This is a genomic window from Streptomyces sp. NPDC001393 (genome assembly GCF_053597455.1).
Window position 1 is genome coordinate 115,343 of sequence record NZ_JBSFIH010000017.1, and the last position, 45,516, is coordinate 160,858.

At 71.2% G+C, this 45,516-nt stretch carries 44 protein-coding genes and 3 pseudogenes (1 of these 47 running past the window's edge); 30 read left to right on the forward strand and 17 right to left on the reverse strand.

Annotated features, from left to right (window positions below):
- From ACWC2T_RS20280 to ACWC2T_RS20295, 4 genes are all read left to right on the forward strand, one after another.
- On the forward strand, positions 1-188 hold the 3' end of the coding sequence (locus ACWC2T_RS20280; protein WP_450671723.1) for a substrate-binding domain-containing protein. 901 nt of this gene lie to the left of the window's left edge; the window shows 188 of its 1,089 coding nt (coding positions 902-1,089); its start codon lies off the left edge, out of view; its stop codon occupies positions 186-188.
- Between the two features lie 36 nt (positions 189-224).
- Complete coding sequence (locus ACWC2T_RS20285; protein ID WP_450671724.1) at positions 225-1,004, forward strand: ATP-binding cassette domain-containing protein; 780 nt, start codon at positions 225-227, stop codon at positions 1,002-1,004.
- A 14-nt stretch (positions 1,005-1,018) separates the two neighbouring features.
- Positions 1,019-2,281 carry a sugar ABC transporter permease gene (locus tag ACWC2T_RS20290; RefSeq protein WP_450671725.1) on the forward strand — a complete coding sequence of 421 codons (1,263 nt, stop codon included), beginning with the start codon at positions 1,019-1,021 and terminating at the stop codon, positions 2,279-2,281.
- 88 nt (positions 2,282-2,369) lie between these two features.
- Complete coding sequence (locus ACWC2T_RS20295) at positions 2,370-3,437, forward strand: sugar ABC transporter substrate-binding protein (RefSeq protein WP_450671726.1); 1,068 nt, start codon at positions 2,370-2,372, stop codon at positions 3,435-3,437.
- A 79-nt stretch (positions 3,438-3,516) separates the two neighbouring features.
- Here ACWC2T_RS20295 and xdhC read toward each other — a convergent pair whose 3' ends face one another.
- From xdhC to ACWC2T_RS20310, 3 genes are read right to left on the reverse strand one after another with little or no spacing between them, the layout of a single operon-like run.
- Entirely contained in the window at positions 3,517-4,326 is an 810-nt protein-coding gene (gene xdhC / locus ACWC2T_RS20300; protein WP_450671764.1) for a xanthine dehydrogenase accessory protein XdhC, read from the reverse strand.
- 1 nt (position 4,327) lies between these two features.
- Entirely contained in the window at positions 4,328-6,805 is a 2,478-nt protein-coding gene (gene xdhB / locus ACWC2T_RS20305) for a xanthine dehydrogenase molybdopterin binding subunit (protein WP_450671727.1), read from the reverse strand.
- Positions 6,802-8,265: a xanthine dehydrogenase small subunit gene (locus ACWC2T_RS20310; RefSeq protein WP_450671728.1), complete on the reverse strand. Its 1,464-nt coding sequence runs from the start codon at positions 8,263-8,265 to the stop codon at positions 6,802-6,804. The genes xdhB and ACWC2T_RS20310 overlap by 4 nt, the downstream gene beginning before the upstream one ends.
- A 499-nt stretch (positions 8,266-8,764) precedes the next feature.
- On the opposite strand from ACWC2T_RS20310, the gene ACWC2T_RS20315 reads away from it, so the two are divergent.
- Entirely contained in the window at positions 8,765-9,400 is a 636-nt protein-coding gene (locus ACWC2T_RS20315) for a DedA family protein (protein ID WP_450671765.1), read from the forward strand.
- Positions 9,401-9,492: 92 nt separating this feature from the next.
- Here the strand turns inward: ACWC2T_RS20315 and ACWC2T_RS20320 are convergent, their stop codons facing one another.
- The 4 genes and pseudogenes from ACWC2T_RS20320 to ACWC2T_RS20335 all read right to left on the reverse strand — a co-directional run bounded on the left by ACWC2T_RS20320 (position 9,493) and on the right by ACWC2T_RS20335 (position 11,313).
- A complete protein-coding gene (locus tag ACWC2T_RS20320; RefSeq protein ID WP_450671766.1) occupies positions 9,493-9,699 on the reverse strand; it encodes an amidohydrolase family protein in 207 nt (68 codons plus the stop codon).
- A gap of 5 nt (positions 9,700-9,704) precedes the next feature.
- A complete protein-coding gene (locus ACWC2T_RS20325) occupies positions 9,705-9,851 on the reverse strand; it encodes a hypothetical protein (RefSeq protein WP_450671767.1) in 147 nt (48 codons plus the stop codon).
- A gap of 308 nt (positions 9,852-10,159) precedes the next feature.
- A pseudogene (locus ACWC2T_RS20330) lies at positions 10,160-10,675 on the reverse strand (DUF2625 family protein).
- Between the two features lie 149 nt (positions 10,676-10,824).
- A complete protein-coding gene (locus tag ACWC2T_RS20335) occupies positions 10,825-11,313 on the reverse strand; it encodes a hypothetical protein (RefSeq protein WP_450671729.1) in 489 nt (162 codons plus the stop codon).
- Here ACWC2T_RS20335 and ACWC2T_RS20340 point away from each other — a divergent pair.
- From ACWC2T_RS20340 to ACWC2T_RS20350, 3 genes are all read left to right on the forward strand, one after another.
- Positions 11,312-11,644 carry a VOC family protein gene (locus tag ACWC2T_RS20340; protein ID WP_450671730.1) on the forward strand — a complete coding sequence of 111 codons (333 nt, stop codon included), beginning with the start codon at positions 11,312-11,314 and terminating at the stop codon, positions 11,642-11,644. The two genes, ACWC2T_RS20335 and ACWC2T_RS20340, sit on opposite strands and share 2 nt — an antisense overlap.
- A 107-nt stretch (positions 11,645-11,751) precedes the next feature.
- Positions 11,752-12,111, forward strand: a complete 360-nt coding sequence (locus ACWC2T_RS20345) for a DUF779 domain-containing protein (protein WP_450671731.1) — start codon at positions 11,752-11,754, stop codon at positions 12,109-12,111.
- A 96-nt stretch (positions 12,112-12,207) separates the two neighbouring features.
- Positions 12,208-13,446, forward strand: a complete 1,239-nt coding sequence (locus tag ACWC2T_RS20350; protein ID WP_450671732.1) for a phosphodiester glycosidase family protein — start codon at positions 12,208-12,210, stop codon at positions 13,444-13,446.
- Between the two features lie 2 nt (positions 13,447-13,448).
- Here ACWC2T_RS20350 and ACWC2T_RS20355 read toward each other — a convergent pair whose 3' ends face one another.
- The 6 genes from ACWC2T_RS20355 to ACWC2T_RS20380 all read right to left on the reverse strand — a co-directional run bounded on the left by ACWC2T_RS20355 (position 13,449) and on the right by ACWC2T_RS20380 (position 18,652).
- Complete coding sequence (locus ACWC2T_RS20355; protein ID WP_055708577.1) at positions 13,449-13,643, reverse strand: hypothetical protein; 195 nt, start codon at positions 13,641-13,643, stop codon at positions 13,449-13,451.
- Positions 13,644-13,746: 103 nt separating this feature from the next.
- The gene (locus ACWC2T_RS20360) at positions 13,747-14,610 is read right to left on the reverse strand and encodes a phosphatidylinositol-specific phospholipase C/glycerophosphodiester phosphodiesterase family protein (RefSeq protein WP_450671733.1); all 864 of its coding nucleotides are present in this window, start codon (positions 14,608-14,610) and stop codon (positions 13,747-13,749) included.
- A gap of 159 nt (positions 14,611-14,769) precedes the next feature.
- Positions 14,770-15,852 carry an acyl-CoA dehydrogenase family protein gene (locus ACWC2T_RS20365; protein WP_450671734.1) on the reverse strand — a complete coding sequence of 361 codons (1,083 nt, stop codon included), beginning with the start codon at positions 15,850-15,852 and terminating at the stop codon, positions 14,770-14,772.
- Entirely contained in the window at positions 15,849-17,030 is a 1,182-nt protein-coding gene (locus ACWC2T_RS20370) for an acyl-CoA dehydrogenase family protein (protein ID WP_450671735.1), read from the reverse strand. Before ACWC2T_RS20370 ends, ACWC2T_RS20365 begins: the two co-directional genes overlap by 4 nt.
- A complete protein-coding gene (locus tag ACWC2T_RS20375; protein ID WP_450671736.1) occupies positions 17,027-17,992 on the reverse strand; it encodes an NADPH:quinone oxidoreductase family protein in 966 nt (321 codons plus the stop codon). Before ACWC2T_RS20375 ends, ACWC2T_RS20370 begins: the two co-directional genes overlap by 4 nt.
- Before the next feature lie 87 nt (positions 17,993-18,079).
- Positions 18,080-18,652 carry a helix-turn-helix domain-containing protein gene (locus ACWC2T_RS20380; protein ID WP_450671737.1) on the reverse strand — a complete coding sequence of 191 codons (573 nt, stop codon included), beginning with the start codon at positions 18,650-18,652 and terminating at the stop codon, positions 18,080-18,082.
- A 55-nt stretch (positions 18,653-18,707) separates the two neighbouring features.
- Here ACWC2T_RS20380 and ACWC2T_RS20385 point away from each other — a divergent pair.
- From ACWC2T_RS20385 to ACWC2T_RS20405, 5 genes and pseudogenes are all read left to right on the forward strand, one after another.
- A pseudogene (locus ACWC2T_RS20385) lies at positions 18,708-18,800 on the forward strand (thioredoxin reductase); the annotation flags it as partial.
- Positions 18,801-18,867: 67 nt separating this feature from the next.
- Positions 18,868-20,406 (forward strand): ATP-dependent DNA ligase, encoded by a 1,539-nt coding sequence (locus tag ACWC2T_RS20390; RefSeq protein ID WP_450671738.1) that lies wholly within the window; start codon positions 18,868-18,870, stop codon positions 20,404-20,406.
- Positions 20,403-20,876, forward strand: a complete 474-nt coding sequence (locus ACWC2T_RS20395; RefSeq protein WP_450671739.1) for an NUDIX domain-containing protein — start codon at positions 20,403-20,405, stop codon at positions 20,874-20,876. The genes ACWC2T_RS20390 and ACWC2T_RS20395 overlap by 4 nt, the downstream gene beginning before the upstream one ends.
- Before the next feature lie 74 nt (positions 20,877-20,950).
- Complete coding sequence (locus tag ACWC2T_RS20400; RefSeq protein ID WP_450671740.1) at positions 20,951-22,336, forward strand: NADP-dependent succinic semialdehyde dehydrogenase; 1,386 nt, start codon at positions 20,951-20,953, stop codon at positions 22,334-22,336.
- A gap of 25 nt (positions 22,337-22,361) precedes the next feature.
- Positions 22,362-22,595: a DUF6213 family protein gene (locus tag ACWC2T_RS20405; protein ID WP_450671741.1), complete on the forward strand. Its 234-nt coding sequence runs from the start codon at positions 22,362-22,364 to the stop codon at positions 22,593-22,595.
- Between the two features lie 5 nt (positions 22,596-22,600).
- On the opposite strand, the gene ACWC2T_RS20410 is transcribed toward ACWC2T_RS20405, so the two are convergent.
- On the reverse strand, positions 22,601-23,257 hold the full coding sequence (locus tag ACWC2T_RS20410; RefSeq protein ID WP_450671742.1) for a transcriptional regulator: 657 nt from the start codon (positions 23,255-23,257) through the stop codon (positions 22,601-22,603).
- A 185-nt stretch (positions 23,258-23,442) separates the two neighbouring features.
- Between ACWC2T_RS20410 and ACWC2T_RS20415 the strand changes: the two genes are divergently transcribed.
- From ACWC2T_RS20415 to ACWC2T_RS20425, 3 genes are read left to right on the forward strand one after another with little or no spacing between them, the layout of a single operon-like run.
- Positions 23,443-24,489: a type III polyketide synthase gene (locus tag ACWC2T_RS20415; RefSeq protein WP_450671743.1), complete on the forward strand. Its 1,047-nt coding sequence runs from the start codon at positions 23,443-23,445 to the stop codon at positions 24,487-24,489.
- A gap of 26 nt (positions 24,490-24,515) precedes the next feature.
- Positions 24,516-25,730 carry a cytochrome P450 gene (locus tag ACWC2T_RS20420; RefSeq protein WP_450671744.1) on the forward strand — a complete coding sequence of 405 codons (1,215 nt, stop codon included), beginning with the start codon at positions 24,516-24,518 and terminating at the stop codon, positions 25,728-25,730.
- 7 nt (positions 25,731-25,737) lie between these two features.
- Positions 25,738-26,259, forward strand: a complete 522-nt coding sequence (locus ACWC2T_RS20425; RefSeq protein ID WP_450671745.1) for a cupin domain-containing protein — start codon at positions 25,738-25,740, stop codon at positions 26,257-26,259.
- Here ACWC2T_RS20425 and ACWC2T_RS20430 read toward each other — a convergent pair.
- Positions 26,256-27,482 carry an acyl-CoA dehydrogenase family protein gene (locus ACWC2T_RS20430; protein WP_450671746.1) on the reverse strand — a complete coding sequence of 409 codons (1,227 nt, stop codon included), beginning with the start codon at positions 27,480-27,482 and terminating at the stop codon, positions 26,256-26,258. The genes ACWC2T_RS20425 and ACWC2T_RS20430 overlap by 4 nt on opposite strands.
- Before the next feature lie 170 nt (positions 27,483-27,652).
- Between ACWC2T_RS20430 and ACWC2T_RS20435 the strand changes: the two genes are divergently transcribed.
- On the forward strand, positions 27,653-28,297 hold the full coding sequence (locus tag ACWC2T_RS20435) for a TetR family transcriptional regulator (protein WP_450671747.1): 645 nt from the start codon (positions 27,653-27,655) through the stop codon (positions 28,295-28,297).
- A 10-nt stretch (positions 28,298-28,307) separates the two neighbouring features.
- Here ACWC2T_RS20435 and def read toward each other — a convergent pair whose 3' ends face one another.
- Positions 28,308-28,847 carry a peptide deformylase gene (gene def, locus ACWC2T_RS20440; protein WP_450671748.1) on the reverse strand — a complete coding sequence of 180 codons (540 nt, stop codon included), beginning with the start codon at positions 28,845-28,847 and terminating at the stop codon, positions 28,308-28,310.
- Between the two features lie 151 nt (positions 28,848-28,998).
- Between def and ACWC2T_RS20445 the strand changes: the two genes are divergently transcribed.
- The 13 genes and pseudogenes from ACWC2T_RS20445 (at position 28,999) to ACWC2T_RS20505 (ending at position 44,359) form a co-directional block, all read left to right on the forward strand.
- Positions 28,999-30,237 (forward strand): MurT ligase domain-containing protein, encoded by a 1,239-nt coding sequence (locus tag ACWC2T_RS20445; RefSeq protein ID WP_450671749.1) that lies wholly within the window; start codon positions 28,999-29,001, stop codon positions 30,235-30,237.
- Positions 30,238-30,267: 30 nt separating this feature from the next.
- Positions 30,268-30,996, forward strand: coding sequence for a type 1 glutamine amidotransferase (locus ACWC2T_RS20450; RefSeq protein WP_450671750.1), 729 nt, complete (start codon positions 30,268-30,270; stop codon positions 30,994-30,996).
- Between the two features lie 262 nt (positions 30,997-31,258).
- Entirely contained in the window at positions 31,259-32,284 is a 1,026-nt protein-coding gene (locus ACWC2T_RS20455) for a 6-phosphofructokinase (protein ID WP_450671751.1), read from the forward strand.
- 103 nt (positions 32,285-32,387) lie between these two features.
- On the forward strand, positions 32,388-33,338 hold the full coding sequence (locus tag ACWC2T_RS20460; RefSeq protein WP_450671752.1) for a cytochrome c oxidase assembly protein: 951 nt from the start codon (positions 32,388-32,390) through the stop codon (positions 33,336-33,338).
- Between the two features lie 326 nt (positions 33,339-33,664).
- The gene (locus ACWC2T_RS20465) at positions 33,665-33,844 is read left to right on the forward strand and encodes a hypothetical protein (RefSeq protein ID WP_450671753.1); all 180 of its coding nucleotides are present in this window, start codon (positions 33,665-33,667) and stop codon (positions 33,842-33,844) included.
- A gap of 36 nt (positions 33,845-33,880) precedes the next feature.
- Complete coding sequence (locus ACWC2T_RS20470) at positions 33,881-34,366, forward strand: Lrp/AsnC family transcriptional regulator (RefSeq protein ID WP_351204880.1); 486 nt, start codon at positions 33,881-33,883, stop codon at positions 34,364-34,366.
- A 155-nt stretch (positions 34,367-34,521) separates the two neighbouring features.
- A complete protein-coding gene (gene ddaH, locus ACWC2T_RS20475) occupies positions 34,522-35,331 on the forward strand; it encodes a dimethylargininase (RefSeq protein WP_450671754.1) in 810 nt (269 codons plus the stop codon).
- Positions 35,331-36,563, forward strand: coding sequence for an ornithine--oxo-acid transaminase (gene rocD, locus ACWC2T_RS20480; RefSeq protein WP_450671755.1), 1,233 nt, complete (start codon positions 35,331-35,333; stop codon positions 36,561-36,563). The genes ddaH and rocD overlap by 1 nt, the downstream gene beginning before the upstream one ends.
- A gap of 110 nt (positions 36,564-36,673) precedes the next feature.
- On the forward strand, positions 36,674-39,148 hold the full coding sequence (locus ACWC2T_RS20485; protein WP_450671756.1) for a SpoIIE family protein phosphatase: 2,475 nt from the start codon (positions 36,674-36,676) through the stop codon (positions 39,146-39,148).
- A gap of 380 nt (positions 39,149-39,528) precedes the next feature.
- On the forward strand, positions 39,529-41,517 hold the full coding sequence (locus ACWC2T_RS20490) for an ABC transporter ATP-binding protein (protein WP_450671757.1): 1,989 nt from the start codon (positions 39,529-39,531) through the stop codon (positions 41,515-41,517).
- A gap of 52 nt (positions 41,518-41,569) precedes the next feature.
- On the forward strand, positions 41,570-42,241 hold the full coding sequence (locus tag ACWC2T_RS20495; protein ID WP_450671758.1) for a class I SAM-dependent methyltransferase: 672 nt from the start codon (positions 41,570-41,572) through the stop codon (positions 42,239-42,241).
- A 13-nt stretch (positions 42,242-42,254) separates the two neighbouring features.
- Positions 42,255-42,803, forward strand: a pseudogene (locus tag ACWC2T_RS20500) (nucleotide triphosphate diphosphatase NUDT15); the annotation flags it as partial.
- 215 nt (positions 42,804-43,018) lie between these two features.
- Complete coding sequence (locus ACWC2T_RS20505; RefSeq protein ID WP_450671759.1) at positions 43,019-44,359, forward strand: S53 family peptidase; 1,341 nt, start codon at positions 43,019-43,021, stop codon at positions 44,357-44,359.
- Between the two features lie 82 nt (positions 44,360-44,441).
- Here the strand turns inward: ACWC2T_RS20505 and ACWC2T_RS20510 are convergent.
- Positions 44,442-45,516, reverse strand: a 1,075-nt coding sequence (locus ACWC2T_RS20510) for a putative Ig domain-containing protein (protein ID WP_450671760.1), incomplete at its 5' end; no start/stop codon positions are given.

Below are 45,516 nucleotides of genomic sequence, written 5' to 3' on the forward strand. Positions count from 1 at the left end.
TCGACGGGCTGGCCACCACGCGGGTGAAAGCCGGCGGCCGCACTGAGGTTCCGGCCGTGCTGCTCACCCCGGTGCCCGTGACTCTTGCCACCATCAAGAACACCTTGGTGAAGGAGGGCGTGTACACGCTCGCACAGATCTGCGCCCCGCCCCTCGCGGACGACTGCCACAAGGCCGGGCTGACCTGACAGGCGGGACCGGCCGGCCCCAGGCCCGGGAAGGAGATGACTCTCTTGTCGCCCCCCTTGCTCGCCCTGCACGGCGTGTGCAAGCGCTTCGGCGTCGTCGAGGTCCTCCGGGACATCGAGCTGGAGATCCACGCCGGCCAGGTCCTCGCCCTGCTCGGCGACAACGGAGCGGGCAAGTCCACCCTGGTCAAGGTGATCTCCGGGGTCGCTCCCGCGGACAAAGGGAGCATCGAGTGGGAGGGCCGGACCGTTCACATCCGGCGGCCCCAGGAAGCCCGGGACCTCGGCATCGCCACCGTCTACCAGGACCTGGCGCTGTGCGGAGGCCTCGACGTCGTCGGCAACCTCTTCCTCGGACGGGAGATCCGCAGGTTCGGCTTCCTCGACGAGGTGGAGATGGAGCGCCGCTCCATGCAGTTGCTTCAGCGCCTGACCCGGAGCGTCCCCGATCTGCGCGGTCCCGTGGTGTCACTGTCCAGCGGCCAGCGGCAGACCGTCGCCATCGCCCGCTCGCTTCTCGGCGACCCGCGCGTCCTTCTCCTGGACGAACCGACCGCGGCGCTGGGATTCGAGCAGACCACCGAGGTCCTCGACCTCGTCGACCGTCTCCGCGACCACGGCCTGGGGATCCTGCTCATCAGCCACAACATGGGTGATGTGAAGGCCCTCGCGGACCGGGCCGCCGTGCTGCGGCTCGGCCGCAACAACGGCTTCTTCGACGTGAGCACCACCTCCCAGGAGCAGATCATCTCCTGCATCACGGGCGCCACGGACAACGCGCCCCGCCGGCCGGCCCACCGCGAGGCCGAGTGGTGAAAGGGATGCGTGACATGCCGGACGAGACGCGGGCCGATCCCGCAGCAGCCACCGCAGAAGCCCGTCAGCGCCGCGCCAGGTGGGCGGCCGCCCGTGCTGTGGCGAGCTGGATCGCGGTCCGGCGGCGCAGGCTGAGCGCCGGCGAACTGGGCCACCTTCCCGTCACCCTCGTCCTCGCCGCGGTCTGGATCATCTTCCAGTGCATCAACTCCACCTTCCTCTCGCCCCGTAACCTGTCCAACCTCAGCGTGGACATCGTGGGTACGGGCCTCATCGCGGTCGGCATCGTCTTCGTGCTGCTGCTCGGTGAACTCGACCTGTCGGTCGGCTCGATCAGCGGGCTCGCCGCCGCGGTCTTCGCCGTGCTCAGCGTCAACAACGGCGTACCGGAATGGCTTGCCCTGATCGCCGCCGTGCTGACGGGCACCGTGGCGGGAACCCTCCAGGGGTACTCCGTCGCCAGGACCCGGGTGCCGGCCTTCGTGGTCACCCTCGCCGGGCTGCTGACGTGGAACGGCCTCATGCTCGCCGTCCTCGGCACCAGCGGCACCGTCAACCTCGACGAGAACGGGCTCATCGCCCACCTGACCAGCTACTACTTCACCAACGCCGCCGTCGCCTACGCGGTGGCGGCACTCGCCACCGCTCTGGTCTTCCTCGCCTCCTACCTGGACAGGCGCCGCCGCAGGGAGGTCGGCATGCCACACCGCCCGCTGCGTGCCATCGGGGTGCGCACAGCAGTGGTGGCGGTGATCGCGTTCGCCTCCGCCTACGTGCTCAACCAGTTCCAGGGCCTGCCCCTCGCTCTGCTGATCTTCCTCGCGGTGGTGGCGGGCCTCGACATCACGCTCCGGCGCACGCCCTACGGACGGCAGGTCTACGCACTGGGGAGCAGCGTCGAGGCGGCCCGTCGCGCCAGCCTCAGCGTGACCGGCGTACAGACGGCCGTGCTCGCGGTCTCCGGCACCCTGGCGGCGACCGGCGGCCTGTTCCTGGCCTCGCGCATCACGTCCGTGAGCCAGAACTCCGGCTCCGGCGTCCTGCTGCTCAACGCCATCGCCGCCGCCGTCATCGGCGGCACCAGCCTGTTCGGGGGACGCGGTACGACCTGGTCCGCAGTGCTCGGCATGCTGGTCATCCAGTCGATCGCCTCGGGCATGGCCCTCACCGACACGCCCACCGCACTCCAGCTGGTGATCACGGGCGGGGTGCTCTTCGCCGCGGTGGTCATCGACTCGCTGTCCCGGCACACGCAGCAGGCGCACGGGCGCGCCTGACCACCGTATTCGCATGTATGTTGGATTTCACAGCCAGCCCTTCCGGGGGTACACGGCAGGCGTTCCGGGACAGCGCCAGGAAGTACCGATGAGGTTCAGATCCGTCCTCTGCTCCACTGCTTCGGCCCTCTGTGCACTGGGACTGCTCAGCGCCTGCAGCGGCGACGGTGGCAGCACGACCGCGTCGAGCGGCGGCAAGCCGCTGGTCGGCGTCGACTATCCGCGCTCCGACACCGATTTCTGGAACGCGTACATCACGTACACGCCGGAGTACGCCCAGCAGCTCGGCCTCTCGCTCAGGACCACCGACTCGCAGAACGATGTCGCCAAACTCGCCGCCAACGCGCAGACGTTCATCCTCCAGGGCGTCAAGGGCATCGCGATGGCCCCGCAGAGCACATTTGCCATCGCGCCGATCCTGGCGCAGCTGCATGCGGCGAAGATCCCGGTCGTCACCATCGACACCCGCCCGGACACCGGCAAGGTCTACATGGTGGTCCGCGCCGACAACCGCGCCTACGGCGAGAAGGCATGCAAGTACCTGGGCACCAGGCTGGACGGCAAGGGCAGGGTCGTGATGCTCGAGGGCGACCTCGCATCGATCAACGGCCGTGACCGCACCGAGGGATTCGACGACTGCATGAAGAAGCACTACCCGGGCATCACGGTGTTCGGCGAGACCACCAACTGGGACGGCGCCGTCGCCGCGCAGAAGCTCCAGACCGACCTGACCGCCCACCCGGACATCAAGGGCGTCTACCTGCAGTCCAGCCTGGCCCTGTCCGGGACGCTCCACGTGCTCAGGCAGGAAGGGCTGTTGGCAGCCCCGAAGGACAGGAAACACGTGGTCGTCGTCTCCAACGACGGCATCCCCAGGGAACTGAAGGACATCTCCAGCGGCACCATCGACGCCACCGTGTCCCAGCCGGCCAACCTTTACGCCAAGTACGCCCTGTACTACCTGAAGGCCGCGATCGACGGGAAGACATTCAAGCCCGGCAGGACCGAGCACGAGAGCACCATCGTGCGGGTCCGCGACGGAATTCTGGAGGACCAGCTCTCCGCCCCCCTCGTCACCGTCGACGGCGGCACGTACGGCGGCGTCCCCAGCCTCAAGAGCACCGACACCTCGCTGTGGGGCAACAGCCTCGGCTGACACCGCGTCTGACCGAAAGGGTGCCCCGCATATGTTCGTTGACATGAGCGCGGGGCACCCTGGCGATCCGGTGGAAGAGTCAGTTCTTCTCGGTCTCGAAGGTGCGCACCAGATCGGCGGCGACGCTCAGGGCAATGATCGCGGGCTCCTTGCCCGTGATGTCGGCCAGCCCGATCGGAGTCTTGATCCGATCGATGGTGGCCTCGTCGTGACCGCCCTCGGTGGCGAGGCGTTTGCGGAACCGCACCCACTTGGCCGCCGACCCGATCAGCCCGATGGAGCCGAGATGGTTCGTGCGCAGGGCGGCGTCGCACAGAGCGGCGTCCTCGGCATGATCATGGGTCATGATCAGGACGTGGGTGCCGCGCGGCAACTCCTCCAGCACCTCCTCGGGCAACAGCGGCGTGTGATGCACGTGCACCTGCGCCACCGCATCCGCCAGCACGGCGAGCCGCTCCTCGGTGAGGACGTCGGAACGCGTGTCGATCAGATGGAGGTCGAGATCCTGACGTGCCAGGATGCGCGCCAGTTCCAGCCCGACGTGCCCGACTCCGAAGATCGCCACCGCCCGTACCACCGGCAGCGGTTCGAGCAACACCGAGACCGTCCCGCCACAGCACTGCACGCCGTGCTGGTTGGTCACCTTGTCGTTCAGGGCGAAATCGATCAGCTCCGGCTCCGGCTTGGACACGGCGATCATCTCCCGGGCCCGGTCGATCGCGACGGCCTCGACATTGCCGCCGCCGATCGAGCCCCATGTCTCGGTCTGCCCCACGACGAGTTTCGCACCTGCGTCGCGCGGGGCATGACCGCGCACGGTCGCGACGGTCACCAGCACGCCGGACTCCCGGCGTGCCCGCAACCGTGCGACCGCGGCGATCCACGTCATGTCAGGCACCGTGCAGCGCTGTTGCGTCGGCTCGGGTCTTGCCGTTGGCGGCGTGACCGTTGCCGGTGTGACCATGGGCGGCATGACCGTTGCCGCTGTGGCCGCCCGCGGCAGACCCCTTGGGGGAGTGACCGCTGCGCGAGGCATCGTCCCGGCGAGCCGCCTGGATCGCCCAGTACACCGCCTCCGGCGTTGCGGGCGAGGCCAGATCGACGCTGACCCCGCTCGGCCCGAACGCGGCGGCGGCCTGCCGCAACGCCTCGCGCACCGAGAAGGCCAGCATCAGCGGAGGCTCACCGACCGCCTTGGAGCCGTAGACCGCGCCCTCCTCGGTGGCGTTCTCCAGCAGCGTGACGTTGAACTCCTCGGGCATCTCCGAGAAGCTCGGCAGCTTGTAGGTGCTCGCCGCCTGGGTCTGCAGCCGGCCTCGGTTCGGGCCGTCGCTGGTGTCCCAGCGCAGGTCCTCGAGCGTCAGCCAGCCCGCACCCTGCACGAATCCGCCCTCGACCTGACCGATGTCGATCATCGGGGACAGGCTGTCGCCGACGTCGTGCACGATGTCCACCCGGCGGATGCGGTAGGCGCCGGTGAAGCCGTCCACCTCCACCTCGGTCGCGGCGGCGCCATGGGCGAAGTACTTGAACGGGGAGCCCCGGAACGTCTTCGCGTCCCAGTGCAGCCCCTCGGTCCGGTAGAAACCGGCCGCCGACAGCTGAACCCGCTGGAAGTACGCGGTGTGCACCAGGTCGTCCCAGGCCAGCTCCTTGTCGCTGCCGAGGGCGCGCGCGACGCCCTCGACGATGCGCACGTCGGAGGCGTTCGCACCCAGCTGGGTGGCGGCCACCTGCAGCAGCCGCTCGCGCAACTGCTCGCAGGCGTTCTTCACCGCCCCGCCGTTGAGGTCGGCCCCGGAACTGGCGGCGGTGGCCGAGGTGTTGGGCACCTTGTCGGTGCGCGTCGGGGCGAGGCGGACCTTGTGCAGCGGGATACCCAGCGTGGTCGCGGCCACCTGCAGCATCTTGGTGTGCAGGCCCTGGCCCATCTCGGTGCCGCCGTGGTTGATCAGGACGGAACCGTCCTTGTAGATCAGCACCAGCGCGCCGCCCTGGTTGAAGGCGGTGAGGTTGAACGAGATGCCGAACTTGATGCCGGTGATCGCGAGGGCCCGCTTGGTGTTCGGGTGCGCGGCGTTGAAGGCGGCGATCTCGCGCTTGCGATCGGCGATGCCGGCGGCGTCCTGAACCTGCTGCCAGACGGTGGAGATCCGTTCGGGCTGCGTGACCGGCTGTCCGTACGGCGTCGTCTGGCCCTGGCCCGGCTGGTAGAAGTTGCGTTCCCGCAGCTCCATGGGATCCAGGCCGAGCAGCGGCGCGCAGCGGCCCAGGATGTCCTCGATCACCAGCATGCCCTGCGGCCCGCCGAAGCCGCGGAAGGCCGTGTTGGAGACCGTGTTGGTCCTGGCGATGCGGCCGGCGACGCGCGCGTTGGGGATCCAGTAGGTGTTGTCGATGTGGCACAGCGCTCGGGCCAGCACCGGCTCGGACAGGTCCAGGCTCCAGCCGCCGTCCGCGGTCAGGGCGGCGTCCAGGGCCTGGATACGGCCGTCCGCGTCGAAGCCGATCTTCCAGGTGGCGTGGAAACCGTGCCGCTTGCCCGACATGGTCAGGTCCTGCGTCCGGTTGAGCCGGAACCGGACCGGCCGGCCGGTGAGCTTGGCGCCGAGCGCGGCGACGGCCGCGAACCCGTGCGGCTGCATCTCCTTGCCGCCGAAGCCGCCACCCATCCGCAGGCACTGCACGGTCACCTCGTGGGCGGGCACGCCCAGCACGTGGGAGACGATCTCCTGGGTCTCCGACGGGTGCTGGGTGCTGCTCTGGATGAACACCTGCCCGTTCTCGTCGACCTGGGCCAGCGCCGCGTGCGTCTCGAGGTAGAAGTGCTCCTGCCCGGAGAACTGGAACTCGCCGGTGAACACGTGCGCGGAGTCCGCGAAACCGGCGTCGACGTCACCATGCACCATCACGGGCCGGGCGCCGTGATAACTGCCCGCCTCGATCGCGTCCTGCAGCGTGATCAGGGAGGGCAGTTCGTCGAGCTCAACCTCGACGGCCGCCGCACCGAGCCGGGCCGCCTCCAGGGTCTCACCGAGCACCCAGGCGACCGCGTGGCCGTGGAACATGACCTCGTCGGGGAACAGCGGCTCGTCGTGCTTCATTCCGGCGTCGTTGACGCCGGGCACGTCGGCCTTGGTCAGCACGCGCACCACCCCGGGCACGGCCAGCGCGGGCTCGGTGCGCAGCGCCGTGATCCTGCCGCAGGCCTTCATGACCTGGACGGGGTAGGCGTGCAGCACGTCCTTGGTGCGATGGATCAGGTCGTCGGTGTAGAGCGCGGTGCCGGTGACATGCAGAGTGGCGCTCTCGTGCGGCATCGAAACGCCGACGACGGGATTTTCGGGGCGCTGGGACAGATGGCTCATGACGACACCGCCTCAGTGGTCTGTGCGTACAGCTTCAGCAGGCTCTGGCCGAGCATCGCGGAACGGTAGTCGGCGCTGGCGCGGTGATCGCTCATCGGCGTGCCCTGGCCCTGCAGCACCTGCGCCGCGGCCTCGACCGTCTCCGTCACCCACGGCTTGCCCTCCAGGGCCGCCTCGGTGGCGAGGGCGCGGATCGGGGTGGCGGCCACGCCGCCCAGGCCGATGCGCGCCTTGCGGACGACGCCGTCCGCGATGTCGAGCGCGAAAGCGACGGCCACGCTGGAGATGTCGTCGAAGCGCCGCTTGGCGATCTTGTGGAAGGCCGTGACGGGCGACAGTGGCAGCGGGATGCGGACCGCGCGGATCAGCTCGCCGGGACGGCGCACGCTCTGGCGGTAGCCGGTGAAGTAGTCGGCCAGCGGGACCACCCGCTCACCGTCGGCGTCGGCGAGCACCACCGACGCCTCCAGCGCGAGCAGCACGGGCGGGCTGTCACCGATGGGAGAGCCGGTACCCAGGTTGCCGCCGAAGGTCGCACTGTTGCGGATGAGCCGGGATGCGAACTGCGGGAACAGCTCTGCCAGCAGGGGGACGGCGCCGTCGAGGCGGCGTTCGATCTCGGTGAGGGTCAGCGCCGCCCCGATCTCGATGTGGTCGGACTCGACACGCAGCTCCCGCAGTTCGGGCAGCCGGTCGATGGCGACCACGCAATCCGCCCGGCGGGAACGGATGTTCACCTCGACACCCCAGTCGGTGGAGCCGGCGACCACCACGGCGTCGGGCCGCTCGCGCAGCAACCGCAGCGTCTCGGCCAGGGTGTTCCTGCGCAGGAACGCGCTGTCGCCCTGGGTGTATTCGGTGGCCACCGGTGCGGGCGGCGACTGCTCGCGGCGCTGCGCCAGCGGGTCCTCGTCGGTGGGCACACCGACGGCGAACGCGGCATCGCGGATCGGGCGGTAACCGGTGCAGCGGCACAGGTTTCCGCTCAGCGCGTGCAGGTCAAAACCGTTCGGGCCGTGCTCGGCGTCGGTGCTGTCGGCCGCGTCCGCATGCGCGCAGCGGTTCGGCCGGTAGTACTCGGCGGCCATGCTGCAGACGAACCCCGGCGTGCAGTAACCGCACTGGGAGCCGCCACGGACCGCCATCTCCTCCTGCACCGGGTGCAGGGTGGGCGGCGTACCGGGTTCGCCGGCGGTGGCGAGGCCTTCGGAGGTGACGATCTCCTGACCGTCGAGCGCCGCGACCGGGACCAGACAGGCGTTGACCGCCACCCAGTCGGTGGGCTTGTTCACCCCGGGACGCGCCACCAGGACCGAACAGGCACCGCATTCACCCTCGGCGCAGCCCTCCTTGCTGCCGGTGAGGCCACGCTCGCGCAGAAAGTCCAGCGCTGTGGTGTGCGGCGCAGCCGGTGAAATAGGCGTTTCTTCCCCGTTGACCGTGATCCGCGCCGCTACCATGACGGGCCTTCGTTCCGGTGTGTGATCGATCGATTCATCATGTTCGCCAATTTCAGGCAGCTTTCTGTGTTCAGACGCGCCAGGTGAGAGAAGCGGGCGCACAACAGCACGCGACAGCGACGTGCGGGAAGGTGATGGCGGGAATCCCCGCATGTGCCGCGGGCGGGCACATCAGAACGGCGTGCTCAGCAGCCGTGCGCGATCCGACCCGGAACCCAGACCGTGCACTGGGCGAGGCGACCGAGATCAGAGCTGGTGTACATCTGCTGGTCGCCCCCTCTCGGTCGTCATGGATCGGCTCCCGCAAGCTAGTGGCTGGCGTGACTGAGGTCAAGGGGTTCCGGCGATCTCCGCGTTCGACAGGCTCCGGACCCGGCGGCATCCGGCCCGGCGTGACCCGAGCGAGGCACGGGTACGGCCCCGGGGCGGGCGTTTTCGCGGCGGCCGGGTGATGCTGGTGAGCGAGCAGCCCTGCGAGCAAGCCGGGAGGCGGGGCCAGGTGATAGCCGTCAATCCGCTGAACAGCGCCTCGGTGCTGGCCGCCTTCGGCGCGCTCGGCGTCCTGGTGGTGATCTTCGCGGAGTCCGGTCTGCTGGTCGTCGGCTTCTTCCTGCCCGGGGACACCCTGCTGTTCCCGGCCGGTGTGCTGTGCGCCGGCAGTGCGCACCAGCCGCCCCGGCTGGCGCTCTGGCAGGTGCTGCTGTGCGCGGCGGTCGGGGCGGTGGCCGGCGGGCAGGTCGGGTATCTGATCGGGCGGCACGGCGGGCGGGCGCTGCTGGCCCGCGCCTCCAGCCGGCGGGTGAAGGCGGCGGCCGCCCGGGCCGAGGAGCTGCTGGCCCGGTACGGTTACGGAAAGGCGCTGGTCATCGGCCGGTTCGTGCCGTTGCTGCGGACGGTGCTGCACCCCGTGGCCGGGGTGCTCGACGTGCCCGTGCGCCCCTTCACCCTCTGGCAGACCGTGGGCGGGGTGGTGTGGTCGCAGCTGCTCGTCCTCGCCGGTTACACCCTCGGCACCTCCGTCCCGCACCTCGACGACTATCTGCTGCCCCTGGTCGCCGTGGTCGTCGTCCTGTCGTTGCTGCCCCTGCTGTTCGAGGCCCGCCGGACCCGCCGCGAACGGCGGGCCCGCAGCTGACCGTGCCGCTGTGCGCGGGCGGCAGCGTCGTGGCTGGTCACGCCCACGCGGCAGCCGCATGCCGCACACGGCCCCGCTCCCTTCGGGGCGATTCAGCCCCCCGTCCCCCGGTACGTCACCCGGCCCCCGACCACCGTGAGCACGACCGGCAGCCCGGCCAGACCGGTGTCGGGCACCCTCAGCGGATCGTCGGCCAGGACCGTGAGGTCGGCGCGCCGGCCGACGGCGAGGCGGCCGGCCTCGGCCTCCTCCCCCGCCGCCCACGCAGCGTTGACGGTCATGCCCTGGAGTGCCTGCAAGGCGGTCAGGGCCTGGTCGGAGCCGTGCGGCGGCAGGGAGAGGTCGGCGGGGCGGCGGTGCCGGGCGCGACGGTGCCGTCCATGAGGAGCGTCACGCCCGCCACCCGCCACAGCGCACCGCCGGTGCCCTGGAGCCGGATGAGCTCGGCCACCGCGTCGTCGGTCGCTTCGGGCCGGCACCAGGGGGCGATCCACAGCCGCAGCGGCAGCGCGTTTCTCGGCCTCCAGCGCGGTGTAGACGGCGACGAGGCTGTCGCCGTTCGCGTCCATGGCGTGGCCCCCGGTGAGGCCGGAGACGGCCATGGCCCGCAGCACCTCGGCGGTCCGGGCCCGCACCTCGGCCGCGGTGGGCCGGGGGCGACCGCCTCGACCAGTTCGCAGGCGGCGTCCTCCAGCAACAGGCCGGTGGGCCGGCCGCCGGGGTCGCAGACGATCTCGGAGCGAGCCACGGCCCGCGGCCTCACACCTCGCCGAGGAAGCCGGGGTCGGCCGGTCCGAGCTGCCGGGCGGTGTCGGCGGCGACTGCGAGGACTTCCCGCATCGCCACCGCCCGACGGCTGGTCGCGGCGAGATCCCGGTGCGCCTCCCCGGTCCACAGGGGCGGAAAGACGGTGATGCCCTGCCCGAGGTCGAGGGCCGCCGCCTCCTGACGCCGGTCCGGCCGGCGCAGCCCGTCGTAGAACCTCTCCAGCCGACCGGACAGCAGCCATCACACCCAGGCGGAGTGCCCCATGTCCAGCGCCTCCCACTTCAGGGTGCCGGGCACGAAGTACGTCATCTGTCCGGGCGCGCCCGGGCGGCCGGCGCGGGCCGGGCCCGCGCCGTTGGGGAAGAACACCCCGCCGAGCACGTCATGGCCGACGACCAGCCCGTCGGCCGGGTACCAGCCGGGGTCGGGCTCGGCGGGGAACCGTTGACCCGGCCGAGGCTCGGCAGCCCGCTCGCGATCGATCCCGCGCCGTACACCCGCACCCATCCGTCGTCCGGGACGCGCACGGGTACGGCGCTCGCGGCGAACGCCTGCCGCAGTTCCGGCCACGCCGGATCGTCCACCCGTACCAGCTCGTCGAGGTCACGCATCCGAGGACGATCGCAGGCCGGGTCCGGGGTCCGGCACCGGGCACATCAGCGGGACTTCCGGCGGTTGCGGCTCGGGCGACGCGGGCGGTGGACCGTGTCCAACTCCCCTATGGCAGCGCGGACATGGGCCGGTTCGCCCGGCCGGGCCGCCCCGGCGCACCACCAGGAAGGCTGTGCGGCGTCCTCGCTCACATGCATCCCGAGCCCGTGCAGGGTGCAGACGGGCCAGGCCTGCCACAGGCGCTCCATGACCGTCTCCTGGGCGGCCTCGGCGACGACCCGGAGGGCTCCGGCGCCGGATCCGGCCCGCCACAGGGGGTTGCCGTGCCAGTAGCCGTCCGGGAACCCGACGTGGACCCGCTCGTCCTCCTCGTCCTCGTCAAGGCCCGGGTAGGCGATGAGGCACAGCGGCCGCTGCTCGGGCAGGGTGACCGCCAGGTCCCGGTTGACCGCGGCGAGCGCCTCGTCCCAGAGCGGATGTTCGCCGGTCGTGACGAAACGCAGGTCGGGCAGGCCGAAGGGCGAAGGACTCATGGGCCCATCCTCGCAGCCGGCCGCGCTGCCGCAGAGCGCGGAGTTCTACGCAGTGCTGGGGCTGGAGGAGGTCATGGACCTCGGCTGGATCAGGACACTGGCCTGCGCCGAGAACCCGGCCGCGCAGCTCAGCCTGGTGACCGAGGACCGCACCGCGCCGGTCGTCCCGGACCTGAGCATCGAGGTCGAGAACGTGGACGCGGCGTACGCGGCGATGCGGGACCGCGGCGCGGAGATCGTGCATCCGCTGACGGACGAGGAGTGGGGCGTGCGGCGGTTCTTCGTGCGGGACCCGGACGGCCGCGTGGTGAACGTGCTCAGCCATCGCTGACCGCGCGCAGGCGGTCCGACGAGGCGTTCTGGACGGGCCGGTGACGATCCGTGAGACTGGACCGGGTCCGGCGTCCCGCGCCCCGGCCCTTCAGGAGGGTGTGACCCATGGCTGAGGAAACCCCGCGCGTCGAACTCACTCCCGAGGCCGCGGACCTGGTGCGGCGGCTGCACGCCGAGCACGGTCCGCTGATGTTCCACCAGTCCGGCGGCTGCTGCGACGGCAGCGCACCCATGTGCTACCCGGACGGCGAGTTCCGCACCGGCGGCTCGGACGTGCTGCTGGCGGAGCTGACCGTTGACGGCGTGGCCGAGCCCGTCACCTTCTGGATGTCCCGGAGCCAGTACGAGGCGTGGAGCCACACCCGGCTGATCGTGGACGTCGTACCCGGACGGGGCAGCGGCTTCTCCCTGGAAGCACCCGAGGGGGTACGTTTTCTCACCCGTTCTCGCGTAGTCGACGCCTAGTCGGCCCGGCGGTCGCCGCCCTCTGGTCCACTGCCCCTGAAGACCCGTACGACAGGCCGTACGGCAGGGACAGTTGACGAGCCATCAGGGGGCACGGTGATCAGACGTCGCAGGCGTTCGGCAGCGGGCAGAGCGGTACTCACGGTTGTCACGGCGTTCGGTGTGCTGGCCGGTGCGGCCCTGGCGGGGGCGGCACCGGCCGGTGCCGTACCGGACGGCAGACGCATCGCGCCGGGTGTCACCTACCGGCAGTTCGACGTCGACGCGGCCGCGGGCCGGGCACACGCCCATCTGGTCACGGTCGACCTGGCGGATCCGCACGTCCGTGTGGACCTGCTGTACCCGGGCGCGGTGGCGGCGCGGGCCACCGTCTCGGGGATGGCGGACTCGGCCGGGGCGGTCGCGGGGGTCAACGGTGACTTCTTCGACATCAGCGAGACCCAGCACCCGGGCGTGGAGGCCACCGGCGCGAGCGTCGGACCGGCGATCGCGGACGGGCAGGCACTCAAGGCCGCGGTGCCGAACGGGCAGCGCTTCGGGCCCGCCCTGCCGCCGGGCGCCGGCACGCAGGACGTCTTCGGTGTGGGCACCGACCGGCGGGCCCGGCTGGACCGCCTCTCGCTCGCCGGCAGCGTGCGCACCGCGGACGGCACGTTCCCGTTGAAGGGCCTCAACCAGTACGCGCTTCCGGAGAACTCCGTCGGCGCCTTCACCGCACGCTGGGGCAGCGCCTCCCGGATGCGGGCCGTGTGCGGCACGGACACCCAGCGGTCGGCACCGTGCAGCACCGACACCTACGAGGTGCGGGTGCGGGGCGGCCGGGTGGTCTCCGCCTCGGACACCCCGGGCAGCGGCACGATTCCGTCGGGCACCACGGTCCTGGTGGGCCGCGAGGAGGGCGCGCAGCGGCTGCGCAAGCTCTCCGTCGGGGATGCGGTGAGCGTGACGCACAGCCTGGTGGGGGCCTCGTCCGGGGTGCCGTACGCCTTCGCGATCGGCGGCTTCCCGGTCCTTGAGGGCGGCGTGGCGCGGTCCGGGCTGGACGACACCACCTCGGCGGTGCGCACGGTCGTGGGCTTCCGGGACGGCGGCCGGCAGCTGCTGATCCTGGCGCTGGACGGGGCCGCCGCCTACCGGACCGGCATGACGGTCGCGGAGGAGGCCCGCACCATGCGCTCGCTGGGCGCGTCCGACGCGTTCAACCTCGACGGCGGCGGCTCGTCGGAGCTGGTCACCCGTGACGACGGGGCGAGCGCCGTGACGGTCCGCAACCACCCGAGCACCGGCGCCGAGCGCCCCGTGGCGAACGGCATCGGGGTGTTCTCGGCCGGCTGAACTCAGGGCCGCAGACTGCTCACCAGGTCGGCGGTCGTCATGAGCCCGCTGTGGATGGTGGGCGCCATGCTCGTGCCGGCCAGGAAGAAGCCGAGCAGCATGCAGACCAGGGCGTGGGAGATCTTCAGCGAGCAGTTGCGAATGAAGATCACGGCCAGGATCAGGAGCAGCACGACCGCAGAGACGGGAATGACCACCAGGAACCTCCTCCGCCACGCCCCTTGAGTGGCGTTCCGGCCGCAAGTGTGGCGTAGCGGAGGGTTCGTCCGGGTGGCTGACGTGTCCCCCAAACGTGTGGTGTCACGCGGTGGGGCGGGCGTCCAGGAAGTTCTCCAGTCCGGCCAGGTCGTCGGTGTTCAGATAGTCGACACCAGCGCCGAGCAGTTCCGTCCACAGGGCGTCGCGGGCCGGGCCCGCGGCGTCCGGAGTGGCCCAGAACCGCACCTGCTGCCCGCGCTCGTGCGCTGCCGCGGTGATGTCCCGCAGCTTCTGCCGCTCGGCCTCGGGGAAGGTGCCCTCGCCCGACCAGGTGAAGTTCTGCGTCCAGTTGTCGCTGATCAGCGGGATGAAGGTGGCCGGGGCGGTGCCGCCGAGATCGGTGAGCCGGCCGTCGTAGAAGGCGCGCCGCTCCTTTTGCGCCGCCATGGGGATGCGGGCGGCGCGGTCGCCGGAGACGACGGCGGTGACCGGCCCTGGGTGCACCCGGCCGTGCGCGTACCGGGTGAACAGGTGCGGGTGGCGGCGCAGATGGCGGTCGAGTTCGAGGTACGTCGAGGAACCCTCGGTCTTGATGTCGATCAGCAGGTGCAGCGGCCTGCGCCAGCCCCGGTACACCGAACCGTGACCCGCCCGGACCAGGGCGGCGAGCGGGTCGAGGTAGAGGGATTCGAGGGTGCGGGACGGGTCCAGCTCGGAGCTGTCGTGCCCGACGAGGAGCTGGTCGCCGACGAGGAAGATGTCGGCCTCGACGCTGTTGAAGCGGTGGTCGAGCGCGTCGAACAGCGGCCTGGGGTGCTCGTAGTCGTTGTGGGCGTGCGCGTTCCACAGCGGGTGCGGACCGCGCTGCGAGGTGCCCGCCCGGGCCGGCGACGCGGGCAGGGCGACCGCGCCGGCGAGGGCGGCGCCGAGGGTGGTGAGGGCTCTGCGACGGGTGGTGAGGGCCATGCGCTGCCTCCCTTGGGGTGCCGGATGGAACCGAAGGGAGTATGCGTGCCCTGTCGTCGAAGTAGCCCTGGCTCGCGGGGAGTTGGCGCGTTGTTCACCTCTGCGGAGGGAGCGCGCGGAGAAGCCCGCCCCGGGGGGGCGGGCTTCACACGGGTGGCGTCAGGGTGCCTGGAGGTCGACCAGTTCGGCCAGTGCCTCCCGGTGGGCGCCCGCCGTGCCGTAGGCGATCGAGTCCGCCTTGGCCCGCTTCAGGTACAGGTGGATCGGGTGCTCCCAGGTCATGCCGATCCCGGCGTGCAGTTGCAGCGCCTCCTCGGCGGCGTGGACGGCGACGGGCGCGGCGTACGCCTGCGCGACGGCGACCGAGACGTCCGTATCCTCACCGGAGGCCAACGCGTCGGCCGAGGCCCGCGCGGCGGCCCGCAGGTTCACGACCTCCAGCCACAGCTGGGCGAGCCGGTGCTTGAGCGCCTGGAACCCGCCGACCGGGCGGTTGAACTGCTTGCGCTCCTTCAGATAGCGGACGGTCTCGGTCAACGCCCAGTCGGCGAGGCCCAGTTGCTCGGAGGCCAGCAGCCCTGCGGCGGCGCGCAGGGCGCGCCGTACGGCGGGTTCGGCGTCGCCGACGCGGCGGCCGGGGGCGCCCTCCAGCCGTACCGTCGCCAGCGGGCGGGTCAGGTCCAGGGAGACCTGCGGGGTGACGGTCGCGGCGTCCGCGGCCACGGCGTACAGGCCGCCGTCGTCGGCCGGGACGAGCAGGACGTCCGCGACGGCCGCGTCGGCGACACCTGTCAACTCGCCGTGCAGTACGCCGTTCTCGACTCGTACGGCCTTGACCTCGGCGCCGGGAGCCAGGTGCAGGCCGACCGCGAGGGCGCCGATGGTGCGCCCGGAGGCCAGCTGTCCCAGCAGTTCCTCGTCAGCGCAGGCCAGCAGGGCCTCGGTGGCCACGACCGCGCTGGTGAGATACGGCACCGGTGCCACCGCCCGCCCCAGCTCCTCCAGGACGACGGCGGCCTCACGGGCGGAGGCGCCCTGGCCGCCCTGCTCCTCGGGCACCAGGAGCCCGGCCAGGCCCATGCTCTCGGCGAGGGACTTCCACAGGGCGAGGTCGTGCGAGGTGTCCGACTCGACGCGGGCGATGACGTCCGCCGGCGCGCAGTGGTCCGTGAGGAGGTCGCGGACGGCGGCGCGCAGCGCCTCTTCCTCCTCGGAGTACAGCAGGTCCGGCGCTTTCGTCATCGGGCCAGGTCCTTCCATGCGACGTCCTTGTCGGTGCGCGGCTCGGCGGGCAGGCCGAGGACCCGCTCGGCGACGATGTTCAGCAGGACCTCGCTGGTCCCGCCCTCGATGCTGTTGCCCTTGGCGCGCAGGTAGCGGTAGCCGGCGTCCCGGCCGGTGAAGTCGACGAGTTCGGGACGGCGCATGGTCCAGTCGTCGTACAACAGGCCTTCGTCCGCCCTGAGTTCGACCTCCAGGCCGCTGATCTCCTGGTTGAGGCGGGCGAAGGCGAGCTTCATGCCGGCGCCCTCGGGGCCCGGCTGTCCGGCGACGAGCTGCTGGCGCAGGCGTTCGGCGGTGAGCCGGGAGACCTCGGACTCGACCCACAGCTTCAGCAGCCGCTGGTGCAGGTCGTGGGTGCGCAGCTCGGGGCGTTCGCGCCAGGTCTTCGCGACCGGGCCGATCATGCCGCCCTCGCGCGGGAGCCGCATGCCGCCGATGGCCACGCGTTCGTTGTTGAGCGTGGTCTGCGCGACCCGCCAGCCGTCGCCGACCTCGCCGAGGCGCCGCGAGTCGGGGATGCGGACGTCGGTGAGGAAGACCTCGTTGAACTCGGCCTCGCCGGTGATCTGGCGCAGCGGCCGGACCTCGACACCGGGGTCGGTCATGTCGCACAGGAAGTAGGTGATGCCCGCGTGCTTGGGCAGGTTCGGGTCGGTGCGGGCGATGAGGATGGCCCAGCGGGCGTTGTGCGCGCCGGATGTCCAGACCTTCTGCCCGTTGACCACCCAGTCCTCGCCCTCCCGTACGGCCCGGGTGCCGAGGGCGGCCAGGTCGGAGCCGGCGCCGGGCTCGCTGAACAGCTGGCACCAGACCTCCTCGCCCGTCCACAGCGGCCGCAGGAAGCGCTGCTTCTGCTCCTCGGTGCCGTACTTGAGGATCGTCGGCGCGGCCATGCCGAGCCCGATGCCGTTGCGGCGCGCGTCGTTGTCGGGGGCGCCGGCGGCCTCCAGCTCGGCGTCCACGACGACCTGGAGGTGGCGGGGTGCGCCCAGTCCACCGAGGCCTTCCGGGTAGTGGACCCAGGCGAGACCGGCGTCGAAGCGGGCGCGCAGGAAGTCGAGGCGGTCGGTGCTCGCGGGGGGACGCCGGTCCAGCAACTCCCGTGTGCGGCGGCGCAGTTCCTCGGCGTCGGTCATGCTGCTCCCTCCATCACCACGGCGATCCGACCGGTGGAGAGGCCGTCCGCCACCTTCTGCACGGCCGCGGCCGCCTCGCCCAGCGGCACCCGCTCGCTCACCAGCGGCTTGATCGCGCCCCGGGCGGCCAGTTCGGTCAGTTCCTCGTGACAGCGCAGGACGAGCTCGGGGTTCTTGGTGTTGTACAGACCCCAGTGCAGGCCGAGGATCGAGTAGTTCTTCACCAGCGCGTGGTTGAGGGCCGGGCTGGGGATGGCGCCGCTCGCGAAGCCGACGACGACGATCCGGCCCTCGAAGGCGACGAGCTTGGCGGACTGGGCGTAGGCCTCGCCGCCGACGGGGTCGTAGATCACATCTGCGCCCCGGCCGCCGGTGGCCTCCTTCACGGCGGCGATCACGTCGTCGGAGCGGCGGTCGACCACCGCGTCACAGCCGAGCTCGCGGGCCACGGCGGCCTTGTCCGCGCCGCCGACGACACCGATCACGGTGGCGCCGGCCGCCTTGCCCAGCTGCACGGCCGCGCTGCCGACACCGCCGGCGGCGGCGTGCACGAGCAGGGTCTCGCCCGCCTCCAGACGGGCCCGGCGGTGCAGGCCGAACCAGCCGGTCTGGTAGCCGATGTGCAGGGCTGCGGCCTCGGCGTCGTCCAGCGCCTCGGGCGCGGGCAGCAGGGCGCGGGCGTCGGCGAGGGCGTACTCGGCGAAACCGCCGTACGGCAGCACGGGGTTGGCGATCACCCGGCGGCCGTCCTCGGTCTCGCCGCAGATCTCCACGCCGGGCGTGAACGGCAGCGGCGGGCGCACCTGGTACTGGCCCCGGCACAGCAGCGCGTCCGGGAAGTTGATGTTGGCGGCGCGCACGCGCAGGCGCACCTGTCCGTCCCCGGGCGTGGGCGGGTCCACCTGAGCCAGGCGCATCACCTCGCTCGGCTCGCCGTTCTCGTGCACGTGCCATGCCTGCATGCGGGGCCTCCACGGGACTGCTTCGTCTGACCGGGTTCCGATCGCATACTAAGCGGTCGCTTGCCGATCAGGGAACAGTCGGCCGTGTCACTTCCGCCTCGGGCGGGCCCGCACATGCATCCGCTCCCCCTGCGGCCCGAACAGACTGAGGAACTCCACCGGCCCCTCCCCCGTCGACCCGAACCAGTGCGGCACCCGCGTGTCGAACTCGGCGGCCTCCCCGGCCGACAGCACGACGTCGTGTTCGCCGAGGACCAGCCGCAGCCGGCCCGAGAGGACATAGAGCCACTCGTAGCCCTCGTGGGTGCGCGGCTCCGGTTCGAGCCTGCGCTTCGGTTCCAGCACCTTGAAGGCCTGGAGGCCGCCGGGCTGGCGGGTCAGCGGCCAGTGGGTGCGCCCGTCCCGCACGATCGGCTCGGACCGCACCCGCGGGTCCCCCACCGGCGGCGCGCCGACCAGCTCGTCCAGCGGCACCTGGTGGGCCTGGGCGATCGGCAGCAGCAGTTCCAGGCTGGGTTTGCGCAGGCCGGACTCCAGGCGGGACAGGGTGCTGACGGAGATGCCGGTGGCCTCGGACAGCGCGGCCAGGGTCACCTCCCGGTCCTTGCGGATGCGGCGCAGCCGGGGGCCCACTTCGGCCAGTACGTCGTCCGTGCTCATGGCCCCTATTGCAGGAACGGCAAAGACGTTTGTCAATCCCGCAGGGATCCGGCGACGGACGGTCCCCGGCAACGACCTGCTCCTGAGGCTGGGCGCCGAGATGCGCGAGACGCCGTTCGGCGCCTACCCGGTGATCGACGAGCGGGGAGCTGCTGATGGCCGACCTCGACTCCGTCCGGGTGTGGCCGCCGCACCCCCGGTGCCACCATGACTGCATGCTGCTCATCCGCCTCGCCCAGGTGTCCCGGGACGTCGCCGCCACGGCGGCCCGGTCGCGCAAGACGGCGCTGCTCGCGGAGTTGTTCCGGGAGGCGGAGGCGGACGACGTGCCGATCGTCATCCCGTATCTGGCCGGGCGGCTGCCGCAGGGACGGCTCGGCGTCGGCTGGAAGGTGCTGAGCCGGCCGGTGCCGCCGGCCGGCGAGCCCTCGCTCACGGTCCGCGAGGTCGACGCCCTGCTCACCGACCTGGGCAAGGTGTCCGGGCCGGGGTCGCAGGCGGAGCGGGTCCGGCTCGTCGGCGAGCTGATGGGCGCGGCCACGGAGGAGGAGCGGCGGTTCCTGCTCGGCCTGCTCACCGGCGAGGTGCGGCAGGGCGCGCTGGACGCGGTCGCGGTGGAGGGCCTCGCCCGGGCGACGGGCGCCGACCCTGCCGCCGTACGCCGGGCGGTGATGCTCGCCGGGTCGCTGCAGACGGTCGCCGAGGCTCTGCTCGGCGAGGGGCCCGGCGCGCTGGAGAGATTCCGGCTCACCGTGGGCCGCCCGGTGCTGCCGATGCTGGCGCACAGCGCGTCCTCGGTGGCCGAGGCGGTGGAGAAGCTGGGCGCCTGCGCGGTGGAGGAGAAGCTGGACGGCATCCGGGTGCAGGTGCACCGGGACGGCGACACGGTCCGGGTGCACACCCGCACCCTGGACGACATCACCGGCAGGCTGCCCGAAGTGACCGCCGCCGCACGGGAGTTGCGGGGCGAGCGGTTCATCCTGGACGGGGAGGTGATCTCCTTCGACGCGGCCGGGCGGCCACGGTCCTTCCAGGAGACGGCGGGCCGGGTCGGCTCCCGGACGAACGTGGCGCGGGCGGCCGGGGAGGTCCCGGTCTCCCCCGTCTTCTTCGACGTGCTGTCGGTCGACGGCACCGATCTGCTGGACCTGCCCTTCGCCGAGCGGCACGCCCAGCTGGCCCGGCTGGTGCCCGAGCCGATGCGGGTGCGCCGCACGGTCGCCTCCGGGCCGGGGGACACCGCGGAGGCGGAGCGGTTCCTCGCCGAGACCCTGGCCCGTGGACACGAGGGCGTGGTGGTCAAGGCGCTGGACGCGCCCTACAGCGCGGGCCGGCGCGGCACCGCCTGGCTGAAGGTCAAGCCCGTCCACACCCTCGACCTGGTCGTGCTGGCGGCCGAGTGGGGTCACGGCCGCCGTACGGGCAAGCTCTCCAACCTGCACCTCGGCGCCCGCACCCCGGACGGGGGCTTCGCCATGCTCGGCAAGACCTTCAAGGGCATGACCGACGCGATGCTCTCCTGGCAGACCGAGCGACTGCGCGAGCTGGCCGTGGAGGACGACGGCTGGGTGGTCCGGGTACGCCCCGCACTCGTCGTGGAGATCGCCTACGACGGCCTGCAGCGCTCCACCCGCTACCCGGCCGGCGTCACCCTCCGCTTCGCCCGTGTGGTCCGCTACCGCGAGGACAAGCGCCCCGAGGACGCCGATACCGTGGAGGCCCTGCTGGCGGCCCATCCGGAGGTCAGGCCATGACGGTGCGGGCGACGAAGCGCAGCGCGGGACTGCTGTTGTTCCGGCACACCGATGAGGGACTTGAGGTACTGCTCGGCCACATGGGTGGTCCGCTGTGGGCGAAGAAGGACGCCGGGGCGTGGACCGTCCCCAAGGGCGAGTACGACCCCGACGAGCCCGCCTGGGAGGCCGCCCGGCGTGAGTTCCGGGAGGAACTGGGGCTGGCGCCGCCCGACGGGAAGGCCGTACCGCTGGGCGAGGTGGTGCAACGCAACGGCAAGGTCGTCACGGCGTGGGCCGTCGAGGCCGACCCGGACCTGAGCGGTTTCCGCCCCGGCACCTTCGCCATGGAGTGGCCGCCGCGGTCCGGCCGGGTGCAGGAGTTCCCGGAGCTGGACCGCGTGGAGTGGCTCGGCGTGGACCGGGCCCGGGAGCTGATCATCGCGGCACAGACCGCGTTTCTCGACCGGCTGGCGGAGCACTCGGCCTGAAGGGACGCCACGCGTTGCGTACGGCCGTACCGCGCGCGAAGGTCTAAGCAAGCCCGCTCCCAGGGAGGTCAGCCATGCCCATCGCGACGGTGAACCCGGCGAACGGCGAGACGCTCAAGACGTACGAGCCCATGGGCGAGGAGGAGCTGGAGCGCCGGCTCCAGCTCGCCGAGGCCACGTTCCGCACCTACCGGGTGCTCTCGTTCGTCGACCGCGCCCGGCTGCTGCTCAGGGCCGCCGATCTGCTGGAGGAGGACCAACGGGAGATCGGCCGGGTGATGACCACCGAGATGGGCAAGCCGATCAAACAGGCCTGGGCGGAGGCCGCGAAGTGCGTCAAGGCGATGCGCTGGTACGCCGAGCACGCTCAGGCGCTGCTCGCCGACGAGGAGCCCGCCGAGTCGGATGTGGCGGACTCCGGCGCGTCCCGGGTCCGGGTGCGCTACCGGCCGCTGGGCCCCGTCCTCGCGGTGATGCCGTGGAACTTCCCGCTGTGGCAGGTGATCCGGTTCGCCGCGCCCGCGCTGATGGCGGGCAACGTGGGCCTGCTCAAGCACGCCTCCAACGTCCCCCAGACGGCCCTGTACCTGGAGGATCTCTTCCACCGCGCGGGCTTCACGGAGGGCTGTTTCCAGACGCTGCTGATCGGCTCGGGCGCGGTGGACGACATCCTGCGGGACGAGCGGGTGAAGGCCGCGACGCTCACCGGCAGCGAGCCGGCGGGCCGGGCGGTGGCCGCCACCTGCGGGGAGATGATCAAGAAGACGGTGCTGGAGCTGGGCGGCAGCGACCCGTACGTGGTCATGCCCTCCGCCGACCTGGACCGGGCGGCCGCGGTGGCGGTCACCGCGCGGGTGCAGAACAACGGGCAGTCCTGCATCGCCGCCAAGCGGTTCATCGTGCACACCGACGTCTACGACGCCTTCGCTGAGAGGTTCGTCGCCGGGATGACGGCGCTCAGGGTCGGCGACCCGCTGGAGGAGGACACCGAGGTCGGGCCGCTCGCCAGCGAGCAGGGGCGGAAGGATCTGGAGGAGCTGGTCGACGACGCGCGGCGCAGCGGGGCCGAGGTGCTGTGCGGCGGCGAGCGGCCGGACGGGCCCGGCTGGTACTACCCGCCGACCGTGCTGGCCGGGATCACCCGGGAGATGCGCATCCACCGGGAGGAGGCGTTCGGCCCGGTGGCCACGCTGTACCGGGCCGGCGACCTGGACGAGGCGCTGCTCATCGCCAACGACTCGCCGTTCGGGCTGAGTTCCAATGTGTGGACGCGGGACGAGCGCGAGGTGGAACGGTTCGCGCGCGACCTGGAGGCCGGATCGGTGTACGTCAACGGGATGACCGCCTCGCATCCGGCGTTCCCGTTCGGCGGGGTCAAGCGGTCCGGGTACGGGCGTGAGCTGTCCGGGCACGGAATCCGCGAGTTCTGCAACATCACCACGGTTTGGCAGGGTGCGTGAGCGCTGCGCGACTAGCATCCGGTTTGTGAACGGCGAAGTGACTCTGCCCCTGATCGTGGACGACCGTGGGGCCTTGCAGGTGGCCGCGGTCGATGTGAGTAAGTTGCTGCGGACCGTGGGGGCGCGGTGGCTGCGGCTTGTCGAGGCCGGGGAGCAGGGGTTGGACGAGGATACGGTTGCCGCTTTGACCATCGAGCTGGCCAAGCTGGCGGACCGTATCGACGTGGCCTGTATCGCGCACAGCAGCGGGGCGCCCTAGGGATTTCAGGCCGGCTGCCCCACCGCTTGCCAGAACATGCTCTCGAACTTCTGGAGCAGGGTTCCGTAGGTGTGTGCCAGCCCTGTGCTCAAGGCACCCGCGTCCAGTGCCGCCTGTACCGCCGCCGTCGCCCGGTCCTCCAGGTCCGGCGCCGGTTCGGCGAAGAAGTCGAAGAACGCGCACGCGTCGTCACCGAAACCGTAGTGGGTGCGCAGGGCTGCCGCGATGCGGGCGCAGTAGTCGCCCCAGGCGGAGAAGTTCGCCGTGAGGGCCAGGACGACGTCCGCCGGGGCGGCGTTGAGGGCCAGCCAGGAAACGTAGGCGGGATAGGCCTGGCAGCCTGCCAGGGGCATGTAGGCGCGGGCGCGCTCCTCGGTCGCCCCGCAGGCCCGGGCGAAGGCGCTCAGGTGCCGGGCCGCCAGTTCCTCGCCCGTCGCCAGGGCGGTGAAGAAGGCCGCGGAGGCGGGGTCGGCGCGCTGGGCCAGGTGCTGGAAGGCGCGGCGGTCGGCGGGGATCACCCACTGCTGTTCCAGGGCAAGGCGGGCAAGGGCCTGCGGGGGTGCCTCGCCGCGTTCCACGAGCGGCACGAAGGGGTTGGCCTGCTGGTCCGGAGCGAGCTCCCTGGTGGTCGCCTGCAGCAGACCCCTGGCCGTTGCCGTCATGGTGTTCTCCCTCGCGCGGACGTGCGGCTTCCCGTCCGAGCCTGACACGGGGGTCCCCGGTCTGGAGTAGTTCGGCGCGAGATCGTCGCCGGGACGAGTGATCGTGGGTGAACCACCCCCTGAGGTGAACGACCCTCTGACCGGCGGGCGCAGGCCTTCCGGAAGGCTGAAAGCAGGCACGGTTCATGGCGACTTTGTGCAGACCCTCGGTGTCGGTTCCGGAACACGTGATCACGATGGAGGAGACGCTGGAGCTGGCGCGCTCCCGCCACGCGGACCACCCCCAACTGCCGCTCGCACTGCGGCTGATAGAGAACACGGGCGTCAAGAAGCGGCACATCGTCCAGCCCATCGAGGAGACCCTCAAGCACCCCGGCTTCGAGGAGCGCAACAAGCTCTACGAGGCCGAGGCCAAGGCCCGGGTCCCCCGGGTGATCCAGCGGGCGCTCGACGACGCGGAACTCCTCACCACCGACATCGACGTGATCATCTACGTCTCGTGCACGGGCTTCATGATGCCCTCGCTCACGGCGTGGCTGATCAACGAGATGGACTTCGACCCCACCACCCGGCAACTCCCCATAGCCCAGCTGGGCTGTGCGGCAGGCGGCGCGGCGATCAACCGCGCGCACGACTTCTGCACGGCCTACCCCGAGGCCAACGCGCTGATCGTGGCCTGCGAGTTCTGCTCGCTGTGCTACCAGCCCACCGACCTCGGTGTGGGCTCGCTGCTCTCCAACGGCCTGTTCGGTGACGGCATAGCCGCCGCCGTGGTCCGCGGCACCGGCGGCACCGGCGTCGAGCTGGAGCGCAACGGCTCGTACCTGATCCCGAAGACCGAAGAGTGGATCATGTACGACGTCCGGGCGACCGGCTTCCACTTCCTGCTCGACAAGCGGGTGCCTGCCACCATGGAGCCGCTGGCCCCGGCGCTGCAGGACCTCGCGGGCATGCACGGCTGGGACGCGTCCGACCTGGACTTCTACATAGTCCACGCGGGCGGCCCCCGCATCCTCGACGACCTCAGCAAGTTCCTCCAGGTCGACCCGCACGCCTTCCGGTTCAGCCGGGCCACCCTCACCGAGTACGGCAACATCGCCTCCGGCGTCGTGCTGGACGCGCTGCGCCGGATGTTCGACGAGGGCGGCGCGCAGAACCGGGCGCGCGGGCTCCTCGCCGGGTTCGGACCCGGCATCACCGCGGAAATGGCGCTGGGCCGCTGGCGCAGCTGACGACCGAGAGACGGTTCGAGTACGGCATGACCGAAGAGACGCTCACCGAGACCCTGCCCCCGATCCGGCACTGGCCGGCGCTCGATCTGACCGGAACGGACTTCGACCCGGTGCTGAGAGAGCTGATGCGCGAAGGACCCGTCACCCGCATCCAGTTGCCCAACGGCGAGGGCTGGGCCTGGCTGGTGACCCGGATGGACGACGTGCGCATGGTGACCAACGACCCCCGCTTCAGCCGTGAGGAGGTCATGAAGAAGCCGGTGACCCGGCTGGCCCCGCACTTCATCCCCGACCCGGGCGCGGTCGGCTTCCTCGACCCGCCCGACCACACCCGGCTGCGCCGCTCGGTGGCGGCCGCGTTCACCGCGAAGGGCGTGGAGCGGGTGCGGGAGAAGGCGCGCGCCATGCTGGAGGAGCTGGTCGACGAACTCCTCCAGGACGGCCCGCCCGCCGATCTCACGGCGACGGTCCTCAGCCCGTTCCCGATCGCGGTGATCTGCGAGCTGATGGGCGTCCCGGCCGCCGACCGGCACACCATGCACACCTGGACCCAGCTCATCCTGTCCTCCTCGAACGGAAAGGAGGTCAGCGAGAAGGCCAAACGGGAGATGGCCGCCTACTTCTCCGACCTGATCGGGCTGCGCGAGAACAGCACGGCCGAGGACGTCACCTCCCTGCTCGGCGCCGCGGTGGGCCGGGGCGAGGTCACCCTGGAGGAGGCCGTCGGGCTCGCCGGTCTGCTGCAGATCGGCGGCGAGGCGGTCACCAACAACAGCGGGCAGATGTTCTATCTGCTGCTGACCCGCCCCGACCTGGTGGAGCGGCTGCGCGCGGAGCCGGAGATCCGCCCCAGGGCGATCGACGAACTCCTGCGCTGGATCCCGCACCGCAACGCGGTCGGCCTGTCCCGGATCGCCCTGGAGGACGTGGAGATCCGCGGCGTACGGATCCGCGCGGGCGACGCGGTGTACAACTCCTACCTCGCCGCCAACCGGGACCCGGAGGTCTTCCCCGACCCGGAGACGATCGACTTCTCCCGCAGCCCGAACCCGCATGTCTCGTTCGGCTTCGGCCCGCACTTCTGCCCCGGCAACATGCTGGCCCGGCTGGAGGAGGAACTCATGGTGGACACCCTGCTCGACCGGATTCCGGGCCTGCGGCTGGCCGTACCGCCGGAGAAGGTGCCCTTCAAGAAGGGCGCGCTGATCCGGGGGCCCGAGGCTCTGCCGGTGACATGGTGACCCGCCGATGACCGGGATCGAGGCGCTGTACGTGCCGCCGGGCCACGGCCGTGTCGTGGAGACACCGGCCCAGCGGGTGACGTTCAAGGTCACCGGCACGCACTCGCGGACGGCCTCCACCTTCGAGGTGGAGGTCCCGCCGGGCTTCGACGTGGGCGCGCATGTGCACACGCGCAGCGAGGAGCTGTTCTACGTCCTGGAGGGCGAACTGGACGTCCTCGCCTTCGAGCCGCGCATCCGCACTCCCGACAACTGGCGGACGTGGGAGTCCAGTTCGGGCAGGAGGGTGGTGCGGGCGACTCCCGGCACGGTCATCGTCGTACCGCCGGGGTGCCCGCACGCGTTCGCCAATCCGACGGACACCCCGGCCAGGATGTTCTTCCAGGCCTCTCCCCCACCGGATCACGAGCGCTATTTCGAGGAGCTGCTGGAGATCCTGGGCAACGGGGGCCCGCCGGACCAGGAGGCGATCGAGGCCCTGCGGGCCAAGTACGACATCGAGCAGCTGACGCCGCTCAGGCACCGTTAGCGGATGGGCATGCCCGACAGCGTGCGGGCGATCACCAGCCGCTGGATCTCACTCGTACCCTCGAAGATCGTGTAGATCGCGCTGTCCCGGTGCATGCGCTCGACCGGGTATTCACGGGTGTACCCGTTGCCGCCCAGGATCTGGATGGCCTGGGCGGTGACCTTCTTCGCGGTCTCACTGGCGAACAGCTTGGACATCGACCCCTCGGCCGCGGTGAACGGCTTGCCGTTGACCGCCATCCAGGAGGCACGCCAGACCAGCAGCCGGGCGGCGTCGATCTGCGTCCGCATGTCCGCCAGCTGGAAGGCCACGCCCTGGTTGTCGATGATCGGCCGGCCGAACTGCTCGCGGGTCGTGGCGTAGTCGAGGGCGACCTCGTACGCGGCCCGGGCGGTGCCGACCGCCATGGCACCGACCGCCGGGCGGGAGGCCTCGAACGTGGCCATCGCCGCGTTCTTGACGCGCTCGCCGCCCGTCCGGGCCTTCTCCCGCGCCCGGGCCAGCCGCTCGTCCAGCTTCTCCTTGCCGCCGAGCAGGCAGGAGCCGGGGACGCGGACGTTGTCGAGGATGACCTCGGCGGTGTGCGAGGCGCGGATGCCGTGCTTCTTGAACTTCTGGCCCTGGGCCAGGCCCGGCGTGCCCGGCGGGACGATGAAGGAGGCGTGGCCCTTGGAACCCAGCTCCGGGTCGACGCTGGCGACGACGACGTGGACGTTGGCGATGCCGCCGTTGGTCGCCCAGGTCTTCGTGCCGTTGATCACCCACTCGTCCTTGGCCTCGTCGTACACGGCACGCGTGCGCATCGAGGCGACGTCGGAGCCGGCGTCGGGCTCGGAGGAGCAGAACGCGGCGACCTTGACGTCGTCGACGTCGCCGTACATCTGCGGGATCCAGGTGCCGATCTGTTCCTCGGTTCCGTTGGCGAGAACGCCCACGGCGGCGAGCCCGGTGCCCACAATGGACAGGGCGATGCCCGCGTCGCCCCAGAACAGCTCCTCCATGGCCATCGGGATGCCGAGGCCGGTGGGGTCGAAGTACTGCTGCGCGTAGAAGTCGAGGGAGTAGATGCCGACCTTCGCGGCCTCCTGGATGACCGGCCAGGGAGTCTCCTCGCGCTCGTCCCACTCGGCGGCCGCGGGGCGGATCACGTCGGCGGCGAAGCCATGGAGCCAGTCCCGGACTTCCTTCTGTTCGTCGTTCAGCTCCATGGTGAACTCGGCCATGTCCCCTCCAGCGGCGGCGGTGCGATGTTACTAGCGGTAACCCGAGTCTGTTACCGGCGGGTAGGAAAAGTCAACCGCTGATGACGTCTCGGCATCCCGTTCGATGTCAGGGGCGCAGTCAGTGTTAGTTTGCGCAGGCGTCACCGAAACAGCAGGGGTGGGGAGAGCACATGGACACCACACAGCGGACCGATCAGCAGCGGTCCGCCGACCGCCGACGGCGCGAGTTGCTGGAGGCCGCCGACCGGGTGGTGCTGCGCGACGGCCCGCAGGCGTCGATGAACGCGATCGCCGCGGAAGCAGGCATCACGAAGCCGATCCTTTACCGCCACTTCGGCGACAAAGGTGGCCTTTATGCCGCTTTGGCCAAGCGGCACACAGACGCTCTGCTCGATTCCCTGCGGGCGGCCCTGGACGCTCCGGCGGATCGGCGGGAGCGGGTCGAGTCGACGCTGGACACATATCTCGCCGCGATCGAGGCACGGCCTCAGGTGTACCGGTTCCTGATGCATCCGGCGGAGGGGAGCGGGGGCGGTGACCAGGGGTTCGACGTCGGCAAGCATTCGGCTCCGCTGCTGCGGCGCATGGGCGAGGAACTGGCTCAGGTCATCGAGGAGCGGGTGGACCTGGGGCCGGAGAGCCAGCAGCTGTCCCGGGTCTGGGGGCATGGGATCGTCGGGATGATGCATGCGGCGGGTGACTGGTGGCTGGGGGAACGTCCTTGCTCCCGGGCGGAGTTGGTGCGGTCCCTCGCCGACTTGTTGTGGGGTCGCCTTGCGGCGGCAGGCGACAGGATGGGGGGTCCGGGGTTCTAGGCGGTTTCGCCTAGCCACTCCATGAAGCCCGGTGGATCTGCCGCGTCAGCCTCCGCTTCCGCCAACCCGTCAGACGGTCCGCGTACACCTGGCCCTCCAGGTGGTCGCACTCGTGCTGCAGGCACCGCGCGAAGAAACCCGTGCCGTGCACGGCGACCGGTTCCCCGGTCACCGTGAAGCCCTCGACCACCGCATGGTCGTAGCGCTCGGTCCCTGCCTCCAGGCCCGGCAGGGACAGGCACCCCTCGGGCCCCCGGACGACCACCCCGTCGGCCTCCACCAGCCGCGGGTTCACCACATGTCCGAGATGCCGCACTTCGTCGTCGTCCGGGCAGTCGTACACGAACACCCTCAGCGGCACCCCCACCTGATTCGCCGCCAGGCCGACCCCCTGCGCCGCGTACATCGTGGCGAACAGGTCCTCCACGAGCACCGCCAGTTCGGGGCCGAATTCGGTGACTTCCCGGCATTGTTGGCGCAAACCGGCATCGCCGAGCAGGGTGAGAGGCCGGACGCGCCCGTGGGCGCCGGGAATGAAACCGTGTCGCATGGCGGCAAGGGTACGGTTCGTATCGCCCTTGCCCGCCGCTCGAGCCGTGGGCCGGGATTCGGGTGTGGATACGGATCTCGATAGGCTGAGGGCACACCACGCTGCCGGATGGCCCCAGGCGCGGCGCGTACGCAAGGAGGATCGAGAACTGATGGCAGGCAACTCGGACCCGCTCACGCCGCGGGCCAAGCTGGCCGTGACCGCGGGCAAGGCGGTCGCTGCGGCATCGCGCGCCGCGGGGCGCGGCAGCGGGTCGGTGATCGGTGGCCGGGTCGCGCTGAAACTCGACCCCGACCTGCTCGCCCGGCTCGCGCAGAACCTGGACGTCGTCCTGGTGTCCGCCACCAACGGCAAGACGACCACCACCCGGCTGATCGCCGAGGCGCTGCGCGCCGCGGGCCCGGTCGTGTCGAACGCGCTGGGCGCCAACATGCCGGCCGGTATCACCTCCGCGCTCGCCGGCGGCTCGGACGCGAAGTTCGGTGTCATCGAGGTCGACGAGAAGTACCTGGCCGGTGTGGCCCGGGACACCGACCCGAAGTGCATCGCCCTGCTCAACCTCTCCCGCGACCAGCTCGACCGTGCCGCCGAGACCCGCATGCTCGCCGAGAACTGGCGCGAGGGGCTGGCCGGGTCCAAGGCCGTGGTCGTCGCCAACTGCGACGACCCGCTGGTGGTGTGGGCCGCTTCGTCGTCCCCCAATGTGATCTGGGTCGCGGCCGGGCAGATGTGGAAGGACGACGCCTGGTCCTGCCCGGCCTGCGGTGGCGTGATGCAGCGCCCCGGCGAGGACTGGTTCTGCGGCGAGTGCGGGTTCCGGCGGCCCACGCCGACCTGGGCACTGTCCGGGGATCACGTGCTCGATCCGCACGGGTCCGCCTGGCCCATCCATCTGCAGCTGCCGGGCCGCGCCAACAAGGCCAACGCGGCCAGCTCGGCCGCCGTCGCCGCCGTCTTCGGGGTGCCGCCGCAGGTCGCCCTGGAACGGATGTACCAGGTGCAGGCCGTCGCGGGTCGCTATGACGTCGTGCAGTTCCAGAACCGCGATCTGCGGCTGCTGCTGGCGAAGAACCCGGCCGGCTGGCTGGAGACGTTCTCCCTGATCGACCCGCCGCCCGCCCCGGTGATCCTGTCCGTGAACGCCCGCGGCGCCGACGGCACCGACACCTCCTGGCTGTGGGACGTCGACTACACCCGGCTGACCGGCCACCCGATCTTCGTGATCGGCGACCGGAGGCTGGACCTCGCCGTCCGTCTGGAGGTCGCGAACCAGCACTTCCAGGTCTGCGAGAACCTCGACCAGGCCGTGCAGATGTGCCCGCCGGGCCGGATCGAGGTCATCGCGAACTACACCGCGTTCCAGGACCTGCGCCGCCGCGTCGGCAACTGATCTTCTGATCTTCGAAGGGCGATCACCTCAATGAGCGACAACCAACTGCGGCTGGTGTGGATCTACCCGGACCTGCTGAGCACGTACGGCGACCAGGGCAACGCCCTCGTCGTGGAGCGGCGGGCCCGGCAGCGCGGCCTGGACGTGGCCCGCCTCGACGTGCGCAGCGACCAGCCGATCCCGACCTCCGGCGACATCTACCTGATCGGCGGCGGCGAGGACCGTCCGCAGCGGCTGGCGGCCGAGCGACTGCGCCGGGACGGGCATCTGCAGCGGGCGGTGCAGAACGGGGCCATCGTCTTCTCCGTCTGCGCCGGCTACCAGATCCTCGGCCACGAGTTCATCAACGACCTCGGCCAGCGCGAGCCGGGCCTCGGCCTGCTCGACGTGGTGTCGGTGCGCGGCGAGGGCGAGCGGTGCGTCGGCGACGTGCTCGCCGACATCGACCCCCAGCTGGGCCTGCCGCAGCTGACCGGCTTCGAGAACCACCAGGGCGTGACCCACCTCGGCCCCACCGCCCGTCCCTTCGCGCGGGTGCAGATCGGCAAGGGCAACGGCACGGGGGACGGCACGGAGGGCGCGTACAACGGAACCGTCTTCGGCACGTACATGCACGGCCCGGTCCTCGCCCGCAACCCGCAGATCGCCGACCTCCTGCTGAAGCTCGCGCTCGACGTCAACGCGCTGCCGCCGATCGACGACCGCTGGTACGAGGCGCTCCGCAACGAGCGCATCGCGGCTGCTCAGCAGCCTGCGTGAACGCCGGTGCGCGGCAGCCCACGTGAACCCTGCGCAGCAGCCCGCGTAAGCGGCGCGACAGCGAGACTTCAGCACCGTCTCAGCGTGCTCCGGCAGCCTCGTAACGGGCCCGCCTGACAGGCCGTCCGCTCACATGTGCGGGCGCGTCCAGCAGGCGGACGCCCGCTACGGAGCCACCCCCTCACGCCGGTAGGGTGGCCGGGAATCCGCCGGACAACGTGGTCCGGTTTACCCGGCCCACGTTGAGAAGGTAATTCGGGCTATGCGCATTGGTGTCCTCACGTCCGGCGGCGACTGCCCCGGCCTGAACGCCGTCATCCGGTCCGTCGTGCACCGTGCCGTCGCCGACCACGGCGACGAGGTCATCGGTTTCCGGGACGGCTGGAAGGGCCTCCTGGAGTGCGACTATCTCAAGCTCGACCTCGACGCCGTGGGCGGCATCCTGGCGCGCGGCGGCACCATCCTCGGCTCCTCCCGGGTCCGTCCGGAGCATCTGCGGGACGGCGTGGAGCGGGCCAAGGGCCATGTCGCGGAACTCGGCCTGGACGCGATCATCCCTATCGGCGGTGAGGGCACGCTGAAGGCGGCCCGGCTGCTGTCGGACAACGGGCTGCCGATCGTGGGCGTGCCCAAGACCATCGACAACGACATCGCTGTCACGGACGTCACCTTCGGCTTCGACACGGCCGTCACCGTGGCGACGGAGGCCCTGGACCGGCTGAAGACCACCGCCGAGTCGCACCAGCGCGTGCTGATCGTGGAGGTCATGGGCCGGCACACCGGCTGGATCGCGCTGCACTCCGGCATGGCGGCCGGCGCCCACGCCATCGTCGTCCCCGAACGGCCCTTCGACATCGAGGAGTTGACGCGGAAGGTCGGCGAGCGGTTCGAGGCGGGCAAGCGGTTCGCCATCGTCGTCGCCGCCGAGGGCGCCAAGCCGAGGCCTGGCAGCATGGACTTCGACGAGGGCGGCAAGGACATCTACGGCCACGAGCGCTTCGCCGGCATCGCCCGGCAGCTGTCGGTCGAACTGGAGCACCGGCTCGGCAAGGAGGCGCGGCCGGTGATCCTGGGGCATGTCCAGCGGGGCGGCACGCCGACGGCGTACGACCGCGTGCTGGCGACCCGTTTCGGCTGGCACGCGGTGGAGGCCGTGCACCGGGGTGAGTTCGGGCGGATGACGGCTCTGCGCGGGACCGACATCGTGATGGTGTCGCTGGCCGAGGCCGTCGAGACGCTGAAGACCGTTCCGGTGGAGCGGTACGACGAGGCGGAGTGCGTCCTGTAGTTCACCCGAGAACAACCCGCCCCCGGTCACGGCCATGACCGGGGGCGGTTCTACTCTTGGGGGCGGACAACTCGTACAACCCCCACGAATCAGGAGCCGCCGGATGGACCACAGCGGGCACGGCATGATGATGGATCTGCCGCCGTTCACGCTGGGACGGGGGCTGGAGTGGTCCACCGACCCGTTCTTCCTCCTCGCCTGCCTGCTCGGGCTGGGGCTCTACGGGTGGGGTGTCGTACGGCTGCGGCGGCGCGGGGACGCGTGGTCGGCCGGCCGTACCGTGTCGTACGTCGTCGGTGTGCTGACCGTCGCCCTGGTGATGTGCACCAAGCTGAACGACTACGGCATGGTCATGTTCAGTGTGCACATGGTGCAGCACATGGTGATCAGCATGCTGTCGCCGATCCTGATCCTGCTCGGCGCGCCGGTCACACTGGCGCTGCGGGCACTGCCGACCGCCGGCCGGGACCGCAAGGGCCCGCGCGAGCTGCTGCTGGCGCTGCTGCACAGCCGCTACATGCGGATCGTCACGCACCCGGCGTTCACGATCCCGATGTTCATCGCGAGCCTGTACGTGTTGTACTTCACCCCGCTGTTCGACTTCCTGATGGGGTCGAAGGCCGGGCACATCGCGATGATGGTCCACTTCTTCGCCGTGGGCATGGTGTTCTTCTGGCCGATCATGGGCGTCGACCCGGGCCCGCACCGCCCGGGATACGTGATGCGGATGCTGGAGCTGTTCGCGGGCATGCCGTTCCACGCATTCTTCGGTATCGCGCTGATGATGGCGACGGCCCCGATGGTCGGCACCTTCAAGCACCCGCCCGCCTCGCTCGGCATCGACGCGCTGTCCGACCAGAACGCGGCCGGCGGCATCGCCTGGGCGTTCAGCGAGATCCCGTCCGTGCTGGTGCTGATCGCGCTGCTGTTCCAGTGGTACGGCTCCGAGAAGCGGCAGGCCAGGCGCAAGGACCGGGCCGCGGACCGGGACGGCGACAAGGAGCTGGAGGCGTACAACGCCTACCTGGCCTCGCTGAACGCACGCGAGAGCTAGGTCCTGTCGTCAAACTCCCGTCGTCGCCCGAAGGGCGGCCCTGCGCCCGCCGCGGAGCGGCTCATGAATGCCGTAGGTGCGTGCTCTGGGGTCCCCCCGGCCGAAGGCTGGGGGAGTGCCGGGCGCTGACCCTCGTACTGGATGTACTTGGGTCTGCGCCCGGTGCGGCGAGTGGGTGCACCTCCCACGCCCTTGAGGCAGTGGGGGAGCGTGCATGGCGTCGCAGGGCAGACGGGAGTTTGACGACAGGGCCTAGGCCAAGCCGTCCCGTCCGGGCGGAAACCGGGGCACCATGGTCGTGGACGGACCATGAGGAGGGTGTCGCGATGCCCGGTTCCATGAACGGTTCCACGAATGGCTCCACCAAGGCGATGGCGGCGCTCACGGTCGGCGGGCTCGTCGTCGTGACCGCCTACACGGTCGCGCTCGGCAGCAACGGCTGGCTGTGGTTCGGATGGGTGGTTCTGGGTCTGCTGACGCTCGCCATGGTTGTCACCCAGTCGTGAGGCGGGCCGCCGGGCGGGGCTGACTACAGTGCCCGCATGAACAGCAGGACGACCTCGTTCGACGACCTCGACCGCAAGATCATCACCGCGCTGATGGCGAACGCCCGGACCAGCTTCGCCGAGATCGGCGCGGGCATCGGGCTGTCCGCGACCGCGGTCAAGCGGCGCGTGGACCGGCTCCGGGAGACCGGAGTGATCACCGGGTTCACCGCGACGGTGAAGCCCTCCGCGCTCGGCTGGCGCACCGAGGCGTACGTCGAGGTGTACTGCGAGGGCGCGGCCCCGCCCCGGCGGCTGGCGGAGGTCGTGCGCAACCATCCGGAGATCACGGCGGCCATGACGGTCACCGGCGGCGCCGACGCGCTGCTGCACGTGCGGGCGCGGGACGTGGAGCACTTCGAGGAGGTGCTGGAGCGGATCCGGGTCGAGCCCTTCATCCGCAAGACGATCAGCGTGATGGTGCTGTCCCACCTCCTCCCGGACAGCCCGGAAGCGGGCGCGACCCATGCGGCGCCGGAATAGGGCATTGGGCATGCGCAGGGTTCGTGCGTATACCCGCTGAACAACGCAGCGATGCTGCGCATCTGCGCAGCTTTCGTTTCTTGTCGGCCGTCCGCCTCCCTTTCTACCGTGGTGTGCACCCCCAGTGACACATAGCAAAGCGGAGGAAACCCTCTGTGTCCGAAAGCCGTGTACAGCGTCCTCGGCGCTTTCTCGTCTGCGAACCCAGACACTTCGCCGTGCAGTACGCGATCAATCCCTGGATGCACCCCGACAAGCCGGTCGACGTGGACCTCGCCCGCGAACAGTGGCAGACACTGATCCGCGCCTACCGCGCCCACGGTCACACCGTCGAGTCGGTCGAGCCGGTCCCCGGGCTGCCCGACATGGTGTTCGCCGCCAACGCGGCGTGCGTGGTCGGCGGCCGGGTCTTCGGCTCCCTGTTCCACGCCCCGGAGCGGCGCCCGGAGTCGCTGCACTACGACACCTGGTTCAAGGCTGCGGGCTACGACGTGTACCGCCCGGAGTCGGTGAGCGAGGGCGAGGGCGACCTGGTGTGGACGGGCCGGTACGTGCTCGCCGGCACCGGGTTCCGCACCACCCGTGAGGCGCACCGGGAGGCACAGGAGTTCCTCGGTCATCCCGTGATCGGGCTGACCCTGGTGGACCCGTACTTCTACCACCTGGACACGGCGCTGTTCGTCCTCGACGACGACAACATCTGCTACTACCCCGAGGCGTTCTCGGCCGGCAGCCGCGAGGTGCTGCGCCGGCTGTACCCGGACGCGGTGCTCGCCACCCGCGAGGACGCGCTGGCGTTCGGCCTGAACTCCGTCTCCGACGGCCACAACGTCTTCATCGCCCCCCGGGCCGAGGCGCTCGCCGAGCGCCTGGCCGGCCGGGGTTACACCCCCGTCCCCGTCGACCTGTCCGAGTTCCACAAGGCCGGCGGCGGCATCAAGTGCTGCACCCAGGAGATCCGCTGATGACCGCGCCTGCTCAGGTATCCGCCCGCACCCGTACGTCCGCCGAGCTGATCCGTGCGGAGGAGCCGGTCCTCGCACACAACTACCACCCGCTGCCGGTGGTGGTCGCCCGGGCCGAGGGCACCTGGGTGGAGGACGTCGAGGGCAACCGCTACCTCGACATGCTCGCCGGCTACTCGGCCCTGAACTTCGGCCACCGTCACCCCGCGCTGATCGAGGCCGCGCACCGCCAGCTCGACCTGCTGACGCTGACCTCACGCGCCTTCCACAACGACCGGCTCGCCGAGTTCGCCGAGCGGCTGGCCGAGCTGACCGGGCTGGACATGGTGCTGCCCATGAACACCGGCGCGGAGGCGGTGGAGAGCGGCATCAAGGTGGCCCGCAAGTGGGCGTACGACGTCAAGGGCGTTCCCGCCGACGAGGCGACGATCGTGGTCGCGGCGGAGAACTTCCACGGCCGTACGACGACCATCGTCAGCTTCTCCACCGACGAGACGGCCCGGGCGGGCTTCGGCCCCTTCACGCCCGGCTTCCGCATCGTGCCGTACAACGATCTGGCCGCGCTGGAGGAGGCCGTCGACGAGACCACGGCGGCCGTGCTGATCGAGCCCATCCAGGGCGAGGCGGGCGTGCTGATCCCGGACGACGGCTATCTCGCCGGAGTGCGCGAGCTGACCCGCCGCAAGGGCTGCCTGTTCATCGCGGACGAGATCCAGTCGGGGCTCGGCCGCACCGGCCGCACCTTCGCCGTCGAGCACGAGGACGTCGTACCGGACGTGCTGCTGCTCGGAAAGGCGCTGGGGGGCGGGATCGTGCCGGTGTCGGCGGTGGCGGCCCGGCGCGAGGTGCTGGGTGTGCTGCACCCGGGCGAGCACGGCTCCACGTTCGGCGGCAACCCGCTCGCGGCGGCGGTCGGCACGGCCGTGGTCGAGCTGCTGCGGACCGGTGAGTTCCAGCGGCGGGCCGCCGAGCTGGGCGTGGTCCTCCGGGACGGGCTGACCGAGCTGGCCGGCCGGGGCGTGGTCGGCTTCCGCTCCCGTGGCCTGTGGGCGGGCGTCGACATCGACCCGGCGATCGGCACCGGCCGCGAGGTCAGCGAGCGGCTGATGCGGGAGGGGGTCCTGGTGAAGGACACCCACGGTTCCACGATCCGGCTGGCGCCGCCGCTGACGATCACGGCACAGGAGCTGCGCTCCGCACTGGCGGCACTGGAGAAGGTGCTGGGTTCGTGACGGAGAGGGGGGCGGCCCCGGGCTGTCCCCCGACCCGCCGCTCGTTCGCCCCAAGGGTGAAGATTGCGCCATGAGGGGGTAGACCACTCTCAGCTAGAGAGAGGTCGGCCGTGAGCACTCACGAGGAGCAGGACGCCACCCGGCGGCGGTTCGATGTGGCGGACGCCGCGCCCCTGCTGCTCGACGCACACGGCGTCGTGACGAGCTGGACGCAGGGCGCCCAGCGGCTGCTCGCGTACACGGCCGCCGAGGTGGTGGGCACCCGGGTGACCGGCCTGCTGTCCGCCGAGGACGCCGAGCGGGTGCCCGAGCTGGCCGAACGCTGCCGCAGGGACGGCGGCTGGGCGGGGCTGCTGACCGCGCGGCGCAAGGGCGGGCAGCCGATGCGGGTGATGGTGCGGATCACTCCGGCCGTGGAAGCAGGCGGGGCACCGCACTGGCTGGTTCTCGTCTCCGACGTGGCCGGGGGACGCGGCTGGGACATGAGCCGTGAAGTGCTGGAACAGATGGTGACCGGCTCCCCGGTCGGCATCGCGATTGTGGACACCGATCTGCGGTGCGTGTGGTCGAACGCGGCCCTGGAGCGGTACGGCGGCGGCTCCCCGCAGGAGCGGCTGGGGCGACGGCTGGCGGAGATCCAGCCGGGGCTCGACTCCGAGGGCATCGAGGCACAGATGCGGCACGTGCTGGAGACCGGCCGGCCCGTGGTCGGCTACGAGCATGTGGGCAAGGTGCGGTCCGCGCCGCGCCGGGAGACGGCGCACATGATGTCGTTCACCCGCCTCGACGACGACCAGGGCCACCCGATGGGCGTCTACTACACGGTCGTCGACATCACCGAGCGGTACCGCGCCCGGCAGCGCCTGGCCCTGCTCGACCGGGCCGGCGAGCAGATCGGCCGCACCCTGGACATTGTGCGGACCGCGCAGGAACTGGCCGACATCGGCGTGCAGGACTTCGCCGACTTCGTCTGCGTGGACCTGCTGGAGTCGGTGCTGCGGGGGGCGGAGCCGGAGCCGGGGCCGGTGCGCGACACGGATCAGGTGCCGCTTCGGCGGGCCGGGCAGCAGTCGGTGATCGCCGGGGTCCCGGAGGCCGTCGTGGGGATCGGCGAGGTGGCCGCCTATTGCGCCGGATCGCCCCCGATCCACACGCTGACCACGGGCCGGTCCTGGCATGAGGAACGGCTCGACCCGCTCGCCAAGGAGTGGGCCACCGGCCTCCCGGGCGGCCGGGCGACGACCTTTCTGGAGCTGGGCCTGCACAGCGTGATGATCGTGCCCATCCGCGCCCGGGGCATCACGATGGGCGTCACCACCTTCTTCCGGCGGCACCGTCAGGACCCCTTCGACGAGGACGACCTGAGCCTCGCCGAGGACCTGGTGTCCCGGGCGGCGGTCTGTGTGGACAACGCCCGCCGCTACACCCGCGAGCGGGACGCGGCCCTGGTCCTGCAGCGCAGCCTGCTGCCGCGCCGACTGCCCGAGCAGGAGGCGGTGGAGGTGGCAGCCTGCTACCGGCCGGCCGACGAGCTGACCGGCCTCGGCGGCGACTGGTACGACATCATCCCGCTGTCCGGTGCGCGGGTGGCCCTGGTCGTGGGCGAGGTGCCGGGGCACGGGATCGACGCCGCGGCGGCCATGGGGCGGCTGCGCACCGCCGTACACACCCTCGCAGCGCTCGACCTGCCGCCCGAGGAGGTCCTCGCGCACCTCGACGACCTGGTGGGGCGGATGGCCCGGGAAGAGGGCTTCCGGCCCGAGGACCCGGAGGCCGCCGGAATCCAGGCGGTGGGGGCGGGGTGCGTGTACGTCGTCTACGACCCCGTCACCGGGGAGTGCGCGATGGCCGCCGCGGGCCATCCCGCGCCCGCCGTCGTCCTGCCCGACGGCGCCGTCAGCTTCGTCGACCTGCCGCAGGGGTCGCCGCTCGGGGCGGGCGGTCCGCCCTTCGAGGCGGTCGAGCTGACCCTGGACGAGGGCAGCACGCTGGCCCTGCACACCGACGGGCTGCTGGTCCACGGGGACGACCGGGACGGTGCGGGGGCCGTCGCCACGGACCGCGCCCGGCTGCGCCGGGCCCTGGAACGGGGCGCCCCCACGCTCGACAGGCGCTGCCGTGCGGTGGTCGAGACGCTGGTCCCGGCCCGGCCGCACGACGACGTGGCCCTGCTGATGGCCCGCACCAGGCTGCTCGGCGCCGGCCGGGTCGCCGACTGGGAGCTGCCCGCAGACCCGGCCGTGGTCGCCGACGCCCGCAAGGAGGCCGGCCGGCAGCTGAGCGAGTGGGGGCTGCAGGAGCTGGCGTTCACCACGGAACTGGTGGTGAGCGAGCTGGTCACCAATGCCATCCGGCACGCGGAGGGCCCCGTCCGGCTGCGGCTGATCCGGGACCGGGAAGCCCTGATCTGCGAGGTCTCCGACGGCAGCGCCACCGCGCCCCATCTGCGCCATCCGCGCGCCACGGACGAGGGCGGCCGCGGACTGCTGCTGGTCTCCCAGTTCACCGAGCGGTGGGGCACCCGCTTCATCCTCGGCGGCAAGATCATCTGGGCCGAGCAGTCCACGACGGACCAGCCGGCCTGAGCTGCACGGACGAGTCTTCCTGGGGGGTGGCCGGGCGCGTCCAGGTGAAGGCCGACTGCGCCCGAGTCCGCTGTGGACCGGTCTCACCGGACGCGCCGTCGAGCCGTTCCGCCCACGGGTCGGCGGCACGCTCGGCGTTTCGGCCACGGCCGCTCCGGGCCCGGTCCTTGCGCGGCAAGGGTCGGTGCAACCCACATCCTCCGGCGCCCGCTCCAGCACGGGGTTACCAGCACGACCGAAACACATGTGTTCGAAATGCCGGCCGGGTCGTTGAGCCGTGTGAACCAGCCGCACCACTCAAGGGGGACCACGATGACTTCGCCCGGCACACCAGCGCCACCGGCTCCCGACACATCGTCCACGAGCACGGGAGGCGCCTCGTGAAGAGGTTCTTCGGACGCGTGCGGATGGCCGAGCCCCCGGTCTCCGATGCCGAGCAGGAGCTCTTCGGCGGTCCCCTGCGCTACGACCTCGGCTGGTCGGAACACGAGCGTGCCCGGCTGGACCTGACGATGATGTCGGCGCTGCGCTCCATGCCGAGGCTGGTCGGGACGACCTTGCGGATGGCGTGGCACGCGGACCGCCGCGCTCTGCTCACGGTCGCGGTCTGCGAGATCGGGCAGGGTTTCGCCGCGGCGATCGGGTTGCTCGCGGTCAACGCTGTCATGCACGCACTACTCGGCTCGGGCACCCCCGGCCACCGGTTGCACGCGGTCCTGCCGGGACTGCTCGCCGCCGCCGGAGCAGCCGTGGTCAACTCCGGCCTGGCCGGATGGTCCACCTCGCGGGCGGGCCGGCTGGAGCCACTCGTCGAGCGGATCGCCACCACCCAGTACCTGGCCGCCGCCGCGTCGGTGGAGCTGGAGGCCATCGAGGATCCGGCGTTCCGCCGGCTGATCGACGTCGCCCAGTTCGGCGCCGCTTCCGCCCGCCGCATGATCAGCGCCTGCGTGGCCGCGCTGAACGGGACCATCTCCCTGGTCTCCACGGCCGGCGTGCTCACCATCCTGCACCCGGTCCTGCTGCCGATGCTGATCCTGATCGCGGCGCCGCGCGGCTGGGGCGCGATGCGCGTGGCGCAGGAACGGTACGTGTCGGTGATGAGCTGGATCGAGCACGTGCGGGCCAGCCGCCTCATCGGCAACCTGCTCACCGAGCGCTCCGCCGCACAGGAGGTACGCATCCACGCCGTCGGACCGTTCCTGCTGAGCCGTTACGAGCGGATGGCCGAGAGCGCCGAGGCCGAGCAGGCGCGGCTGGCCGCCGGCAAAGCCGTCACCGAGTGGCTGGCCGCCGCGCTGTCCGGCCTCGCCATGGCGGCGACGTACGCGGCCATGTTCCTGCTGATCATGAGCGGGCACATGGGTCTGGCCGTGGCCGGGACCGCCGTCATCGCCGTCCGGTCCGGCTCGGCGAGCCTGGGCGCGCTGGTGATGAACATCAACCAGTTGCACGAGGAGTCCCTCTACGTCCGCGACCACGCCCGGTTCCTGGACGAGGCGGCACGACGCACCCTTCCCGGCGGGGGCGATCCCGTTCCGGCACAGGTGAAGCAGGTCGTTCTCGACCGGGTCGGCTACCGCTACCCGGACCGGGACACGCCCGCCCTGGACGGGGTCTCGCTCACGCTGCCCATGGGCTCGGTCACCGCCGTGGTCGGCGAGAACGGCTCCGGGAAGAGCACGCTGATGAAGGTGCTGTCGGGCCTGTTGCTGCCGCAGAGCGGGACCGTGCGGTGGGGTGAGGCCGACGTCGCCTCCCTGGACCGCGCGCAGGTCTTCGACCGCGTCGCACTGCTCACCCAGGACTTCCAACGCTGGCCCGTGACCGCGGCGTTGAACATCCGGATCGGCCGGCCCGCCCAGGAGGCCGGCCCCGAGGACCTCCAGCCGTCCGTCGACTACGCGGGTGCCGGACCGGTCATCGCGAAACTGCCCGACGGCCTGCGCAGCCTGCTGGCCCGGATGTTCCGCGGCGCCAGCGAACTGTCGGGCGGCGAGTGGCAGAAGATCGGGCTCGCCCGGACCCACTGGCGCAGCTCCACCGCGGACGACGACGGCGTCCTCATCGTGGACGAGCCCACCTCCGCCCTCGACCCGGAGGCCGAGATCGCCGCGTTCGACCGCATCCGCCGGCTCGCCGCCCCGAACCGGGCCGTCGTCCTGGTCACCCACCGGATGTCCGGCGTCCGCCACGCCGATCAGATCTACGTCCTGCACCACGGACGGCTCGTCGAACACGGCAGCCACGACGAACTCATGGCCGCCCAGGGGCGCTACGCCTCGATGTTCGACGCGCAGGCCGCCCAGTACATGCCCACAGGAGCCATCCCCCGACCCGCCTCCCCCACCGTCGGGGATCCCGCGTGAGCCTGCCCGAAAGGCCCACTGTGGCAACTCCTCCGGAAAGGACGTGAACCCCGTGTTCACCACCCAGGACGAATGGAACACCGGTTACGCCTCCGGCCGCCGCTATCGCCAACTCTGCGACCATGAGCGGTCATTGATCGCCACGCATGTGCCCGCTCCCGTCGACGGCAGAGCCCTCGACATCGGGTGCGGGGTCGGCGATCTCGCGGCCCACCTGTCCTCGCTGGGCTACCGCGTCGATGCCGTCGACTGGTCGGACAACGCACTGGCCGAGGCGACCGCCCAGCACGGACAGGCCGCCCGGTGGCTGCGCCTGGACATCGAGGGCGACGACTGGTCACCGCTGCACGCGGACGGCTACGACGTGATCACCCTGCGGTTCGTGCATCCCTTCCTGAAGCACCGCGACCGAACCACGCAGGCCCTCGCCCGCCGCCTGCGCGCCGGCGGTGCCCTCGTGGTCATCACGCCCCTCGCCGCCGCCACCCCGGCCGAGCGGCGCGGCATCGCCCTCGACGAGAACGAACTCGCCGGACTGCAGGCCGGCTGGTCCGCCGTCGAACGCCACGACACCGAGGGACTGGCCTTCGTGGTCCTGCGCGGCCCTCACCAGGCAGCGGCCGCCACGCCCCCGCGAGGCATCGGCCGACCGCACGCGGCACCTGGAGTCCGGACGCAAGACGATCGAGGTACGCGTCCGCACCCCCGCGAAACCGGACGCTGAAGCCGCCCGTCACCGCCTCCCGGACCGGCCCTCGCGCATCTCCAGCCGGCCCCGCACCACACGGCCACCGGTGCCGCACGCGGCCATCGGTGTCGGCGCCATCGTCCTCAGTGATCAGGGCGTGCTCCTCAGCCGCCACCGCCGAGGCACCCTCGAACTGCCAGGAGGAACCGTAGAGGCCGGGGAGTCCCTGGAAGCGACCGTGATCCGTGAACTCGCCGAAGAGACGGGCCTGATCGCCCGGCCCGACGACATCACTCTCCTGGGCACGCTCGTCGACCACGTCGAACACGTCGTACGGGTCACCGTCGGCGCCCTCGTCGGCGCCTGGCAGGGGCGGCCGGCCACGCAGCCGGACGAGAGCGTCGGCGACTGGTCCTGGTACCCCTTGGACCGGCTGCCCGACGGCCTGTTCGTGTGCAGCGTCCAGATCCTCACCGCCTGGCGCCCCGACCTGCCCATCGACCATCCCCCGGCGCATTTCACCCCCTACGCCTGGCGCACGGCTCCGTCGGCTCACGGCGACCGAGGTCTCCCCGACCTCCCACCGCGGTCGCCCTGATGCGCTGCGTAGGCGTTCGGAGGGCCCCGCATGGGGTTCACTCGCTCACCGCGGCAGCCTCACAAGACCTGCATTGGCATGGCCTTGACCAGCACAGGACGGCGGCCGCATGGTGAATCAACTGGCCCGCAGCACACCTGACATGCCGTCTGTCAATGCTGCTTTTCGCCATGTGGCCTGCCCTTCCGAACCGCCTCAAACCGCACGGAGGCTTGATGCAACGACGCGAGATACCCTCCGGATCCCTGGTGATCCACCGCCATCGAGCGAGACGTCAGGGGAGGCGGATCGCGGCTGCCCTCACCGCGATACTCACCCTCACCGGCACTGCCCTCACCATCGGCCTGGCCACCAGTGCCCAGGCCGCCGCTCTCTCCTCCGCTCCGCACGCGTCAGCCTCCACGGGCAGAACGGACTTCGGCTGCGCCCATCCCGCGCACGCGGGACAAGCCCGCTGTTTCGGCGTCCTGAAGGCCCACCGCACCGCCTCGGGCCGCATGTCACCGTTCACCACCGGTTCCCCGACCACGGCGGGGTACGTGCCGTCCGACCTGCGTGCCGCCTATCACCTGGGCGGTTCCTCGGGATCCGGCCGGACGGTGGCGATCGTCGACGCCATGGACGACCCGAACGCCGAGTCCGACCTGGCCGCTTATCGCCGTGCCTACGGCCTGCCGTCGTGCACCACCGCCAACGGCTGCTTCCACAAGGTGAATCAGCATGGCCAGGCATCGCCGCTGCCCTCCGGTGACCCCGGATGGGCCGAGGAGATCAGCCTCGACCTCGACATGGTCTCGGCGACATGCCCCGGCTGTCACATCCTCCTGGTCGAGGCGGGCTCGACGAACGTCGGGGATCTCATGACGGCCGAGGACACCGCCGCCTCCACGCCGGGCGTCGTCTCTGTCTCCAACAGCTGGGGCGGGTCCGAGGACAACACCATCACGTCCTTCGACTCGCACTTCAAGCACTCCGGCGTCGCGATCACAGCGAGTTCGGGTGACTCCGGTTACGGCGTCTCCTGGCCCGCCTCCTCCCCGTACGTCACCGCCGTGGGCGGCACCTCGCTGAGCAGGGCGTCCAACGCGCGCGGCTGGACCGAGACCGCCTGGAGCGGCGCGGGCTCCGGCTGCTCGGCTTACGAGGCCAAGCCGTCCTGGCAGCATGACTCCGGATGCGCCAAGCGCACCGTCGCCGACGTGTCGGCGGTCGCCGACCCCAACACCGGGGTGGCGGTCTACGACACGTACAACACCTGCGGTGGCGGAATGTTGTGCGACACCGAGCTTCAGCTCGGTCTCGCACAGGGTGCCGACGGATGGGTCGAAGTCGGAGGCACCAGCGTCTCGTCGCCGATCATCGCGAGCGTCTACGCACTGGCCGGAAACACCTCTCAGGTCGTCGACGGCTCGTATCCGTACAGCCACATGTCGGCACTCAACGACGTGACTTCGGGCAGCAACGGCTCCTGCGGAGGCACATACCTGTGCACCGCGAAGCCGGGATACGACGGGCCGACCGGCCTCGGCACACCGAACGGCACGGGCGCCTTCTGACGGCGGCGCCGTCCGTCCGACAAGAGCTGGGCCCGCTTCGCGCCACTGCGAGGCGGGCCCAGTCTTGCTGATGCCGTATGGGTCAGCTGGTCGTCAGGGCGGTGTCGTCCACGACGAAGCTGGTCTGCAGCGAGGAGTCCTCCACGCCGTTGAACTTCAGGGTGACCGTCTGGCCCGCCAGCGAGGACAGGTCGAAGGTCTTCTGGCTGTAGCCGGAGGCCGCGTTGAGGTTCGAGTAGGTCGCGAGGGTCTTCGAACCGGCGGTCACCGTCAGCTTGTCGTACTGGGTGCTGGTGGTGGTCTCCGAGGTGTCGATGTGCAGGTAGAAGGTCAGGGTCGCCTTGCAGCCGGCCGGGATCGTCACCGACTGGGACAGCGTGTCGGTGTGCGAGGAGCCGTAGCCGTCCAGCCAGGCGTAGTAGGAGCCGCCGTGGGCCGCCTCACCAGAGTCGTTGGTGATGACGCCGCTGGTGGCGCTCCAGCCGGTGTTGCCCGACTCGAAGCCGGGGTTGGCCAGCAGCTGGGAGGACGTGCATCCGCCACCGCCGGAGCCGACGGTCCAGGTGAAGGAGGTCGAGCCGGACGCGCCCGTGGAGTCCTTCGCGGTGACCGTGACCTGGTACGTGCCCGCGGTGGACGCCGTACCGGAGATCAGACCGGTGGAGCTGTTGATGGACAGGCCGGTGGGCAGGCCCGTGGCGCTGTAGGTGAGGGAGGCGCCGCCGCTGTCGGTGGCCTGGATCTGCAGGCTGACCGAACCACCCGTGGTGGTGGACTGGCTGCCGGGGTTGGTGACCGTCACCGTGTTACCGCTGGAACTTCCGGCGGTGAAGGCAGCGGTGCCGTTCGGGGTGCCCCAGCCGGTCGGGCCGTCGTAGCCGGTGCCCGCGGTGCAGAAGTAGGACGGGGAGCAGCTGCCGTTGCTGCCGCTGGTGACGTCGTACAGGTTGCCGGTGTGCTGGTACGGGTACTTCGCCGGGTAGTCGCTCGCGCCCGGGGTGCCCGCGAGGGCGTACACGCTCGCGATGATCGGCGAGCTGGCGCTGGTGCCGCCGTAGACCGCCCAGCCGGAGCCGCCGTAGGTGTCGTAGACCGCCACGCCGGTGGCCGGGTCGGCAACGGCGGAGACGTCGGCCTCCATGCGCTTGGAGCAGCCG

What these genes read in the sequence shown, in the direction of transcription:
- ACWC2T_RS20285 (WP_450671724.1), top strand. Translation starts at nt 225, where the DNA reads ATGACTCTCTTGTCGCCCCCCTTGCTCGCCCTGCACGGCGTGTGCAAG.
- ACWC2T_RS20290 (WP_450671725.1), top strand. Translation starts at nt 1,019, where the DNA reads ATGCCGGACGAGACGCGGGCCGATCCCGCAGCAGCCACCGCAGAAGCC.
- ACWC2T_RS20295 (WP_450671726.1), top strand. Translation starts at nt 2,370, where the DNA reads ATGAGGTTCAGATCCGTCCTCTGCTCCACTGCTTCGGCCCTCTGTGCA.
- xdhC (WP_450671764.1), bottom strand. Translation starts at nt 4,326, where the DNA reads ATGACGTGGATCGCCGCGGTCGCACGGTTGCGGGCACGCCGGGAGTCC.
- xdhB (WP_450671727.1), bottom strand. Translation starts at nt 6,805, where the DNA reads ATGAGCCATCTGTCCCAGCGCCCCGAAAATCCCGTCGTCGGCGTTTCG.
- ACWC2T_RS20310 (WP_450671728.1), bottom strand. Translation starts at nt 8,265, where the DNA reads ATGGTAGCGGCGCGGATCACGGTCAACGGGGAAGAAACGCCTATTTCA.
- ACWC2T_RS20340 (WP_450671730.1), top strand. Translation starts at nt 11,312, where the DNA reads ATGGGCCCATCCTCGCAGCCGGCCGCGCTGCCGCAGAGCGCGGAGTTC.
- ACWC2T_RS20335 (WP_450671729.1), bottom strand. Translation starts at nt 11,313, where the DNA reads ATGAGTCCTTCGCCCTTCGGCCTGCCCGACCTGCGTTTCGTCACGACC.
- ACWC2T_RS20345 (WP_450671731.1), top strand. Translation starts at nt 11,752, where the DNA reads ATGGCTGAGGAAACCCCGCGCGTCGAACTCACTCCCGAGGCCGCGGAC.
- ACWC2T_RS20360 (WP_450671733.1), bottom strand. Translation starts at nt 14,610, where the DNA reads ATGGCCCTCACCACCCGTCGCAGAGCCCTCACCACCCTCGGCGCCGCC.
- ACWC2T_RS20365 (WP_450671734.1), bottom strand. Translation starts at nt 15,852, where the DNA reads ATGACGAAAGCGCCGGACCTGCTGTACTCCGAGGAGGAAGAGGCGCTG.
- ACWC2T_RS20370 (WP_450671735.1), bottom strand. Translation starts at nt 17,030, where the DNA reads ATGACCGACGCCGAGGAACTGCGCCGCCGCACACGGGAGTTGCTGGAC.
- ACWC2T_RS20375 (WP_450671736.1), bottom strand. Translation starts at nt 17,992, where the DNA reads ATGCAGGCATGGCACGTGCACGAGAACGGCGAGCCGAGCGAGGTGATG.
- ACWC2T_RS20380 (WP_450671737.1), bottom strand. Translation starts at nt 18,652, where the DNA reads ATGAGCACGGACGACGTACTGGCCGAAGTGGGCCCCCGGCTGCGCCGC.
- ACWC2T_RS20390 (WP_450671738.1), top strand. Translation starts at nt 18,868, where the DNA reads ATGCTGCTCATCCGCCTCGCCCAGGTGTCCCGGGACGTCGCCGCCACG.
- ACWC2T_RS20395 (WP_450671739.1), top strand. Translation starts at nt 20,403, where the DNA reads ATGACGGTGCGGGCGACGAAGCGCAGCGCGGGACTGCTGTTGTTCCGG.
- ACWC2T_RS20400 (WP_450671740.1), top strand. Translation starts at nt 20,951, where the DNA reads ATGCCCATCGCGACGGTGAACCCGGCGAACGGCGAGACGCTCAAGACG.
- ACWC2T_RS20410 (WP_450671742.1), bottom strand. Translation starts at nt 23,257, where the DNA reads ATGACGGCAACGGCCAGGGGTCTGCTGCAGGCGACCACCAGGGAGCTC.
- ACWC2T_RS20415 (WP_450671743.1), top strand. Translation starts at nt 23,443, where the DNA reads ATGGCGACTTTGTGCAGACCCTCGGTGTCGGTTCCGGAACACGTGATC.
- ACWC2T_RS20420 (WP_450671744.1), top strand. Translation starts at nt 24,516, where the DNA reads ATGACCGAAGAGACGCTCACCGAGACCCTGCCCCCGATCCGGCACTGG.
- ACWC2T_RS20425 (WP_450671745.1), top strand. Translation starts at nt 25,738, where the DNA reads ATGACCGGGATCGAGGCGCTGTACGTGCCGCCGGGCCACGGCCGTGTC.
- ACWC2T_RS20430 (WP_450671746.1), bottom strand. Translation starts at nt 27,482, where the DNA reads ATGGCCGAGTTCACCATGGAGCTGAACGACGAACAGAAGGAAGTCCGG.
- ACWC2T_RS20435 (WP_450671747.1), top strand. Translation starts at nt 27,653, where the DNA reads ATGGACACCACACAGCGGACCGATCAGCAGCGGTCCGCCGACCGCCGA.
- def (WP_450671748.1), bottom strand. Translation starts at nt 28,847, where the DNA reads ATGCGACACGGTTTCATTCCCGGCGCCCACGGGCGCGTCCGGCCTCTC.
- ACWC2T_RS20445 (WP_450671749.1), top strand. Translation starts at nt 28,999, where the DNA reads ATGGCAGGCAACTCGGACCCGCTCACGCCGCGGGCCAAGCTGGCCGTG.
- ACWC2T_RS20450 (WP_450671750.1), top strand. Translation starts at nt 30,268, where the DNA reads ATGAGCGACAACCAACTGCGGCTGGTGTGGATCTACCCGGACCTGCTG.
- ACWC2T_RS20455 (WP_450671751.1), top strand. Translation starts at nt 31,259, where the DNA reads ATGCGCATTGGTGTCCTCACGTCCGGCGGCGACTGCCCCGGCCTGAAC.
- ACWC2T_RS20460 (WP_450671752.1), top strand. Translation starts at nt 32,388, where the DNA reads ATGGACCACAGCGGGCACGGCATGATGATGGATCTGCCGCCGTTCACG.
- ACWC2T_RS20465 (WP_450671753.1), top strand. Translation starts at nt 33,665, where the DNA reads ATGCCCGGTTCCATGAACGGTTCCACGAATGGCTCCACCAAGGCGATG.
- ACWC2T_RS20470 (WP_351204880.1), top strand. Translation starts at nt 33,881, where the DNA reads ATGAACAGCAGGACGACCTCGTTCGACGACCTCGACCGCAAGATCATC.
- rocD (WP_450671755.1), top strand. Translation starts at nt 35,331, where the DNA reads ATGACCGCGCCTGCTCAGGTATCCGCCCGCACCCGTACGTCCGCCGAG.
- ACWC2T_RS20505 (WP_450671759.1), top strand. Translation starts at nt 43,019, where the DNA reads ATGCAACGACGCGAGATACCCTCCGGATCCCTGGTGATCCACCGCCAT.